Origin of the sequence: Inconstantimicrobium porci (assembly GCF_009696465.1) — a bacterium.
Lineage (GTDB): Bacteria > Bacillota > Clostridia > Clostridiales > Clostridiaceae > Inconstantimicrobium > Inconstantimicrobium porci.
In genome coordinates this window covers 346,028-403,698 of sequence record NZ_VULX01000001.1, presented here as the reverse complement: position 1 = coordinate 403,698, position 57,671 = coordinate 346,028, and the positions used below count along the sequence as shown (strand labels likewise).

General features: G+C 30.5%; 55 protein-coding genes, 2 pseudogenes and 1 other annotated feature (2 of these 58 running past the window's edge). Of the genes and pseudogenes, 48 read left to right on the top strand and 9 right to left on the bottom strand.

All coding sequences use genetic code 11. The features are described from left to right. The 31 genes from FYJ33_RS02055 to phoU form a co-directional block, all read left to right on the top strand. Positions 1-19: the 3' end of an AI-2E family transporter gene (locus tag FYJ33_RS02055; RefSeq protein WP_154530096.1), read on the top strand. 1,004 nt of this gene lie to the left of the window's left edge; 19 of the gene's 1,023 nt are visible here — the last part of the coding sequence; its start codon lies beyond the left edge, outside the window; the stop codon is at positions 17-19. A gap of 49 nt (positions 20-68) precedes the next feature. Continuing rightward, positions 69-238 (top strand) — a binding site (T-box leader). Positions 239-288: 50 nt separating this feature from the next. Then, entirely contained in the window at positions 289-2,928 is a 2,640-nt protein-coding gene (alaS, locus tag FYJ33_RS02050) for an alanine--tRNA ligase (protein ID WP_154530095.1), read from the top strand. A 123-nt stretch (positions 2,929-3,051) separates the two neighbouring features. Continuing rightward, positions 3,052-3,312: an IreB family regulatory phosphoprotein gene (locus FYJ33_RS02045; protein ID WP_154530094.1), complete on the top strand. Its 261-nt coding sequence runs from the start codon at positions 3,052-3,054 to the stop codon at positions 3,310-3,312. Positions 3,313-3,353: 41 nt separating this feature from the next. Further along, complete coding sequence (ruvX, locus tag FYJ33_RS02040; RefSeq protein ID WP_154530093.1) at positions 3,354-3,776, top strand: Holliday junction resolvase RuvX; 423 nt, start codon at positions 3,354-3,356, stop codon at positions 3,774-3,776. 18 nt (positions 3,777-3,794) lie between these two features. Beyond that, positions 3,795-4,058 (top strand): DUF1292 domain-containing protein, encoded by a 264-nt coding sequence (locus FYJ33_RS02035; RefSeq protein WP_154530092.1) that lies wholly within the window; start codon positions 3,795-3,797, stop codon positions 4,056-4,058. Between the two features lie 17 nt (positions 4,059-4,075). After that, on the top strand, positions 4,076-4,531 hold the full coding sequence (locus FYJ33_RS02030) for a Fur family transcriptional regulator (RefSeq protein WP_154530091.1): 456 nt from the start codon (positions 4,076-4,078) through the stop codon (positions 4,529-4,531). A 211-nt stretch (positions 4,532-4,742) separates the two neighbouring features. Next, a complete protein-coding gene (locus FYJ33_RS02025; RefSeq protein WP_154530156.1) occupies positions 4,743-6,500 on the top strand; it encodes a ribonuclease J in 1,758 nt (585 codons plus the stop codon). A 133-nt stretch (positions 6,501-6,633) separates the two neighbouring features. Beyond that, positions 6,634-8,454, top strand: a complete 1,821-nt coding sequence (gene typA / locus FYJ33_RS02020; RefSeq protein WP_154530090.1) for a translational GTPase TypA — start codon at positions 6,634-6,636, stop codon at positions 8,452-8,454. Between the two features lie 62 nt (positions 8,455-8,516). Further along, on the top strand, positions 8,517-9,533 hold the full coding sequence (mltG, locus tag FYJ33_RS02015; protein ID WP_154530089.1) for an endolytic transglycosylase MltG: 1,017 nt from the start codon (positions 8,517-8,519) through the stop codon (positions 9,531-9,533). Positions 9,534-9,550: 17 nt separating this feature from the next. Further along, the gene (locus FYJ33_RS02010; protein WP_154530088.1) at positions 9,551-10,195 is read left to right on the top strand and encodes an O-methyltransferase; all 645 of its coding nucleotides are present in this window, start codon (positions 9,551-9,553) and stop codon (positions 10,193-10,195) included. A 5-nt stretch (positions 10,196-10,200) separates the two neighbouring features. Beyond that, entirely contained in the window at positions 10,201-11,430 is a 1,230-nt protein-coding gene (locus FYJ33_RS02005; RefSeq protein WP_328598637.1) for a peptidase U32 family protein, read from the top strand. Next, positions 11,430-12,050 carry a uridine kinase gene (udk, locus tag FYJ33_RS02000; RefSeq protein ID WP_154530087.1) on the top strand — a complete coding sequence of 207 codons (621 nt, stop codon included), beginning with the start codon at positions 11,430-11,432 and terminating at the stop codon, positions 12,048-12,050. The genes FYJ33_RS02005 and udk overlap by 1 nt, the downstream gene beginning before the upstream one ends. 150 nt (positions 12,051-12,200) lie before the next feature. Beyond that, on the top strand, positions 12,201-13,697 hold the full coding sequence (locus FYJ33_RS01995) for a penicillin-binding transpeptidase domain-containing protein (RefSeq protein ID WP_154530086.1): 1,497 nt from the start codon (positions 12,201-12,203) through the stop codon (positions 13,695-13,697). A 72-nt stretch (positions 13,698-13,769) separates the two neighbouring features. Continuing rightward, entirely contained in the window at positions 13,770-14,468 is a 699-nt protein-coding gene (gene sigK / locus FYJ33_RS01990; protein WP_321107478.1) for an RNA polymerase sporulation sigma factor SigK, read from the top strand. A gap of 266 nt (positions 14,469-14,734) precedes the next feature. Further along, positions 14,735-16,009 carry a glycosyltransferase family 2 protein gene (locus tag FYJ33_RS01985; RefSeq protein WP_206046587.1) on the top strand — a complete coding sequence of 425 codons (1,275 nt, stop codon included), beginning with the start codon at positions 14,735-14,737 and terminating at the stop codon, positions 16,007-16,009. Positions 16,010-16,183: 174 nt separating this feature from the next. After that, positions 16,184-17,428, top strand: coding sequence for a cell division FtsA domain-containing protein (locus tag FYJ33_RS01980; protein WP_154530085.1), 1,245 nt, complete (start codon positions 16,184-16,186; stop codon positions 17,426-17,428). Between the two features lie 13 nt (positions 17,429-17,441). Beyond that, positions 17,442-18,566 (top strand): cell division protein FtsZ, encoded by a 1,125-nt coding sequence (gene ftsZ / locus FYJ33_RS01975; RefSeq protein WP_154530084.1) that lies wholly within the window; start codon positions 17,442-17,444, stop codon positions 18,564-18,566. A 281-nt stretch (positions 18,567-18,847) separates the two neighbouring features. Beyond that, complete coding sequence (locus FYJ33_RS01970) at positions 18,848-19,651, top strand: sigma-E processing peptidase SpoIIGA (protein ID WP_154530083.1); 804 nt, start codon at positions 18,848-18,850, stop codon at positions 19,649-19,651. Between the two features lie 13 nt (positions 19,652-19,664). Further along, the gene (gene sigE / locus FYJ33_RS01965) at positions 19,665-20,372 is read left to right on the top strand and encodes an RNA polymerase sporulation sigma factor SigE (protein ID WP_154530082.1); all 708 of its coding nucleotides are present in this window, start codon (positions 19,665-19,667) and stop codon (positions 20,370-20,372) included. Positions 20,373-20,450: 78 nt separating this feature from the next. After that, positions 20,451-21,224, top strand: a complete 774-nt coding sequence (sigG, locus tag FYJ33_RS01960) for an RNA polymerase sporulation sigma factor SigG (protein ID WP_154530081.1) — start codon at positions 20,451-20,453, stop codon at positions 21,222-21,224. A gap of 100 nt (positions 21,225-21,324) precedes the next feature. Continuing rightward, a complete protein-coding gene (locus FYJ33_RS01955) occupies positions 21,325-21,597 on the top strand; it encodes a YlmC/YmxH family sporulation protein (protein ID WP_154530080.1) in 273 nt (90 codons plus the stop codon). 62 nt (positions 21,598-21,659) lie between these two features. Then, entirely contained in the window at positions 21,660-22,112 is a 453-nt protein-coding gene (nrdR, locus tag FYJ33_RS01950) for a transcriptional regulator NrdR (protein ID WP_154530153.1), read from the top strand. Between the two features lie 79 nt (positions 22,113-22,191). Then, on the top strand, positions 22,192-22,911 hold the full coding sequence (pgeF, locus tag FYJ33_RS01945; protein WP_154530079.1) for a peptidoglycan editing factor PgeF: 720 nt from the start codon (positions 22,192-22,194) through the stop codon (positions 22,909-22,911). Between the two features lie 12 nt (positions 22,912-22,923). Then, entirely contained in the window at positions 22,924-23,619 is a 696-nt protein-coding gene (locus FYJ33_RS01940; RefSeq protein ID WP_154530078.1) for a response regulator transcription factor, read from the top strand. Positions 23,620-23,621: 2 nt separating this feature from the next. Beyond that, on the top strand, positions 23,622-25,322 hold the full coding sequence (locus FYJ33_RS01935) for an ATP-binding protein (protein WP_154530077.1): 1,701 nt from the start codon (positions 23,622-23,624) through the stop codon (positions 25,320-25,322). A 119-nt stretch (positions 25,323-25,441) separates the two neighbouring features. Beyond that, positions 25,442-25,819, top strand: a complete 378-nt coding sequence (locus tag FYJ33_RS01930; RefSeq protein ID WP_154530076.1) for a helix-turn-helix domain-containing protein — start codon at positions 25,442-25,444, stop codon at positions 25,817-25,819. A 181-nt stretch (positions 25,820-26,000) separates the two neighbouring features. Continuing rightward, positions 26,001-26,876 carry a phosphate ABC transporter substrate-binding protein gene (locus FYJ33_RS01925; RefSeq protein ID WP_154530075.1) on the top strand — a complete coding sequence of 292 codons (876 nt, stop codon included), beginning with the start codon at positions 26,001-26,003 and terminating at the stop codon, positions 26,874-26,876. Positions 26,877-26,941: 65 nt separating this feature from the next. Further along, positions 26,942-27,832 (top strand): phosphate ABC transporter permease subunit PstC, encoded by an 891-nt coding sequence (gene pstC, locus FYJ33_RS01920; RefSeq protein ID WP_154530074.1) that lies wholly within the window; start codon positions 26,942-26,944, stop codon positions 27,830-27,832. Then, complete coding sequence (gene pstA / locus FYJ33_RS01915; protein ID WP_154530073.1) at positions 27,832-28,704, top strand: phosphate ABC transporter permease PstA; 873 nt, start codon at positions 27,832-27,834, stop codon at positions 28,702-28,704. The genes pstC and pstA overlap by 1 nt, the downstream gene beginning before the upstream one ends. Positions 28,705-28,716: 12 nt before the next feature. Further along, complete coding sequence (pstB, locus tag FYJ33_RS01910) at positions 28,717-29,466, top strand: phosphate ABC transporter ATP-binding protein PstB (protein ID WP_154530072.1); 750 nt, start codon at positions 28,717-28,719, stop codon at positions 29,464-29,466. Between the two features lie 44 nt (positions 29,467-29,510). Further along, positions 29,511-30,161 carry a phosphate signaling complex protein PhoU gene (gene phoU, locus FYJ33_RS01905; protein WP_154530071.1) on the top strand — a complete coding sequence of 217 codons (651 nt, stop codon included), beginning with the start codon at positions 29,511-29,513 and terminating at the stop codon, positions 30,159-30,161. Positions 30,162-30,231: 70 nt separating this feature from the next. On the opposite strand, the pseudogene FYJ33_RS01900 reads toward phoU, so the two are convergent. Then, a pseudogene (locus FYJ33_RS01900) lies at positions 30,232-30,811 on the bottom strand (manganese catalase family protein); the annotation flags it as partial. Between the two features lie 176 nt (positions 30,812-30,987). Between FYJ33_RS01900 and FYJ33_RS01895 the strand changes: the two are divergent. The 3 genes from FYJ33_RS01895 to spoIVA all read left to right on the top strand — a co-directional run bounded on the left by FYJ33_RS01895 (position 30,988) and on the right by spoIVA (position 35,227). Beyond that, positions 30,988-32,322: a DUF512 domain-containing protein gene (locus tag FYJ33_RS01895; RefSeq protein WP_154530070.1), complete on the top strand. Its 1,335-nt coding sequence runs from the start codon at positions 30,988-30,990 to the stop codon at positions 32,320-32,322. A gap of 5 nt (positions 32,323-32,327) precedes the next feature. Further along, positions 32,328-33,641, top strand: a complete 1,314-nt coding sequence (der, locus tag FYJ33_RS01890; protein WP_154530069.1) for a ribosome biogenesis GTPase Der — start codon at positions 32,328-32,330, stop codon at positions 33,639-33,641. Positions 33,642-33,745: 104 nt separating this feature from the next. Further along, positions 33,746-35,227 carry a stage IV sporulation protein A gene (spoIVA, locus tag FYJ33_RS01885; protein WP_154530068.1) on the top strand — a complete coding sequence of 494 codons (1,482 nt, stop codon included), beginning with the start codon at positions 33,746-33,748 and terminating at the stop codon, positions 35,225-35,227. A 20-nt stretch (positions 35,228-35,247) separates the two neighbouring features. Here spoIVA and FYJ33_RS01880 read toward each other — a convergent pair whose 3' ends face one another. Then, positions 35,248-36,369: an AI-2E family transporter gene (locus FYJ33_RS01880; protein WP_154530067.1), complete on the bottom strand. Its 1,122-nt coding sequence runs from the start codon at positions 36,367-36,369 to the stop codon at positions 35,248-35,250. Positions 36,370-36,906: 537 nt separating this feature from the next. Between FYJ33_RS01880 and FYJ33_RS01875 the strand changes: the two genes are divergently transcribed. The 7 genes and pseudogenes from FYJ33_RS01875 to FYJ33_RS01845 all read left to right on the top strand — a co-directional run bounded on the left by FYJ33_RS01875 (position 36,907) and on the right by FYJ33_RS01845 (position 42,829). Beyond that, positions 36,907-37,626, top strand: a complete 720-nt coding sequence (locus FYJ33_RS01875; protein WP_328598639.1) for a pseudouridine synthase — start codon at positions 36,907-36,909, stop codon at positions 37,624-37,626. Continuing rightward, entirely contained in the window at positions 37,619-38,167 is a 549-nt protein-coding gene (locus tag FYJ33_RS01870) for a tRNA (mnm(5)s(2)U34)-methyltransferase (protein ID WP_154530065.1), read from the top strand. Before FYJ33_RS01875 ends, FYJ33_RS01870 begins: the two co-directional genes overlap by 8 nt. A gap of 114 nt (positions 38,168-38,281) precedes the next feature. Further along, positions 38,282-39,142 (top strand): MurR/RpiR family transcriptional regulator, encoded by an 861-nt coding sequence (locus tag FYJ33_RS01865; protein ID WP_154530152.1) that lies wholly within the window; start codon positions 38,282-38,284, stop codon positions 39,140-39,142. Between the two features lie 53 nt (positions 39,143-39,195). Further along, entirely contained in the window at positions 39,196-40,422 is a 1,227-nt protein-coding gene (locus tag FYJ33_RS01860; RefSeq protein WP_154530064.1) for a BaiN/RdsA family NAD(P)/FAD-dependent oxidoreductase, read from the top strand. Positions 40,423-40,446: 24 nt separating this feature from the next. Beyond that, positions 40,447-41,094 (top strand): (d)CMP kinase, encoded by a 648-nt coding sequence (gene cmk / locus FYJ33_RS01855; protein WP_154530063.1) that lies wholly within the window; start codon positions 40,447-40,449, stop codon positions 41,092-41,094. Positions 41,095-41,103: 9 nt separating this feature from the next. Continuing rightward, positions 41,104-41,946, top strand: a pseudogene (locus FYJ33_RS01850) (4-hydroxy-3-methylbut-2-enyl diphosphate reductase); the annotation flags it as partial. A 34-nt stretch (positions 41,947-41,980) separates the two neighbouring features. Further along, positions 41,981-42,829, top strand: coding sequence for a GNAT family N-acetyltransferase (locus FYJ33_RS01845; protein ID WP_154530061.1), 849 nt, complete (start codon positions 41,981-41,983; stop codon positions 42,827-42,829). A 25-nt stretch (positions 42,830-42,854) separates the two neighbouring features. On the opposite strand, the gene FYJ33_RS01840 is transcribed toward FYJ33_RS01845, so the two are convergent. After that, entirely contained in the window at positions 42,855-43,010 is a 156-nt protein-coding gene (locus tag FYJ33_RS01840) for a hypothetical protein (protein WP_154530060.1), read from the bottom strand. Between the two features lie 131 nt (positions 43,011-43,141). Here FYJ33_RS01840 and miaB point away from each other — a divergent pair, with 131 nt between their 5' ends. The 6 genes from miaB to FYJ33_RS01810 all read left to right on the top strand — a co-directional run bounded on the left by miaB (position 43,142) and on the right by FYJ33_RS01810 (position 51,706). Then, on the top strand, positions 43,142-44,494 hold the full coding sequence (miaB, locus tag FYJ33_RS01835) for a tRNA (N6-isopentenyl adenosine(37)-C2)-methylthiotransferase MiaB (RefSeq protein ID WP_328598638.1): 1,353 nt from the start codon (positions 43,142-43,144) through the stop codon (positions 44,492-44,494). A 45-nt stretch (positions 44,495-44,539) separates the two neighbouring features. After that, positions 44,540-47,176 carry a DNA mismatch repair protein MutS gene (mutS, locus tag FYJ33_RS01830; RefSeq protein ID WP_154530058.1) on the top strand — a complete coding sequence of 879 codons (2,637 nt, stop codon included), beginning with the start codon at positions 44,540-44,542 and terminating at the stop codon, positions 47,174-47,176. A 16-nt stretch (positions 47,177-47,192) separates the two neighbouring features. Continuing rightward, complete coding sequence (gene mutL, locus FYJ33_RS01825) at positions 47,193-49,079, top strand: DNA mismatch repair endonuclease MutL (RefSeq protein ID WP_154530057.1); 1,887 nt, start codon at positions 47,193-47,195, stop codon at positions 49,077-49,079. Between the two features lie 9 nt (positions 49,080-49,088). Next, positions 49,089-50,015 carry a tRNA (adenosine(37)-N6)-dimethylallyltransferase MiaA gene (gene miaA / locus FYJ33_RS01820; RefSeq protein WP_154530056.1) on the top strand — a complete coding sequence of 309 codons (927 nt, stop codon included), beginning with the start codon at positions 49,089-49,091 and terminating at the stop codon, positions 50,013-50,015. A 79-nt stretch (positions 50,016-50,094) separates the two neighbouring features. After that, complete coding sequence (gene hfq, locus FYJ33_RS01815) at positions 50,095-50,337, top strand: RNA chaperone Hfq (protein WP_154530055.1); 243 nt, start codon at positions 50,095-50,097, stop codon at positions 50,335-50,337. Between the two features lie 82 nt (positions 50,338-50,419). Beyond that, positions 50,420-51,706, top strand: a complete 1,287-nt coding sequence (locus FYJ33_RS01810; RefSeq protein ID WP_154530054.1) for a methionine gamma-lyase family protein — start codon at positions 50,420-50,422, stop codon at positions 51,704-51,706. A gap of 62 nt (positions 51,707-51,768) precedes the next feature. Here FYJ33_RS01810 and lexA read toward each other — a convergent pair whose 3' ends face one another. After that, the gene (lexA, locus tag FYJ33_RS01805; protein ID WP_154530053.1) at positions 51,769-52,374 is read right to left on the bottom strand and encodes a transcriptional repressor LexA; all 606 of its coding nucleotides are present in this window, start codon (positions 52,372-52,374) and stop codon (positions 51,769-51,771) included. A gap of 135 nt (positions 52,375-52,509) precedes the next feature. Here lexA and FYJ33_RS01800 point away from each other — a divergent pair, with 135 nt between their 5' ends. Beyond that, positions 52,510-52,893 (top strand): hypothetical protein, encoded by a 384-nt coding sequence (locus tag FYJ33_RS01800; RefSeq protein ID WP_154530052.1) that lies wholly within the window; start codon positions 52,510-52,512, stop codon positions 52,891-52,893. A 90-nt stretch (positions 52,894-52,983) separates the two neighbouring features. On the opposite strand, the gene FYJ33_RS01795 is transcribed toward FYJ33_RS01800, so the two are convergent. The 5 genes from FYJ33_RS01795 to FYJ33_RS01775 all read right to left on the bottom strand — a co-directional run. Next, on the bottom strand, positions 52,984-53,979 hold the full coding sequence (locus FYJ33_RS01795; protein ID WP_154530051.1) for a tyrosine recombinase XerC: 996 nt from the start codon (positions 53,977-53,979) through the stop codon (positions 52,984-52,986). A 242-nt stretch (positions 53,980-54,221) separates the two neighbouring features. Then, a complete protein-coding gene (purB, locus tag FYJ33_RS01790) occupies positions 54,222-55,652 on the bottom strand; it encodes an adenylosuccinate lyase (protein WP_154530050.1) in 1,431 nt (476 codons plus the stop codon). Between the two features lie 165 nt (positions 55,653-55,817). Continuing rightward, positions 55,818-56,078 carry an HPr family phosphocarrier protein gene (locus tag FYJ33_RS01785; RefSeq protein WP_154530049.1) on the bottom strand — a complete coding sequence of 87 codons (261 nt, stop codon included), beginning with the start codon at positions 56,076-56,078 and terminating at the stop codon, positions 55,818-55,820. Positions 56,079-56,161: 83 nt separating this feature from the next. Next, positions 56,162-57,355 carry a pyridoxal phosphate-dependent aminotransferase gene (locus FYJ33_RS01780; protein WP_154530048.1) on the bottom strand — a complete coding sequence of 398 codons (1,194 nt, stop codon included), beginning with the start codon at positions 57,353-57,355 and terminating at the stop codon, positions 56,162-56,164. Positions 57,356-57,450: 95 nt separating this feature from the next. Continuing rightward, positions 57,451-57,671: the 3' portion of a stage V sporulation protein S gene (locus tag FYJ33_RS01775; protein WP_154530047.1), read on the bottom strand. 40 nt of this gene lie beyond the right edge of the window; the window shows 221 of its 261 coding nt (coding positions 41-261); its start codon lies beyond the right edge, outside the window; the stop codon is at positions 57,451-57,453.

The following is a 57,671-nucleotide window of genomic DNA, read 5'->3' as shown; positions in this document are numbered from 1 at the left end:
CAATTACTATCTTTACTAAATACCTTGACGAAAAAAATCATTTGGAATATAATTTTATCATAAATTAAATATTAACGGTGAATAGAATGAGTAGACAAGAAATAGTCTTTGCAGAGAGGAAGTGTACGGTGCAAACTTCTAAGATTATCTTGTTGAAGCTATCTATGAGTTATGTTTTTAAGCGATGTAGTAAAATACATAATTAGGGTGGTACCGCGGAAGTTATTTCGTCCCTTATCTTTTGATAAGGACGATTTTTTTTGTTAAAAATTATATGGAGGAAAAGATATGAATTACATGAAAACAAGTGAAATTAGAGAAAGCTATTTAAGTTTCTTTGAAAGTAAAGGACATTTAAGAATGAAGTCATTCTCTTTAGTTCCAAAGAACGATAAAAGTTTACTGCTTATTAATGCAGGTATGGCACCATTAAAACCTTACTTTACAGGAGTTGAAGAACCTCCTAGAAGGAGAGTTACGACATGCCAGAAGTGTATTAGAACTGGTGACATTGAAAATGTAGGAAAGACATCAAGACATGGTACGTTCTTTGAAATGCTTGGCAACTTTTCGTTTGGAGATTACTTTAAGAATGAAGTTATTCCATGGGCATGGGAATATATAACTGAAGTTCTTAAGCTTCCTAAGGATAAGCTTTTTGTAACTATATATCTTGATGATGATGAAGCATATGATATATGGACATCAAAGACAGATATAAAACCAAGCCAGATTTTTAGATTAGGAAAAGAAGATAACTTCTGGGAACATGGTTCAGGTCCTTGTGGTCCTTGTACAGAAATTCATTATAATAAAGCAGGGGTAAAAGTTAATAATGTTGATGAATTTGTTATAGCGTCAGACAATGATGAAATAATAGAATTCTGGAACCTTGTATTTACTCAGTTTGATGGTGATGGTGAAGGGAACTATGAAAGATTAGCAAATCCAAACATAGATACAGGTATGGGTCTTGAAAGAATGGCTACTATCATGCAGAATGTTGATAATATATTCGAAATTGATATAGTAAGAAATATCTTAGATGGTATCTGCAAGATTGTTGGTAAAGAATATGGAAAGAACGATAAAGATGATGTTTCATTAAGAATTATCACAGATCACGTCAAGAGTGTTTCTATGATGCTTTGTGATGGTATACAGCCTTCAAATGAAGGAAGAGGATATGTTCTTAGAAGACTTTTAAGAAGAGCCGCAAGACATGGTAGAGTTCTTGGTATGAAGGATGAATTTTTATATAAAGTTGTAGATCTTGTTGTAGAAAGCTATAAAGAAGGATATCCAGAATTAGTTGAAAAAGCTGATTATATCAGAAAGATGATTACAATAGAAGAAAAAAAATTCAATGAAACTATTGATACTGGTATGGATATACTTAAAGACTATATGGATAAAGCAGTTTCAGAAGGAAAAACTATATTGGATGGAAAAGATGCGTTTAAGCTTTATGATACCTATGGATTCCCTCTTGAGCTTACTGAAGAAATAGTTGAAGAAAAAGGCTTAAAGGTCGATATGGAACAATTTAACAAAGCGATGCAGGAGCAGAGAGAAAGAGCTAGAGGAGCAAGAGAAAAGACTTCATATATGGGTGCTGATGAAGTGCCAATGAATAAAGTTGATGCATCATTAAGTACTGTATTTGACGGCTATGATAAAACTGAACTTACAAGTATAGTTACAGTAATGGCAACAGATGAAGATTTCACAAAAACTTTAACTGCAGGACAAAGTGGTTATGTATTTACAGAAGTTACACCATTCTATGCTGAAATGGGTGGCCAGGTTGGAGATACTGGTATGATTATAACTGATAACTGCAAAGCAAAGGTTACTAATTGCAAGAAAAATGTAGGCGGAAAGATTACTCATTTTGTTACTGTTACAGAAGGAACATTAAATGAAGGAGAATCAGTAAAACTTATCGTAGATGAAAAGAGAAGAAAAGACATATGTAAAAACCATACAGCAACTCATATGGTTCAGGAAGCACTAAGAGAAGTATTAGGCGAACATGTTCATCAGTCTGGGTCTTATGTTGATGAAAATGGTATGAGATTTGACTTTACACATTTCTCTGCACTTACTGAAGAAGAAATCAAGAGGGTGGAAGAAATAGTGAATTCAAATATAATGGATGTATATAATGTTGAAACAAAGGTAATGAATATAGAAGAAGCTAAAAAGACTGGCGCTATGGCATTATTTGATGATAAATATTCTGATGACGTCAGAGTTGTATGTGTTGGAGATTATTCTAAAGAACTTTGTGGTGGAACACATGTTAAGAACTCTGGAGAAATAGGATTATTTAAGATTATTTCTGAGAGCGGTGTTGCTGCAGGTGTTAGAAGAATCGAAGCATTAACTGGTTTCGGAGCTATGAATTTTGTAAATAGCAAAGAAAAAGAATTAAAGTCTATATCTTCATCTTTAAGATGTGCTGATGGGGATATCGTTAAAAAAATTGAACAACAGCTTAATGAATTAAAAATGAAAGATAAGGAAATACTTGAATTAAAGAACAAAATTGCTTCTGGTAGTGAAAATGATATATTAAACAACATTAAAGAAGTAGAAGGTATAAAAGTACTTGCAGCAAGAGTTGATGATGTGGATGGAAATGCATTAAGAGATTTATGTGATAAACTTAGAAATAAGATTGGAAGTGGTGTGGTTGTACTTGGAGGTGCAGCACACGGAAAAGTATCTTTTGTTTCTATGGCAACAAAAGATATTTTATCAAAGGGAATCCACTGTGGTAAAATTATCAAAGATGTAGCAGCTATCACAGGCGGCGGCGGTGGTGGAAGACCGGATATGGCACAAGCTGGTGGAAAAGATATTGCTAAGCTTGATGAAGCAGTTTCAAAAGTGGATGAAATAGTAAAAAAATTAATCAAATAGTATACAAAATATAAAATATAATGTATAATAAAAGAAATGATTATCAATTAGGAACAACTTACTATCGAGATAGAAAAAATAATAGCAAGTTCAGAAGCTTCTAATTTAGGGGGTGAAGTTATTATGAATAACGATAATATGCAAAATACAATGCAATTTGATTTTCCAAAAGATAAAAAGGATTTGACAAAGACAATTCTTACGGAGGTTTATAACTCTCTAAAAGAAAAAGGCTATAATCCGGTTAATCAACTTGTAGGCTATTTAATTTCAGGAGACCCTACTTATATCACTAACTATAATGGAGCAAGGGCTTTAGTGAGAAAATTAGAGCGTGATGAAATTTTAGAAGAGGTCATAAAATTTTATTTAGAAATAAAGTAAAGAGTGTCCTTTGACACTCTTTTTTCTTAAGGAGTGAACAAATGAGAATCTTAGGGTTAGATGTTGGAAGTAAAACTATTGGAGTAGCTATTAGTGACCCTTTAGGCTGGACTGCACAGGGAATTACTACAATAAAAAGACAAAGCTTTACTAAAGATGTTGAAGCTATTAAAAAAATATATGATGAATATGGTGTAGATAAAATAGTAGTAGGTTTACCTAAGAATATGAATGGAACTATAGGTGAAACTGGCGAAATGGTTCAAGACCTTTGTCAAAGAATTAAAAATGAGTTTTCACCTGAAATAGTATTATGGGATGAAAGACTTACTACAGTCGCAGCTGAAAGAGCAATGTTGGAAGCAGATCTTTCAAGGAAAAAAAGAAAAAAGATTGTTGATAAGATAGCAGCAACTTATATTTTACAAGGATATCTTGATAGAATATCAAATGAAAAAAATTAATGGATAAGGAGAACTAATATGAATAACGATATTGATACAATTATGCTTTATGATGAAAATGGCACTGAAACAGAATTTAAGGTGGTTGTCAAATTCGATATTGAAGAAGATGAATACGTAATAGTATCACCTATGGATGCACAAGATGATGAGCTAGCTATTGCACTTAAGATTGTTAAAGAAGAAGATGGTAGCGAAGCATTTCAGACTGTAGAAGATGAAAATGAGTTCGAAATGGTTGCAGAGGCTTATAATACATTGTTTTCAGAAGACGTTTATTAGGTGAGGTGTTGTTATATATGGCAACAATAAGTTTAAAAGATATACAAAAACTTAAAGATGATTTAAAAGAAAAAGGATATAAGTTTACTCCTCAGAGAAGATCAATAGTTGATACAATCATAGCTAGTGAGGGAAAACACCTTACTGCAGAAGAAATATATGATGAAGTTAAGAAAATATGTCCTGAAATTGGCCTTGCTACAGTATATAGGACTATTTTGTTACTTGAACAGATGGGTATAATATATAAACTGGATTTAAATGATGGATGCAGTAGATATGAACTTGCTCATCAAGATGAGGTGCATAGGCACCATCATCTTGTTTGTAGTAAATGTGGTAAAGTTATTGAAGTTGAAGACGATTTGCTGGAAGAATTAGAGAAGGATATACAGAAAAAATATAATTTTAAAATAAAGGATCATAGTGTAAAATTTTTTGGGCTATGTAGTGAGTGTAGAGATGATAAATAATACAAGTATAGAAGAAAATAATACAAAAAAGTTAGAGAATAAAAAATATATTCACAAAAGAAAAAACAATACTGTTAGAAAAACTGTAACATCAGATAATGTAATTGAATACAAACTTGATGATAAAGTGGAAAAGATTAGAAAAAAAGAACTGAAAAAAATAAATACAAAAGTATTGGATGAAGATACTAAAGTTGAAGAGGCAGAGGGGATGCCTGTAGTAGTCGAAAAAAAAGCTGTTATAAAGGCTAATACTGAAAAAAATGTAAAGCATAAAAGTCAGACAAGAAGAAAGTCGGCTACAAAAAGAGAAAAGCAGAAGATAAAAATAATACCTCTTGGCGGTCTAAATGAAATTGGTAAGAACATGACTGTTATAGAGTATAAGAATGAAATAGTAATAATAGACTGTGGATTAAAGTTCCCAGAAGAAGACATGTTTGGTATAGACATTGTAATACCTGATATTTCTTACTTGATAAAAAATAGAGATAAAATTAAAGGAATATTCTTGACTCATGGTCATGAAGATCATATTGGTGCATTACCTTATTTCTTAAAGCAAATTAATGTGCCTGTCTATGGAACAAAATTAACATTGGGAATTGTAGAAACTAAGCTTAAAGAACATAATCTTTTAAGTGTAGTAGAGTTGAAAAAGATACAGCCAAAAGACACAATTAAGCTTGATACTATGTCTGTTGAGTTCATTAAAACAACTCATAGTATAGCTGATGCGTGTGCAATTGCTGTACATACTCCTTTAGGAATAATTCTTCATACAGGAGATTTTAAAGTTGATTATACTCCTATAGATGGGGATATCATGGATTTACCAAGGTTTGCTGAATTGGGGCGAAAAGGTGTTATAATGATGCTTGCTGATAGTACAAATGTTGAAAGAACTGGATATACTCTATCAGAAAGAAGTGTTGGACAGAATCTTTACAATTTGTTTGGAAAAGCTAAAGGTAGGATACTTGTTGCAACATTTGCTTCAAATATTCATAGAATTCAACAGATAGTTGAAGCTGCTGAAAAGTATGGAAGAAGAGTGGCTGTATCAGGAAGAAGTATGGAGAATATAGTTCAGGTTGGTATTGAACTAGGATATCTTAAAGTAGAGAAGAATACTATTATTAGTATTGATGATATAAACAAATATCCAAATGATAAAGTAGTTGTAATTACAACTGGAAGTCAGGGCGAACCTATGTCAGCATTAGCTAGAATGGCTTCAGGTGAGCATAAGAAAGTTACTATAGTTCCAGGAGATACAATAATTATTTCTGCAAATCCAATACCAGGAAACGAAAAACTTGTTTCTAAGATAATTAATTTACTATTTAAAAAGGGTGCAGATGTAGTTTATGGACCATCAGAAGGAATACATGTTTCAGGTCATGCGTGTCAAGAAGAACTAAAGTTAATGCAGATACTTGTTAAGCCTAAATTCTTTATGCCAGTTCATGGCGAGTACAGACATTTAAAACAGCATGCAGAACTTGCTCAAACTGTAGGAATGCCTAAAGACAATATAGTTATTGGAGACAACGGTGATGTTATTGAAGTAACTAGAGATAGTATAAAGAAGAGCGGTACTGTAATATCAGGTCAGGTATTTGTTGATGGACTTGGAGTAGGTGATGTTGGTAACATTGTATTAAGAGATAGAAAACATTTATCTCAGGATGGTATTCTGACTGTAGTTGCAACTATTGAAAAAGAGTCAGGTACAATAATTGCAGGACCAGATATAATATCTAGAGGATTTGTTTATGTAAGGGAATCTGAAGCTCTGATGGAAGATGCAAAAGATATTGTTAAAGATGTATTCCAAGAATGTGAAGCTAAGAATATAAGTGATTGGGCTACATTGAAATCTGAAATAAGAGAAAAACTCAGAGCATTTTTATATGAAAAAACTAAGAGAAAGCCAATGATTTTACCTATTATAATGGAAATTTAAAATATTGTTTCCTATTGTAATAATTTATAAAATAAATTGACTTTTACTTAAACTAATATTAGAATTGATAATAGCAAATTGGATACTGTTTTGTATCCAATTTTGTTTGTAAAAAATAAATGGAGGAATTAAAATGGAACTTATTACTAGAGATGATATAAGAAATGTAGCCATAATTGCCCACGTTGACCATGGTAAGACTACTTTAGTTGATGCTTTATTAAAACAAAGTCATGTGTTTAGAGCAAATGAACAAGTTAATGAGAGAGTAATGGACTCTAATGATCTTGAAAAAGAGAGAGGAATTACAATTCTTTCTAAAAATACAGCAGTATACCATGAAGGGGTAAAGATTAATATTATAGATACTCCAGGACATGCTGATTTCGGTGGCGAAGTTGAGCGTGTACTTAAGATGGTTGACAGCGTTCTTCTTGTAGTTGATTCGTATGAAGGACCAATGCCTCAGACTAAATTCGTTTTAAGAAAATCTTTGGAATTAGGATTAAATCCTATAGTTGTTATAAATAAGATTGATAAGCCAAACGCTAGACCAGAAGAAGTTATAGATGAAGTATTTGAATTATTCATGGAACTTGGAGCTAATGATAATCAGCTTGATTTCCCAATAGTTTACGCTTCAGCTAGAGATGGTATAGCTAAATATGAAGTGGATGATGATAGTACAACTATGGAACCACTATTTAAGACTATTATAAAACATGTTCCTGCACCAACAGGATATATTGACGAGCCGCTTCAAATGCTTGTAACAAGCCTAGAAAGCAGTGAATATGTTGGTAAGATAGTTGTTGGTAAGATTGTAAGAGGTAAAGTGACTAAGAACCAGAATGTTGCGCTTGTAGGACCTGATGGACTTAAGAAAAATTATAAGATATCAAATGTTTATACATACAATGGTTTAAAGAAAGAAGAAGCTCAAGAAGCATCACTAGGAGATATCGTTGCAGTTAGTGGAGTAGTTGATGCTAATATTGGTGAAACAATTGCAGATGCTAGCTGTCCAGAAGCATTACCGTTTGTTAATATAGACGAGCCTACATTAAGTATGAATTTCCTTGTTAATGATTCACCATTCGCTGGAAAAGAAGGAGATTTCGTTACTTCAAGACATCTTAGAGATAGACTTATGTCAGAACTTGAAACTAATGTAAGTTTAAAAGTAGATGAACTTTCACCAGACTGCTTTAAGGTAAGTGGTAGAGGGGAATTACATTTATCAATTCTTATTGAAACAATGAGAAGAGAAGGATATGAATTCCAGGTTACAAGACCTACTGTTATTTTACATGAAATAGATGGTAAGAAAATGGAGCCAGTTGAATTCTTAACTATTGACGTACCTGAAGAATTTATGGGACCTGTGATGGAAAAACTTGGACCTAGGAAGGCAGAAATGGTAAATATGACATCTGCAGTTAATGGGTATACTAGATTAGAGTTCAAGATTCCTGCAAGAGGTCTTATTGGATTTAGAAATGAGTTTTTAACAGATACAAAAGGTAATGGTATCATGAGCCATGTATTTGACAGTTATCAGCCATACATGGGAGAAATTCCGGGCAGAACAAGAGGATCAATTATAGCTTTTGAGCCTGGTACTTCAATTGGATATGGATTATTTAATGCTCAGGATAGAGGTACATTATTCATAGGACCTGGAGTCGATGTATACGCTGGTATGGTTGTTGGAGAATGTTCAAGAGCTGAAGATATTGATGTTAATGTATGTAAAAAGAAACATTTATCAAATACGAGATCATCAGGTTCAGATGATGCTTTAAAACTTGTACCACCAGTACAAATGTCACTTGAACAATGTCTTGAATTCATCAATACAGATGAATATGTTGAAGTTACTCCAAAGAGTATAAGAATTAGAAAGGCAATTTTAGATTCAGCAGAAAGAAAGAGAAATTCAAGAAGAAAATAGTATCAAATAAAAGTAAATAGCTTTAAAGAGCTATTTACTTTTATATATAGGAGGAATTGTTTATGAAAAAACTTAAATCCTATGTCTTAATTGCTATTTTAATTTGTGTAGTTATTTCTGCTGCTGTATCATACAATATTTATAACAAGACTATCACTAATCCTTTAGTTAATAGCAGTTCTGATTTGGAAATAAAGGTTACAGATGGAGATACTCTTTACAGTGTATTTGAAGAATTGTATAATCAAAAAAAATTAAGAAGCTTAAATTTTACGAAAATTTACATTAAGACTCATAATATTTCTGATAATATAAAAAAAGGAACTTATGAATTTGAAAAAGGTGTTTCTCTTGATGAATTAATTAAAGAGCTTCAGACTGGAGAAACTAACAGAATAAAATTAACTATACCTGAAGGATATACTATAACGGATATTGCTTCAAAGGTAGAAAAGAGTGGGCTTGCTACAAAAGATGATTTCCTTAAAGCTGTTAAGAACTATTCTCCTCCAGGATATGTCAAAGAGGATCCTAAGAAAAGATACAATCTGGAAGGTTATTTGTTCCCAGATACATATTATTTTAGTAAGAAAACTGATAGTAATACAATTATAAAAACTATGATAGATAGAACTGAAGAAGTATTCAAACAAATTTCTAAAAAAACTGGGGATAATATTAATGAAGCAAATTATGAAGACATATTAACCAAAGCATCAGTTATTGAGAAGGAAGCTAGAAGTGATAAAGATAGATATCTTATTTCATCAGTAATTGATAATAGAATAAACAAGAAAATGAAATTACAAATTGACGCTACCGTAATATATGCATATGGATATCATAAGGAAAAGCTGTATAATAAGGATTTGATTATTGATTCTCCATATAATACCTACAAGTATACAGGATTTCCAATTGGTCCTATATGTAATCCAGGCATGGAATCAATAATCGCATCTTTAAAGCCAGAAAAGACTGATTATATTTATTATGTATGGACTGGTAAAGGTAAAGATCATTTCTTTACAAATGATTATAAACAGTTTTTATCAGAAAAACGTAAAGCTAATTTGTAGTCATGGAGGATTAATTTATGGGCGGAGTTACTTTAGACTTTATTGAAAAGTATATCAGGGATCTGATACCTGAAAATGATGATAAATTACTTGAGCTTAGAAAATATGCAGAAGAAAATAATGTACCTATAGTACAGAAAGAAACTGCAAGATTTTTAGAAGTAATGTTAGGTATTATAAGACCTAATAGAATACTTGAACTTGGGACAGCTATAGGTTATTCAGCGATGCTTATGTATAATAATGCAGGTACTGATCCTATAGTTACAACTATTGAACGTTCTGAGGAAATGATTTCTATTGCTAAAGGCAACATTACAAAGTACAATTTAGAAGATAGAATTAATATAAAAGAAGGCGACTGCCTTGATATTATAAAAGAACTAGACGGAAAATATGACGTGATTTTCCTTGATGCTGCTAAAGGACATTATAATCAACTTCTTGAACAATGTTTAAGACTTCTTAATGATGACGGCGTGATTATTGCAGACAATGTTTTATTTAGAGGAATGGTAGCATCTGATGATCTAGTAAAAAGAAGAAAAATTACAATTGTTAAAAGAATGAGAACATATTTAGATATGGTTTCATCTGATGATAGATTGATAACAACAGTAATTCCTATGGGAGATGGAATAGCTGTTACTAGAAGGAGGTAACTATCGTGAGAAAACCTGAAATATTAGCACCAGCTGGTAGTTTAGAAAAGCTAAAGGTTGCTATAGATTTTGGAGCAGATGCAGTATATCTTGGTGGAAGCAGACTTAATTTAAGAGCTTTCGCGGATAATTTTACGAATGAACAAATTAAAGAAGGCGTTGAATATGCCCATGAAAGAGGAAGAAAAGTTTATGTTACAATGAATGTATTCCCTCATAACGCAGATCTTGAAGGACTTGAAAAGTATTTAACAGAATTACAATCATTAAATGTTGACGCATTAATTGTATCTGATCCATCAATAATTGTTACAGCTAAAGAAATAATTCCTGATATGGAATTACATTTAAGTACGCAAGCTAACAATGTTAACTGGAAATCTGCAAAGTTCTGGCATAGCATGGGAGTTAAGAGAATAGTACTTGCTAGAGAGCTTACTCTTAATGAAATAAAGAAAATAAGAGCTGAATTACCTGAAGACTGTGACCTTGAAGCATTTGTCCATGGTTCAATGTGTATGGCATATTCAGGAAGATGCTTATTGTCTAACTACATGACTGGGAGAGATTCAAATAGAGGAGCATGCTCACAGGCCTGCAGGTATAAGTACAATCTTGTTGAAGAGAAGAGACCTGGTGAATACTTCCCAATCGTAGAAGATGAACATGGAACATATATTATGAATTCAAAGGATTTGTGCATGATAAAACATATTCCTGAGGTTGTTGAGAGCGGTATATACTCTTTAAAGATAGAAGGAAGAATGAAAAGCGCTTATTATGTGGCAGCTGTTGTCAAGTCATATAGACATGCATTAGATAAGTACTGGGAAGATCCAGAACATTACGAATTTAATGAAGATTGGATGAATAATCTTTTAAAGGTAAGCCATAGAGATTACAGTACTGGTTTTTATTTCGGAGAAAATAATAGACAGATATATGATACATCTTCGTATATAAGAGATTATGATATAGTAGGCGTTGTAAGAGAATTTGATAACGAAACTATGACTGCTACGGTTGAACAGAGAAACAGAGTGTTTGAAAATGATTATGTAGAAGTGCTTAGACCAGAAGGTAATAGTTTTGGATTTAAGATGATGGATATGCACGATCATAATGATAATAAGATTGATGTAGCAAATAGGGCTCAAATGATATTTAAGATAAAATCTGATGTAGTTCTTAAGAGTAATGATATGCTTATAAAGGCTAGAAAGGAGAACAACTAATGAAAAAACCAATTTTGATCGGGATAACAGGTGGTACTGGATCAGGAAAGAGTACAATAGCAAAAGAAATATGCGATAGATTTGATGAAGACTGTATCGCAATGATTGAGCAGGACTCTTATTACAAGTGTCAGAGCAATCTTTCAATGGAGGAAAGATGTAAAACTAATTATGATCATCCTGATGCTTTTGATAATGATTTACTAATAAGTCATCTTGAAGCTTTAATTAATGGTAAGATTATTAATAAGCCAATATATGATTTCGAAGCTCATGACAGGAAAGATGAAACTATAAAGGTTGAACCTAGAGATATAATAATCGTAGAAGGTATACTTGTTCTTGAAGATGCCAGAATAAGAAATATGCTTGATATTAAAATATATGTTGATACAGACGCTGATGTAAGAATAGTAAGAAGATTACTAAGAGATATTGAAGAAAGAGGAAGAACAGTTAAGTCAGTAATAAATCAATACTTAAATGTTGTTCGTCCAATGCATTTACAGTTTACAGAACCTACAAAAAGATATGCAGATATTATAATACCTGAAGGTGGAGAAAATAAAGTAGCTATTGATGTATTAACAGCTAATATAAAACAAATATTACAGCAATAGAGTATAGATACACCTCTTTTTGGATATAATCCCCAAAAGAGGTGTGTTTTTGTGTTTAAACGTAATAATTATAAAAGATATAAAATTTTATTTTTTGTTCTATGTGTTTTGTTTTTATTTTCAATTTTAAAAATCTTTTACATTCAGCATATGTACGCTGATAATAAATTCACAAATGTTTATAAAGGTGGTACACAGACTGAAAAAATATCTGAATTAAATTATAATATCTGCGACTGTTTGGGCAAGAACTTAGTTGATACCAATAGAAAATATGTATTAGTTATTGACTGCAGAGTTTTTAAAATGAACAATATTTATGAACAGGCAGATAAGATGCTGGCATTTACATATATTATGAGGTCTGCAAACGATAAATTCTCTTTAGATGAAATAAATCTATCTAGTGGTAAAAAGTATTATGAAGTATCTGAAGACTACTATAATAAGCTATCATTAATTTGTAAATATATTAAAGGTATATTTATGTATAAATATGATGCAGTAAATCACACTTCTGCCTGGGGAATAGAAAATATTATATCTAACTTACAGTGTAAAGATAAAAACTCATTAGACGGTTATATCTATGAAAATATAAAAGATAATAAAAGTAATGTTTTAAAAGCTTCTGTTAATAATGAAGGTGCATATTCTGAGTTGACATATTCTATACCTTCAGATAATAAAAATGTGCAGCTCACAATTGATAAGAACTGGCAGGATGGTGTTAGAGAAGTATTATGCTCTTCTGATTATAATAAGCTGAATAATATAGGTGTGGCGGTAATGGACAGCGCTTCTGGAGAAATAAAAGTTTTGGCACAAAAAAACGAAAAATATCCTAATATACTTTTAGGGGCAGAGGGGTTAGGATATCCTCCAGGATCTATTTTTAAAGTGCTTGTAGAAATGGCTGCAATAAATGATGATAAACTTAATTTATCTGAGAAATTTACATGTACCGGACGTTACTGTAAAAGAGATGGAAAATCCAATAGTCATGGTACATTGTCACTATATGAAGCACTAAAAGTATCATGTAATGAATGTTTTATGAAGCTTGGTAATAAAATAGGATATGATTCAATCCTCAATATGTGTAACAAACTTGGTCTTGGTAAAAAAGTTTTAAATTTATCAGCAGAATCTAAAGGTTCTTTACCAGAGCTAAAAAATGGACTCAATAACATCTCGATTGGTCAGACATTTAACGTTACTCCATTACAGATGCTTGGAGTTTATAATACTATTGTAAACAAAGGTATTTATATTAAGCCGTATATTTTAAAAGATTTTTATACTAACAATGATATAGTTAGTGCAGTAGCTAAGACTGAACAAAAAAAAATACTAACCGAACAGAATGCTAATATAATAAGAAATCAGCTTATCGACGTAGTTAATTCAGGTAGTGGTGCAAAAGCAAAAGTTAATGGAGTTATTATAGGAGGAAAAACAGGTACTGCTGAGAATGGAAAAAATAATGATATATGGTTCAGCGGTTTTTTTAAGAAAAATGATAAATATTATAGTATGATTATTGTTGTACCTAATCTACCACTTGAAAACAAGGAAGGAGAATTATACGGTGGCGGTAGTACAGCAGGGCCAATATTTCATGATGTAGTTAATAAATTAAAGTAAAATAATAAAATCATGAAACATTTTTGAGCTAACATCATAGTATATTAAGAAGCACTAATCGGAGGAATAATAGTGTTTATCGTCCATTACATGATTGATGTTATAGGAAATCTAATATTGCTTACTGGCTTTGTTTCAGAGAGTACTGCATTTCCTAAACCTTTAAATGAAAAAGAGGAACAGATTTACTTAAGAAAATTAAAGAATGGCGATTTAGAGGCAAAAAGTGTATTAATAGAAAGAAATTTAAGATTAGTTGCACACATCGTTAAAAAGTATACGTATCAAAATAAAAACGTTGATGATTTAATTTCTATTGGAACAGTTGGCTTAATCAAAGCGATAGATTCTTTTGATATTGATAAAGGAACAAGACTTGCTACTTATGCAGCACGATGTATAGAGAATGAAATATTAATGCTCTTTAGAAATAATAAAAAGAGTAAAGGAGAAGTTTTTTTGCAGGATCCTATAGGTGTAGACAAGGAAGGTAATGAAATATGCTTAATTGACGTCTTAAGTAGTGGCAATGATTCAGTACTTGAAACTGTAGAAAATAATATCCAGATTAAGAGCTTATATAAAAAAATGGACTTAGTACTTACACCGCGCGAGAAAAAAATTATACAGATGAGATATGGATTAGTAGATGGAAAATATAAAACACAAAGAGAAATAGCTAATATGCTTAACATATCAAGGTCATATGTTTCGAGAATTGAAAAAAAGGCGCTTAATAAATTATACAAAGAATTGAATTATAGAAAGTAGAATAGTGCTGGATTTCATAATAAAAAATAAATTATGAAATCCAGTATTTTTGTATCTGTAGAATGTATAATAAATTTATATAAAAATTAAAATATATAGTACAAAATTATACTGCAACATGAGTGTGTTTAAATAAAAAGTATAAGTTCAGAATAGTTGTTTATAAAGAAAATATATATAAATAACTTTTATAGAGTATTTAATAATTTATATAGTAAAAAAAATAAAAATGTGCTACAATATCAATGAATTAAGGGGGAATTATAATGGTGGCTTTTAAAAATATATTTCAGGCGTTAATATTAATAATAACTAATGCTGTATTTGTACTATCTATGTATTACCTAATTATTTCTCTTTTTGGGATAATTAGAAGAAAGCATAAAGAAAAAGTTGTGCCCCAAAAAAGTTTTGCTTTAATTGTAGCAGCACATAATGAGGAAAGTGTTATTAAAGAAGTTGTAAACAGTTTATATAATTTAGATTATCCTAAGGATTTATATGATGTCTTTGTTATAGCTGATAATTGTACAGATAATACTGCAGATGTTGCTGAAAAAGCTGGAGCAAATGTATATAGAAGATATGATAAAAATAAAAGGGGTAAAGGTTTTGCACTAGAATGGATGTTCAATAAAATATTTAAAATGGATAAAAAATATGATGCTGTAGCTATATTCGATGCTGATAACCTTGTTGCAAAAGATTTTCTTAACGAAATGAATCGTGAACTTTTAAAAGGTTATAAAGTTGTTCAAGGTTATCTAGACAGTAAGAACCCATTTGATACTTGGATTACAGCATGTTATTCGGCATCATTCTGGACATCAAATAGAATGATTCAGTTAGCTAGAAATAAGTTGGGATTATCTAATCAATTAGGTGGAACTGGATTCTGCGTTGAAGTTGAAATTCTTAGGGAACTTGGATGGGGAGCGACTTGTCTTACTGAAGATCTTGAATTCACATGTAAGCTTGTTTTAAATGGTTATAAAGTAGGATGGGCTCATGAAGCTGTAATTTATGATGAAAAACCTCTAACATTAGCACAGTCATGGAATCAGAGAAAGAGATGGATGCAGGGCTTTGCAGATGTTTCAAGTAGATATTTTTTCAAGCTTATGAAAAGAGCATTTACTAAATTTGACTTTGTAGCTTTTGATTGTGCTTTATATAGCATACAGCCAATTATGAATATTTTAATCGGTCTTTCTACAATTATTACTGTTGTTTCCTACTGTATGAGTACACCACAGTTTATTACCAATGCAGTAAATGTAATTAAGAATGGTAATATTAGTTTCACATTAGCAGGAGTTTCTGTTTTATCTGTTTTATTGATTTTATATACACCATTTTTATTCTATTTAGATAAAAAGCTAAATATTAAATCAATATTATCGTTGATAATTTTACCTGTTTTTACATTAACATGGTTCCCGATTTCAATTCAAGGCATTTTGAATAAGAATGATGTTGAATGGTCACATACGAAACATACTAGAAGCATGTCAATTGATGAACTTGAGAAAGTAAATTAAGAAAAAAGAGCGTATTAATAATTTATAATTGTTAATATGCTCTTTTATATGTAAATTTATACTATTGTTATTGTTTTGAAATATTTTTATAATAAAATAAAAGGAATTGTTATATTAATGTTGAATATAGTAAATTAATGAATGTTCGATTAAGGAGGTTAGCAGAATTTAGATATGAAAAAATATATAGCTGGAGTGGATTTGGGCTCAGAAAGTATATCTGTTTCTCTAGGAGAACAGGATGAGAATGCAGACATCAGCTTTAAATTAATAAATACATATCAATCAAGAGGAATAAAAAAGGGCAGAATTGTTGATGTTAATGAAGTATCAGAATCATTAAAAAAAATTACAACTGATATCTATAATAATTTCAATAATGAGATTAAGTGGTATGTTGGCATAAGCAATAATTCAGTGAATTTTAAAGAATTTTCAAGTAGACTGGAAATTAAAAATGGATATAACATTATAACTGAAGCAGAAATCTCTTGTGCGGTTAAAAATGCAATAGAAAATTTTAAGCATGAAAACGAAACTGTGATTTGCTACGATATTCAAGATTATGTTGTTGATGGCAATATTAGAAAAGACATGCCTATAGGTGTTACTGCAAAAAACATAATAGTCAATGGAATATACTTTTTTATTAAGCGTGATTATTATTACAATATAAAAAACTCCTTAAATCTTTCAGGTATTGAAAGATTTGAAGTTTATCTTACTTCTTATGAGCTTAAAAACATAATTATGAATGAAAATAATGCTAAAAAAAATATACTTTTAGTTGATATTGGAGCACAGTGTACTAATTATTTTAATTTCTATGATGGTAATCTTATTAGTATGGGATTTGTTCCACTTGGCGGTAGAACAATTTCTAATGATTTATCAATATGTGCTGAACTTGAAAAAGATGAAGCAGAAAAAGTAAAGTTATTATATAGCAATATATATAGAAAGAAATATAAAGAACAGCTTATTGGAATTCCTAATGAAAGTGAGATTACATTCAATATGAAGTTGTATAATGATGTTGTACAGGCAAGAATTGAAGAAATGTTTAGTTTGATAAAAGAATCTTTATCAATTGAGAAGTTTTCTGATATTCAAAGGATGTACGTTATAGGAAATGGCATAGTTGAGTTTGAGAATATAAGTTCGTTCATTGAAGATAAATTTAAAAAGAAAACTATTTTACTAACAAAAGATGAATTAAAAATTAGAAATTATTCAACAATTAATTCAATTTGTCTTGTTAAAAGAGCTTCTGATAGGTTAAAATGGAATAGTGAAGAAAATGAAAAATTAAAAGATAATAAACTTTGTTCAGAAAATGATATTGATTTAAGAGAAAAAGAAAGTAATAATAAAGGAATTTTATCTAAATTTAAAAAATTACTAGATGATATTTTCTAAAGGAGGAATAGTTTTGTTAGATTTTGATGTAGATGTACAAGATGGTGCTAATATAAAAGTTATAGGTTGTGGTGGCGGTGGTAATAACGCCGTTAATAGAATGATAGTTGAAGGATTGAAAAATGTTGAATTTATTGCAATAAATACAGATAAACAAGCTTTGATGCTATCTCACGCTACTCAGAAAATTCAAATTGGAGATAAACTAACTAAAGGATTAGGTGCAGGTGCCAATCCAGAAGTAGGAGAAAAGGCTGCACAGGAAAGCAAAGAAGAAATAGCAGAAACAATTAAGGGTGCAGATATGGTATTTATTACTGCTGGAATGGGTGGTGGTACTGGAACAGGTGCTGCTCCAGTTGTTGCTGAAATAGCAAAATCACTTGGTATTTTAACAGTAGGTGTAGTAACAAAACCATTTCCTTTTGAAGGAAGAAGAAGAATGAAGCATGCTGAAATGGGTATAGATAATCTAAAGCAGAGAGTTGATACTTTAGTTACAATACCTAATGAAAGGCTATTATCTATGGTTGATAAGAAGACTACTCTTCTTGATTCATTCAAATTAGCTGATGATGTTTTAAGACAAGGTGTACAGGGTATATCTGACTTAATCACAATCCCAGGTTTAGTAAACTTAGATTTTGCTGATGTTAAGGCTGTTATGCTTGATAAAGGTCTTGCACATATGGGTGTTGGTTATGGTAAAGGTGATACTAGAGCTCAGGATGCTGCTAGGGAAGCTATTTCATCACCATTACTTGAAACTTCAATCGTAGGAGCTACAGGCGTGTTATTAAATGTAACTGGCGGGTTAGATCTTGGTTTATTAGAAATAAATGAAGCTGCTGAAATAGTACAGGAAGCTGCAGATCCTGATGCTAACATAATATTTGGGGCAGTTATTGATGAAAATTTGAAAGATGAAATTAGGATTACAGTTATTGCAACAGGATTTGAAAGTGAATTAGAAGCAAGACAGTCTGCAAATGATAAGGCTGCTACAGAATTGCATTTAAAATCATCAAATGATGAAGCTGCTGCTACTAAAGCCGAAGAATATAATGAATCTCATTCAAGAAATTTTGATTCTGATGAATTAGATATACCGGCTTTCTTAAGAAGAACAAGAAAGTAAAATAATTTAATAATATTTTAAAGGTAGATTCAATTACGAATCTACCTTTTTGTTTCGGCTAGTATCAAAGACTTTTGATACAGCCCCTTTTTTTTGTTTGTTTTTACTTTTAGTAACTAAGGACATGGAAACATATGTCTAATGTTAAGAGTAAATAAATATGAAAGTATATTAAAGAAATAATCTGTAATAAAATACATATTAAAAAATGTGATTAGAATTATGAAATGACAAAATTTTAAGTAATAATAATCTATAATATATTTTAAGGAGTGATATATATGAAAGTTTATATAGATATATTACTTATAGAAAACTTTGTGATAAATTTTTACTTATTATTAATTACGCTTCAAGTTACAAAGGCTCATATAAAATATTGGAGATTATTTCTATCAGCAGTAATAGGTTCACTATATACATTATGCATTGTAATACCAAGTATGAATGTATTTACTTTGTTACCGTTTAAGCTTTTTATATCCTTTTTAATGATATTTGTATGTTGTTATAAAAATGGAATAGTTGATTGCATAAAGAAATTTATAGTATTTATCGTAATGTCTTTTCTATTATGCGGAGTAATTGCTTTTATTTCTTTTTATGAGAATGACTATAGTATCTCTGATGGAATAACAATTAATAAAATTTCATCTAAATATATAATCCTTGCTGTTATGATTACTTATATTGTTTGTTTTGGAACTGTTAAGTATATAAAAGATAAAATAGTATTTAGTAAATTAATATATTTAGTTCAGATTCAATACAAAAATGATATTGTATCTTTTAAAGGATTTCTTGATACTGGTAATGAACTTATTGAACCTGTTACGATGCTTCCAGTTATATTAGTTGAACATAATTTAGTTGATAATATGATTAGAAATAATAAAAACTTATATATTGTAAAATATAGTACAGTTAGCGGTTCTGAAGGATATTTAAAAGGTTTTATTCCTGATAGAATTTCAATAAAGGGAGGCGACACAGCTATTGAAAAAAGAGCTGTAATATGTCCATGTTATGAAAAATTAAGTAGCTGCAATGAGTATAAAGCATTAATTTCAAGAGGATTATTATAAGGTGGTGTATGAAATGGGATTTTTAAGCAGACTAATTAACAAGGTAGTGTGTAAATTAAAAATATATACTAACAAGGTCTATTATATTGGTGGCAGTGATGCTTTGCCACCACCATTGTCTAAAGAGGAAGAAGATGAGCTTGTAAGTAAATTAGTTGATGGTAATAATAGTGTAAGACAAATATTAATTGAAAGAAACATAAGGCTTGTTGTTTATATTGCAAGAAAGTTTGAGAATACTGGTGTAGGAATTGATGACCTTGTTTCTGTAGGAAATATAGGTCTTATTAAAGCTGTAAATACATTTGATCCTGATAAGAAAATTAAGCTCGCTACGTATGCTTCCAGATGTATTGAGAATGAAATATTAATGTACCTAAGAAGAAATGCTAAAGTTAAGGCAGAAATATCATTTTATGAGCCATTAAACATAGATTGGGATGGTAATGAACTTTTATTATCAGATATACTAGGTACTGAAAATGACACAGTATATAATTTTATAGAAGATGAAGTTGATAAACAGCTTTTATTTCTTGCAATGAAGAATTTAAGTGAACGTGAAAAAGAAATTGTCAAACTACGTTTTGGGCTTTTTGGTGTAAAAGAAAAGACTCAGAAAGAAGTTGCTGACATGCTTGGTATATCACAATCATATATTTCAAGACTTGAAAAGAAAATAATTAAAAGGTTAAAAAAAGAAATGACAAAAATGGTATAAAAATAAGAGGAATAAAATCAGTCTGTTTCGGAAATAATGATATTGTATTAGGTTATTGCTTGAAGGGGCTGATTATTAATGCTGATAAATAAAGTTGAAATTTGTGGTGTTAATACTGCAAAGCTGCCAATTTTAAAAGAAAAAGAAATGAAAGACTTGCTACTTAAAATGAGGTCAGGTGATAATAGTGCTAGAGATAAGTTCATTAAAGGAAACTTAAGATTGGTACTTAGTGTTATTCAGCGTTTTAATAATAGAGGAGAAAATGTTGATGATTTATTTCAGGTAGGATGTATTGGACTTATGAAATCAATTGACAATTTTGATTTAAATCAGAATGTTAAATTTTCTACATATGCAGTTCCAATGATAATAGGTGAAATTAGAAGATACTTAAGAGATAATAATGTTATCAGAGTAAGCAGATCATTAAGAGATATTGCATATAAGGCGCTTATAGTAAGGGATAAATTTATTAAAGATACTAATAAAGAACCTACTATATCACAGATTTCAGAAGAACTTAATATACCACGTGAAGAGGTTATATTTGCATTGGACGCTATTCAGGATCCGGTTTCTTTATTTGAACCTATATATCATGATGGCGGCGATGCAATTTATGTTATGGATCAGATATCTGACTCTAAAAATAGCGATGACAGCTGGCTTGAAGATATACTTATAAAAGAAGCTATGAAAAAGCTTAATAAAAGGGAAAATCGTATTTTAAAATTACGATTTTTTAATGGTAGAACACAGATGGAAGTAGCTGATGAACTTGGAATATCACAGGCTCAGGTATCAAGGCTGGAGAAAACAGCATTAAAACATATGCGAAAATATATATAATACATATAATAAGAGTTGTTTTATATTGATTTTAATATAAAACAACTCTTTTTTAATAAATTACATATTTTAATAATATATTTAAATGAGGTGATTTATAATGAATGAAGAAACAACTGAAATAAATTTATTTTCATTAAATGCAATAAGAGATATGCAGGTAATTGATATTAATGAAGGTAGAATGCTCGGAACTATATATGATTTAAAAATAAACTGTGATACTTATAAAATATTAAGTATCTTTTTGGTAAAAGACAAACCTAAGATATTTGGTAATAATGATTTAATTGAAATACCATGGGAAAATATTATTAAAATAGGTACAGATGTTATAATCGTAAAATGCGACGACAAAATAATGTTTGAATGATAGAAAAAACTTAATTTATAGTATATAATATATGTATATTTTATAGGAGGGACGTGAAGAAGTTGAAATGTCCGTTTTGTTTATACGAAGAAAGTAAAGTAGTAGATTCTCGTTCTGCGGATGATTATAATGCTATAAGAAGAAGAAGGGAATGTCTAAGATGTGGTAAAAGATATACTACATATGAGAAAGTAGAAGATATTCCAATACTCGTTATAAAAAAAGATTCTACTAGGGAGAATTTTAATAAAGAAAAAATCATAAATGGTTTAATAAAAGCATGCCAGAAGAGAGCTGTATCTAGAAAACAGATAGAAGAAATTGCCAATGATATAGAAAAGACAATAAGCAATAATATGGTTGCAGAAATTAAGTCAGAGGATATCGGTGAAATGATAATGGAAAAATTAAAGCCTATAGATGAGGTATCATATGTAAGATTTGCATCTGTATACAGACAGTTTAAAGATATAAATACTTTCATGGATGAAATATCAAAGTTAATAAAGAAATAATTTTAAAGGTAGCTTATAAAATGGGTTACCTTTATTATAAATTTCCAGTTTTATTTGGAGAGGGGATGCAGATTAATATATGATTATGAAAAACAATGGTAATTTCATTGCATTTAACGAACAATCATATAATGTTTTATTTTCAACAGGTGATAATGATGTAAGTTATAATATGGCAGATAGTAGCTTACAGAAGAAATTTAATGATTTATGCAGTGAACTTAAGATAGAGGATATTTTTTATTTAAAACAGATTCATTCTGATAAGATTCTTGTTTGTGATGAAAAGCATAAATATCATGGAGAATGTGAGGGAGATGCACTTATTACTAAGTTAAGAAGAAATGCTGTGGGCATATTTACAGCAGACTGCGTTCCAGTGTTGATAGCTGATAATAAAAATAATGTGATTGCTGCAGTACATAGTGGCTGGAGAAGCACTATTGCTAATATAGTAGGAAAGACAATCATTAAGATGAAAGAAAGCTTTGGATGTAATTCTGAAAATTTAAAGGTATTTATTGGACCTCATAATAAGCAATGCTGTTACGAGGTATCAGAAGAACTGATTAGCAAATTTAAAAATGTAGATTATTTAAAAAATACTGATATAAATAATGGCAGGTTTTTAAGCCTTGAAAATTGTATTATTAAGCAGTGTAAAATCAACGGTGTTAGAAGAGAAAATATCATTACAACACAGTATTGTACATTTTGTTCTGAAAATGTGCAATTTCATTCATATAGAAAAAGCGGCAAAAAATCAGGAAGACAGTTTTCGCTGATTTATATAAAATAATGGAGGGCTAAAATGAGTGATGAAAAAATCCTAATAGTAGATGATGAACAAAATATAGTTGAATTAATTAAATTCAATCTGGAGAGTTCTGGATATAATGTTTTGTGTGCATATAATGGACAAGATGCAGTTGATATTGCAAAAAAAGAACAACCATCTCTTATTTTGCTTGATCTTATGTTACCAGTAAAAGATGGTTTGGAAGTATGTAAAGAAATACGAAGGGATATTTTAATTTCTAATACACCAATAATAATGCTTACAGCTAAATGTGAGGAACTCGATAAGATTTTAGGCCTTGAATTAGGGGCAGATGACTACATAACCAAGCCATTTTCTGTAAGAGAACTTATTGCAAGAGTAAAGGCAATCCTAAGAAGAACACAATACTCTAATAATAATCACAATAGCTTTACGATTCAGAATTTAAGCATTGATTTTTCAAAACACGAAGTTAAAAAGGACGGAGCTATTGTTGATCTTACGTTAAAAGAATTTGAACTTTTAGAGCATCTGGTAAAGAATAGGGGCAAGGTACTTACAAGGGATGTTCTTCTTGATAAGATATGGGGGTATGAGTACATAGGTGAAACAAGAACTGTTGATGTTCATATAAGACATTTAAGAAAGAAAATTGAAGATGATGATTCTAAGCCAAAGCTTATTGAAACAATACGTGGAATAGGATACAGATTTTCAGAACATTAATCATGAAGAATAAAATAATTGTTTTTACAATAAGCATAATTTTATTTTCAATTGTAGTTTCAACAGTAAGTTCAATAGCCATTTCTAATTACCAGTATGTCAATGTTATGAAAGCTAATCTAAAAGAGCATAATAAGATGTTGACAGATATTATTAATAACAATGATAATCCAGAGAAAATCCTAAAGTCGTTATCTAAAGGAGATAAGAACATTAGAATTACTTATTTAGATATAGAAGGAAATGTTATTTATGATACTGAAGGTGGAAAATTAGATAATCATCTTAACAGGAAAGAAATAAAAGGTGCTATTAATCACAACCAGGAAAGTGATATTAGATATAGTGAGACTCTTAAAAAAGATATGCTTTACTATGCGCTTAGAGTAAACAATAATTCAATAATCAGAACAGCTGTGCCAATAAGTAATATAAATACTTTTATAAGAAGGAATTCAACTTATTATGTAATTACAGCACTTATTATATTAATTATTACACTTATTATTGCCCTTAAATTTACTAGTTACATTGTAATGCCTTTAAGCGAATTAGAGGATACAGCATATAAAATTTCTAAAGGTGAGCTCAATAAAAGAATATCTATAGTAACAGATGATGAAATCGGAAAGTTGGGTACGGCATTTAATTATTTGGCTGACAGCCTTGATGAAGCGCTTAGGGATGTAACAGATAAACAGACAAGACTTGAAGCAATTCTTAAGAGTATGGACAGCGGAATAATTGCAGTAGATAGGAATCATAATGTAATAATGATTAATCCATGTGCTGTTAATATTTTTGGTATCAAAGAAGATATATTGGGGAAAAAATTAATCAATGCAGTAAGGGATTTTGATATTGATAGTATATTTGATTCTGACAAGGAGTTTATGGAAGTTACGATAATTTATCCGCAGAAGAAAAACTTAAGAATTAGAACGGCTGAAATAACAATTAAAAATGAACATATCGGCAGGGTTGCTGTAATTCAGGATATAACTGATCTAAAAAATATAGAGCAGATGAGAGTACAGTTTGTAGCTAATGTTTCACATGAACTTAAGACACCGCTTACATCTATAAAAGGTTTTGCAGAAACACTACAGGATGTAGAGGATAAAGAAGTACAAAAGAAATTTATTAAAATAATTAATGATGAAGCAGACAGGCTTACAAGAATTATAAATGATCTTTTAGAGCTTTCAAAACTCGATAAAGCAGAAAATACAAATGATAAAGATGAACTTGTATTATTTAATACTGATGAAATTATTCTTGATATCACATCAATGCTTGAAATAGAATCTTCTAAGAAGTGTATAAAAATATATAATGAGCTTGATAATAAGAAAAGAATTTTAGGCAATATAGATGAATTTAAACAAATGCTCATAATACTTGTTGATAATGCAATAAAGTATACTGAGAGTGGTGGAAACATATATGTTAGAACCTATAATTCATTAGGAAATGTAATTATAGAAGTAGAAGATACAGGCATTGGTATACCTGAGAAGGATCTTCCAAGAATATTCGAAAGGTTTTACAGGGTTGATAAGGCTAGATCAAGGGCAAAAGGCGGTACTGGTTTAGGTTTATCTATATTAAAGCATTTATTAATTAAAATTGATGGAGCTATAGAAGTAAAAAGTACACTTGGAGTAGGTTCAAAATTTATTATTAAAATAAAGGGGCAGTAAAATAGAACTGTCTCTTTATTTTTAGAGAATAAAGAAGCTATTTAGCTATGTTTTAAAATATTGGTGCGCAAAACAAAAAAAGTGATAATCATATAAAAGAAATAGGAAAGGTGAAAAATATGCAACAAACATTTGGAGAATTTATTACAGAAAAAAGAAATCAATTAGGACATAAAAGAATATATGTAGCAAATAAATTAGGAGTGTCAGCAACATATGTAAGGGATTTAGAGAAGGGGAATAGGCCTGCACCCCATTCAGAATTATTGCTTAGGTTACTGTCTATTCTCGAAATTGATAGAGAATCAGCAGAATTTTTTTATGCACTTGATTTAGCTGCTGAAACTAGATGTGATGTACCACTGGATATTAAAACATTTTTAATTCTTAATCAAGATATATTTTATAAACTATTAAGAAAAATGAATAATGGTAGCATCAGCAGCGATGACATAGATGTTTTAAAGAATAGTAAATTTAATAGATATGATAGATAATAATGAACTAATATGGTAAATAATCAGCTTAGTTTTTTTATGTATAAAAAAACTATCTTTGTTAAAAATAATTTACAATGAGCAATATTTCTTAACAATAGGATAATATCGATTTAACTTAGCTTGTCTAAAATTATACTTGTATTCAGAATTGATTTTAGATTATGGAGGGAATTTTAGTATGAAAAAAAGAACATTAAAATTTATTATGTCAGCATTACTTGTAACATTAGGAACTGGACTTTTAGCCGGTTGTGGTGATACAGCATCTTCACAAGAAGGAAACAAAAACTCTTCAACAGTATCAGGCTCAATTACAATTGCTGGATCAACTGCAATGCAGGAATTTATAGAAAAATCAGCAAAAGCTTTTCAAGATAAGAATAAGGATGCGAGTATCAGTGTTCAAGGTGGTGGCAGCGGTACAGGTTTAACTCAAGTATCTCAGGGGGCAGTTGATATTGGAGATTCAGACGTTTTTGCTGAAGAAAAACTTGAGAAAGATACAGCTGCCAAGTTAAAAGATCATAAAGTACTTGTTCAGGGATTTGCGCTAGTTACAAGCAGTGATGTTAAAGTTAAATCATTAAAGAAAGATGATATAAAAAAGATATTTTCAGGAGAAATCAAGAATTGGAAAGAAGTAGGCGGAGATGATGCAGCTATTACAGTAATTCATAGACCAGCTTCATCAGGTACAAGAGCTACATTTGTTAAAACTGTTCTTGATGGTAGCAAAGAATCTGAAAATGATAAGATAGGTGTTACTCAGGATTCAACAGGTTCAGTTATAAATTCGCTAAAGAGTACTAAGGGTGCTATAAGTTATGTAGCAATGGCTAGTGCGAAAGATATGAACAAGGTGGCAATAGATGATGTTGAGCCTACTGCTGAGAACATAATAGCTGGTAAATATAAGTTTTGGTCTTATGGTCATATGTATACTAATGGTGAGGCAAAGGATTTAACAAAAGCATTTATAGAATTTGTTGACAGTAATGATAACAAAGCATTGTTTGATGAGCTAGGATTTATCCAGGGAAGCAAAGTAAAATAAGATTGTTGTTATGCAGTTTCTCTATATGATTATAGAGAAACTGCAAATTATAATGAGGTATAGTTATGAAAAGTAGAAACTTTTATAGAAAATTAAAAACAGAATATTTAGGAAAAAGCTTTTCTTATATTTGTGGAATATTTATAGTTATTATTACTCTTGCAATTACTTTTTTTATTCTTAGCAAAGGTATACATACATTTACTAAGAATAATTACTCCATTAGTGAATTCCTTTTTAGTACAAATTGGAGTCCGGATTCTGAAACACCTCATTTTGGTGCTCTAGTTTTCATTGTTGGATCTACTCTTGTGTCAATTGGTGCAATTATAATCAGTGCTCCTATTGCTATAGCACTTGCAATATTTATGAATATCATCTCTCCTAGATGGGGAAAAAAGATTTTACAGCCATCATTAGAATTATTTGTAGGTATACCATCAGTAGTTTACGGCTGGATTGGTGTAAGTGCAATAATACCAATTATAAAAAAAACTTTTGGCGGAATAGGATTTAGCCTGCTTGCAGGAATAATAGTATTAAGCATTATGATACTTCCTACAATAGCATCATTAGCATATGATGCAATAAAAACTATACCAAGAGAATATATTGAGGCATCTTATGGACTAGGAGCGACAAGATGGCAGACAATTTACAAGGTTGTTGTTCCTGCTTCTAAAAATGGAATTTTAACTGGAATAATTCTTGGAATATCAAGAGCTTTTGGTGAAGCACTAGCAGTACAGATGGTTATCGGAAATACAGTAAGTATTCCAAAAGCATTAAATAGTCCGACAGCAACGCTTACCAGCATACTGACAATGGATATGGCTAATACTGCTTTTGGTAGTTCATGGAATAATGCATTATGGTCATTAGCACTTATCTTACTTATAATTTCATTTATCTTTATTGTAATTACGAGGAAAATCGGGAGTAGGAGTGAAAATTAATGAAAGCAAAAACAATTGACAAGATTTGGACCATTATATTATATATTGTTGCTATATTTGTCGTCGGTTTATTAGCTGTATTTCTGTTCTATATACTTTATCAGGGAAGAAAATCATTAAGTTTTAAATTCATTTTTGGTAGTACAGAAAATGGAGGGATAGGAAGACAGCTATTTAATTCATTTTATATGCTTCTTATATCCTTATTAATTACAATACCAATAGGAATTGGCGCAGGTATTTTTCTTTCTGAGTATGCATCAGAAAATAGGTTTGTTAACTTTGTAAGACTTTGTATAGAAACTATGTCATCACTTCCTTCAATAGTTGTTGGACTATTTGGTTTGCTACTATTTGTTACTACTTTCAAATGGAAGTATTCAATATTATCTGGTGCATTATCTGTTAGTATCTTAAATCTTCCTTCAATGACAAGAGTTACGGAAAATGCTTTAAGAGCTTCAGCAAAGAAAGTAAAGGAAGCAAGTTTAGGGCTTGGAGCAACAAGGTGGCAGACGGTTTCAAAAGTTATTCTTCCATCAGCGATGCCTGAAATTTTAACTGGAATTATATTGGCTTCAGGAAGAATATTTGGAGAAGCAGCAGCATTTTTATACACTTCAGGAATGAGTGCGCCAGAGCTTAGGTTTAACAATTTTAATATCTTTGGCAAGACATCAGCCTTTAGTTTATTTAGACCTGCAGAAACACTGGCAGTTCATATATGGAAATTAAATGCTGAAGGGTTAGCTGCAAATGCTACACAGATAGCTAATGGTGCATCTGCTGTTCTTATTATTTTTGTGTTGCTATTTAACGTATGTGCAAGATTAATAGGAAACAAGATTCACAAAGCGTATAGCGGAAATTAGGAGGAAAAATTAATGGGTATTATAACTACAGAAAATTTAAATTTGTATTATGGCAACAATCATGCATTAAAGAATATAAATATGGATATAGAAGAAAATAAGGTTACTGCATTGATAGGACCATCAGGATGTGGTAAATCTACTTTTTTAAGGACATTAAACAGGATGAATGATTTAATTGATATAGTGCATATAGATGGTAAAATATTTTTTGATGGCAAAAATATCTACAAAGAATATGACGAAATTGATTTAAGAAAAAGAGTAGGGATGGTTTTTCAAAAGGCAAATCCATTTCCAATGTCCATATATGATAATATTGCTTATGGCCCAAGAATACATGGGATAAAAGATAAAAAGGTCCTAGATGAAATAGTAGTACACAGCTTAAAAGGAGCAGCACTTTTTGATGAGGTAAAAGACAGACTTAAAAAAAGTGCACTTGGATTATCTGGTGGGCAGCAGCAGAGGCTTTGTATTGCAAGAACACTTGCGGTTGAACCAGAAGTTTTATTAATGGATGAACCAACATCTGCGCTCGATCCAATATCTACAAGTAAAATCGAAGAGCTTATGGATGAATTAAAAAAGAAGTATACAGTTGTTATAGTAACACATAACATGCAGCAGGCTGGAAGAATAGCAGATAAGACTGCATTTTTCTTAAATGGTGAAGTTGTAGAATATGGTAAAACAGATGAAGTATTCTACAAACCAAGGGATAAAAGAACAGAAGATTATATTACAGGAAGATTTGGCTAAAATTTAATGTGCTACTAATTAATTATATAAAAGAGGTGGATAATATGAGCAGGGTTTTAGATAAAAGATTAAGTTATGTACAGGATGATCTTATAAAGATGGCCAGCATAGTAGAAAAACAGATATTTAATTCAGTAGAAGCGCTTAAGAATCATGATGAAGTTTTAGCAAATAAAATTATTAAAAATGATGATGTTGTTGATTCTATGCAGAAACAGCTTGAAGAAAAATCAATTAAGCTTATTGCACAAAATCAACCATTGGCAATAGATCTTAGAAATATTTTTACTACTACCAAAATAATCACTGACTTAGAGAGAATGGCTGATCACGCTGTAGATATTGCAAAAATTGTATTAAAAATTGGACAAGAACCGTATATTAAAAACCTTAGAGATATTATTTTAATGGCAGAAAAAGTACAGCACATGATAAATTTCTCCATAGATACTTATATATCTGGTGATGTTGAAGAAGCTTATAAGATATGTATTATGGATAATGAAGTTGATCAATTATGTAGCAGGATCTTTGATGAGTTAATGAAGCTTAGTGCACAGGATGTTAATTCAAATCAGATATCACAGTTATTATTTGTCTCAAAATACTTAGAGAGGGTTGCCGATCACTGTACTAATATTTGTGAATTCACAATCTACCTGAAAACAGGAAACTATGTTGATTTAAATGAATAATATAAGATTTAGAATTATTAATTAAGATGACAGAGTAGCTATATTTATTCTGTCATCTTCTTTATTACTGTCTTCTTGGATTGTCGAATGATGGAGGCGTTGGAGTTGGTGGTTCATGTGATGGACCAGGATTTGATAAATTAAAGTATAATTTAGAATCTTCAGTTACGTCAAAATCTTTATTAGAACCTGTGTTTTGAATCTTGTTGAGTGCTTCTCTAAAAAGTGCATTATGTGCCTCTTCTCGATTTAAAAGAAAATCTATTGTAGCTCTTACTTCTTTATCCTCGATCTGCCTGTATAAATACTCATATACAACTTTTGCTCTTTGTTCTGAAGCTATATTTGAAAGTAAGTATATGAGTTTGAATTTCACCATTATTAACTTTGCAGTTATCTACATCATGACCATTTAATAAGTTGATTGTTTGAGCAACCATTTCCATATGACTTAATTCTTCTGCTCCGATATCTAAAAATAAATCCTTTATCTCAGAATCTTTAATTCTAAAGCTTTGTGACAGATATTGAAGGGCTGCTTTTAATTCTCAATTTCCACCGCCTAACTGTTCCTGTATTAGTACTGCGTATTGAGGGTTTGGTTTTTCAACTTTTACCTCGTGTAGCAGTTGTTTTTTATGTTCGAATATTAAAAAACCTCCTTTATAATCTATGATAATATTTTTAGTGTTTCTAAGTAGATAATAAATATTCATATAAAATACTCTTATTCTACATCCTATATATAGGCTAATGAACATATTTGTTGACAAAATCTATTACAGGATTTAAGATACAATAGATAGATTAACGTAGAGGTGAGAATATGAATGCTAAAATAAAGAGTATCCTTCCCAATAGTTTAGCTGAGGAATTAGGAATTGAAGTTGGCGACATAATTCTTTCTATAAATGGTACTGAAGTTAAAGATATAATAGACTTTAGATTTCTTATGTCTGATGATTATGTAGAAATTGAAGTTCAAAAACCTGATGGTGAAATCTGGGATATTGAAGCGGAAAAAGATATAGAAGAAGAACTTGGTGTTGAGTTTGATATGGCTATCATGGATAAAGCAAAGAGATGTTCAAATAATTGTATGTTCTGTTTTATTGATCAGTTACCTAAAGGTATGAGAGATACATTATATTTTAAAGATGATGATTCAAGATTGTCTTTTTTACAAGGAAACTTTGTTACTCTTACTAATATGAAAGAGGAAGACATTGATAGAATTATAAGATATAGAATAAGTCCAATTAATGTTTCTGTACATACAACAAATCCCGAGCTTAGAGTAAAAATGCTAAATAACAGATTTGCGGGTAATATATTAGAGCGACTAAAGAGACTTGCAGAAGCACAAATACATATTAATGCACAGATTGTAACTGTACCTGAAGTAAATAATGGTGATGAATTATTAAATACTATTAATGATCTCTATGAATTATATCCAAGTGTACAGAATGTAGCAGCAGTTCCAATAGGAATTACTAAATTTAGAGAAGGCCTAAAAAAAGTAAAAACATTTGATAAAGAATCAGCAAAAAAAGAAATACAAAATGTGAGAGCTTTTCAAGAAAAAGCTTTAAAAGAAATAGGTAAACCATTTGTACGACTTTCTGACGAGTTTTATATAACTGCAGAAGAAGAAATACCATCTGCAGAGTTTTATGATGGATACAATCAGATTGAAGATGGTATTGGAATGGTAAGATTATTAAGAGATACAATTAAAAATGATCTTAAAAAGTTAACTAAAACAGGCAGAGGAAGTTTCTCAATGGTTACTGGTGTTTTAGCTTATGATGAAATTAAAGCTGTTGCTGAATGTATTAGTAAAACCAATAATAACATAAAAATTGATACATATAAGATTATTAATTATTTTTTTGGAGAAACAATAACTGTTGCCGGACTTTTAACTGGTACTGATATAATAAACCAGATAAAAGATAAGATTAATACAGATTATCTTATTATGTCTAGCAATATGTTTAGAAAAGGATATGAATTAGCTGATAATGATGAGCAGATAATGCTTGACGATTATAAAGTAAAAGACTTAGAAGAAAAGTTAGATGTTAAGATTATAATTTGTGATTATACAGGCGAGGATCTTATCGATTTAATAAATGAATATTGCGAGGAGGAATAAAGCATATGGCAAAACCAATAGTAGCGTTTGTTGGAAGACCTAATGTAGGAAAGTCAACATTATTTAATAGATTAGCTGGAAAAAGAATTTCAATAGTTCAAGATACTCCAGGTGTAACAAGAGACAGAGTATATGCAGAAGCAGAATGGTTAAATTACAATTTTACAATGATTGATACAGGTGGTATAGAACCTGAAAATAATGACATTATAGTAAAGCAGATGAGAAGACAGGCACAGATTGCTATTGAAACTGCTGATGTTATTGTATTTATCGTTGACGGTAAAGAAGGAATGACTGCAGCTGATTCAGAAGTAGCTCAGATGCTTAGAAAGAGCAAAAAGCCGGTAGTACTTGTAGTTAATAAGATTGATAATCTTAAAGATGAAAGCAACTGCTTTGAGTTCTATAATCTAGGTATAGGTGATCCTATTACAATATCAGCTTCTCAAGGACTTGGTCTTGGGGATATGCTTGATGAGGTTGTTAAGCACTTTAAGGATCTTCCAAACGAAGATGAAGATGATGAATATATAAGAATAGCAATGATAGGTAAGCCTAACGTAGGTAAGTCTTCTCTTATAAATAAACTTCTTGGTGAAGAGAGAGTGATTGTAAGTAATGTACCTGGTACAACACGTGATTCTATAGATAGCTACCTTGAAACTGAACAGGGTAAGTTTATACTTATTGATACAGCTGGAATTAGACGTAAGAGCAAGGTGAAAGAAGAAATAGAACGTTACAGTGTAATTAGAACATATGCTGCTGTAGAAAAAGCGGATGTCTGTATACTAATGGTTGATGCAACAGAGGGTGTTACAGAACAGGATGAAAAGATAATTGGTTATGCTCATGAAATGAATAAGGCTATAATGGTTATTGTAAATAAGTGGGATTTGATAGAAAAAGATGATAAGACTATGATTAACTTTAAGAAAGATATGCAGCAGAAACTTAACTTCTTATCATATGCTCCATATTTATTCATATCAGCATTAACAGGACAGCGTGTTCATAAGGTTTTAGACATGGCTAAAGCATGTTATGACAATTATAATAAGAGAGTTGCTACAGGTGTTTTAAATGATGTAATAAGTAAGGCAGTCTTAATGAAGGAGCCCCCAACAGTTGCATTAAAGAGATTAAAGATTTACTATGTAACACAAGTTGCAGTAAAACCACCAAAGTTTGTTTTATTCGTTAATGATTCTAGCGCAGTTCACTTCTCTTATCAAAGATATTTAGAAAATCAGTTAAGAAACAGTTTTGATTTTGAAGGAACTGGACTTGAAATTGAATATAGAGAAAAGAAATAAATTTAAAGACAGGAATAAAATCCTGTCTTTTTTTTGTTTTAGAGCATATTTACTGTAATTATCCAATATATATATATTGTTAAAAATAATATAGGAGGTTCAATATGGATAATTACAATATTTATAAAGATATTGCTGAAAGAACCCAGGGAGACATATACGTGGGGGTTGTAGGTCCTGTAAGAACAGGTAAATCTACTTTCATTAAAAGGTTCATGGATCTTATGGTAATACCTAAAATAGAAAATACCTATAAAAAAGAAAGAGCAAAGGATGAGCTGCCTCAAAGTGGTTCAGGAAAAAGCATTCATACTACAGAACCTAAATTTGTTCCAAATGAGGCAGTTGAAATTGACCTAGATGAAGGTATCAAATTTAACATAAGACTTGTAGATTGTGTGGGATATATTGTAAAGAGCGCGTTAGGATACTTAGAAGGCGAAGATACTAAAATGGTCAATACTCCTTGGTTTGACTATGCAATTCCATTTGAAGATGCTGCTGAAATAGGCACTAAAAAAGTTATCACAGACCATTCTACAATCGGTTTCGTTGTAACTACAGATGGAAGCATTACAGGGATTGCAAGAGAAGATTACCAGGAGCCTGAAGAAAGAGTTGTTAATGAACTAAAAACATTAAATAAGCCTTTTATAATAATTCTAAATTCTACTAAGCCTAATGCTCCAGAAACAAAAACACTTCAGAAGGATATGACTGATAAGTATAATGTACCAGTAAAGGCCATTGATGTATCTAATATGCAGGAAAATGATATTAGTGAACTGTTTGTAAGTATATTAAAGGAATTCCCAGTTAAAGAGATTAATATTGATATGCCTGAATGGATTGAAAAGCTGGATTCATCACATTGGCTGAAAGAAAAGTTCCTAAACATAGTTAAAGATATGTGCAAAAACATATTCAAAGTCAGAGACATAAAAACATGCATAAAAAAATATTGTGAAGAGGATGACTGCATTGGAGATACAGATATAGCAGAAATGGATTTGGGTTGTGGTAATGCTACTGTAAATTTAAATCCTAAAGCTAATATTTTCTACAAAATATTAAGCGAAATGTGTGGTAACGATATTAAAAATGAAAGTGATCTTCTAAGTTTGATTAAAGAATTAAACCATGCAAAGATAGAGTTTGATAAAGTTGCTGATGCAATAAAAGATGTAAAGGAAACTGGCTATGGTCTGGTAGCTCCTCAGCTCTCTGAGATGAAGTTTGAAGAGCCTGAGATAGTAAGACAGGGAACTAAATACGGAGTGAAACTTAAAGCGAGTGCTCCTAGTTTGCATCTGATTAAAGCAGATATTAAGACTGAGATTTCTCCTATAATGGGTTCTGAAAAAGAAACAGAAGAATTGGTCAAATCTTTGCTTGAGCAATTTGAGAATGATCCATCAAAGTTATGGCAGAGTAATATGTTTGGAAAATCTTTAGAGATGCTGGTTAAAGATGGCCTTCAAAACAAACTATATAAAATGCCAGAAAATGTACAGGTTAAAATGCAACAGACTCTGCAGAAAATTATCAATGAAGGTGATGGCGATTTTATCTGCCTAATATTATAAATTAAAAAAGGATGCTTTATTTAAGCATCCTTTTTTATTATATCTTTATTATAAAGTGATTCAATTTTATTAATAATTCTATACCAGTATAGTTTAATCACAGCCATCACAGGAACTGCAAGTATCATACCTATAGTTCCATAAAACCCCCCACCGATAGTAACAGCAAGTATTACAAAGTATGGACTTAAACCCACTCTGTTGCCAATAAGCTTAGGATCTAAGAACCATGCATCAAATTGCTGTAATGCAAATAAGAAAATAACTACGATAAAGGCTGTTAATGGATTGAAGAATATATTAACAAGGAATCCGCAAAGCATACCTATAAATGGCCCAAAGTAAGGAATCATATTTGTTATACCTACAATTATAGCGACTATAATACTATATTTGCATTTGAATATTGATAAACCTATGAATGCTATAATACCAATAATCAGTGAATCAAGACCTTTTATTCCTATATAAACACCGATTAATCTATGAATATTTTTAATCAATTCAACAATTCTTCTGCCCCATTTTTCTCTAAATAAAAGGAAAATAGATTTTTTGCCTATACCTATAAACTTTTCTTTATCATACAGAACGTAAATTGAAATTAGAAAACCTAATACTACTTTTATAAATGAGCTTGTAAAGCTTAGTGTACTGCTTAACATAACATTTAAACCATTAGCTAATAAATCTTTAGCCTTTGAAAAAATCATATTAGGATCTAAATGTACATTATTTGCTATATCATTGAATACTTTATTTTTTGATATTACTGAATCTCCCCATTGCTGTATATCAGAGATAAATGATGGAAGATTTCTGGAAATATCAATCAGGTTATTATAGATTTTTGGTATTAATGAAACACCAATTAAGAATAAGAAGGCTATTATTAAAACATATGTAAGTGTTATGCTTATTTTTCTGTTAAGTTTAAGTTTTCTTTCGAATAAATTCATTACTGGGTTTAGTACATATGCAAATATAAAGGCCAAAATAAATGGTGTTAAAATGTTATATAAACTATTAAGACTGTCAAAGAAATACTGATAGTTGTTAATTATTTTTATACATATATATATAATTAAAACTGATACAATAAATTCAACAGTCCTAGACTTCTTCTTAAGAAATTCTTTCAAATAATCACTCCTTTAATATATTAATAAATATAATATTATCATAATTTCCTATTTAATAAAATATAGCATATTACAAAATCGTTAATGTTTATTATTTATTAAGAATTTATGTTTAATTATATTTTTTGAATTTATAGGAGAAAAATGTAGAATTTTTTTAATATCTACATACAATGTAGTATAACAAAAGATTATTGAGGTGATAAACATGTCAAGATGCGGATGTAATAATTGCAATACTTGCTGTAATAGAAGCTGCAACAGATGTTGTCAGAATTGTCAGTGCCAGAGATGTTGCCAACAATCTTGCAGACCATGCTGCCCAAATAATTGCGGCAGAGGAAATGGCAATGGCGGATTTAACAACAGCCCAATATGGTTACTGCTTCTTTTAGGTGGTTTTTTCTTTTTCTAAAATTTAGATTTCTTTTGTATATAAAAGGGTTGCAAGGTAACTTGCAGCCCTTTTATCTTATATAAATTACTTGAATAAAATATATTTTGGCTTTAAAATAACAGATAGTAATGGAGTGATTTATAATGGAAAGACTACAAAAATATATGGCAAGATGTGGAGTCGCATCGAGAAGAAAATGTGAAGAATACATACAAAATGGACTTGTAACAGTAAATGGTATTACAATTACAGAGCTTGGAACAAAAGTAGATGAAAATGACGAAGTAATTTATAATGGCAGAAAGATTGTGCCATGTGAAGAAAAGGTATATATAGCCATAAATAAACCTACAGGAGTTATTACGTCTGTTACAGATGACAGAGGCAGAAAAACAGTAATAGACATTATTGATGTCAAGGAAAGGATATTTCCTATAGGAAGACTTGATTATGATACTTCAGGATTATTGCTTTTGACTAATGATGGCGACGTATATAATAATATTATACATCCAAGGGTTGAGATAAATAAGGTTTATGAAGCTGTTGTAAAAGGTTGTTTTACACCTGATGAAATAGACTTATTTGAAAATGGTGTTGATATTGGAGGATATATAACTGCTAAATCTAAGATAGAAGTTATAGAAACATTTAAAAATAAATCCAAGGTAAGAATAATTATACATGAAGGAAAGAACAGACAGGTTAGAAAAATGTGTAAAGTCTTTAATCACGATGTTATATCTTTAAAGAGAGTATCAATTGGCAAGATTAAGCTTGATACTAAGGTGGGTGAATGGAGATACCTTACTGATAAAGAAGTTAAATATTTATATGAATTAGGTGATGAAGATGTATAATTATGTAGGAGATTTATGTTCTATATATCATTTTATAATAAATAATTACATAGAAAACAAAAAAGCAGCAATAGATGCTACTTTAGGTAATGGTCATGATACTGATTTCTTAAGCAAAAATTTTAATAAAGTGTATGCTTTTGATATACAAAAAAGTGCAATAGATAATTATAAAGAAAAGAATAAAGATAATGTTATTTTAATTAATGACTCACATAGTAAGTTTAGAAATTATATAAATGAAGAGGTGCAGTGTATAGTATATAACCTTGGATTCTTACCGGGTGGCGATAAAAGTATTACTACTAGTGCCTCAACATCATTAGAGAGTATAAAAACTGGTCTTGAGTTGTTGAGCCCTGGTGCCTATATGTTTATTGCATGTTATGTTGGACATGATGAAGGAAAAAGAGAGTATTCCTGCATAAATGAATATTTAAATAACCTTCCTACAAAGAAGTATGGAGTTATGGAGCAGAGCTTTATCAACAGACACAATAATCCTCCGAAACTTTTTATCATAGAAAAAACAATTGATTAAATTAACGCAAAATGAATTGTATGTTGATTAATATTGCATTAAATGTTAGAATAAAATATATATTTTTATTTTATTGGGGGAGTTTTTGTGGATATAGGTAATGAACCAGATTTAATGAGATTGATTCAGATAAAATTTTCTAGACTCAGCAAGGGACAAAAGCTCATTGCTGAATATATATTAAATAATTATGATAAGGCTGCATTTATGACTGCTGCTAAACTTGGAGCTAGTGTAGGTGTCAGTGAATCTACAGTTGTAAGATTTGCTATTGAACTTGGTTTTAATGGATATCCGACATTACAAAAAGCACTTCAGGAGCTTATAAAAAACAAACTGACAACGGTTCAGAGATTAGAATTGTCTAATGAATATATCAGTGAGGAAAATGCGCTTAAAGGGGTCTTAAAGGCAGATATAGATAATATAAGGGCAACTCTTGAAAAGATAAATCATAAAACATTTGAAGATGTTGTAAATAGCATATTTAAGGCTAAGAAGATATACATAATAGGACTTAGAAGTTCATCTGCATTGTCAGAATTCTTAGGTTTCTATCTTAATATAATTTTAGATAATGTAAGAGTTGTCAGTAGTGGAATGAGTGATGTGTTTGAGCAGATGATAAACTTGAATGAAGATGATCTTGTAATCGGAATAGGTTTTCCAAGATATGCAATGAAAACAATAAATATATTATCTTTTGCAAAGAGTAGAAACGCAAAGGTAGTAGCCATTACAGATAGCCTGCTTTCACCGTTGGCATCTAAGGCTGATTATACTTTGATAGCTCAAAGTAATATGGCTTCTTTTGTTGATTCATTAGTAGCTCCATTAAGTATAATCAATGCTTTAATAGTGGCTGTAGGAATGCATGAAAAGGATAAAATATCTGATACATTTAATACGTTAGAAGGAATATGGAAAAAATATCAGGTATATTCATCTGAAAAAGATTTATATGAAGAAAGGTAATACATTGTGCCTTTCTTTTATTTTGTAAAACATTAAAAACAAGGAGTGATTTAATGGCAAAAGTTGTAGTTATAGGAGCAGGTCCAGCAGGAATGATGGCGTCCATAACAGCATCTAAAGAACATGATGTAATATTGCTGGATGGTAATGAGAAGGTAGGCAAAAAGTTATTTATTACAGGCAAAGGCAGATGCAACGTTACTAACAATAAAGATATCAGTGAATTTTTTGATTATATTCCTGGAAATCCATTTTTCCTGTATAGTTCTTTATATACATTTACTAATATAGATACAATGAATTTCTTTGAGGAAAATGGTATAAAGCTAAAGGTTGAAAGAGGCGGAAGAGTTTTTCCTGAATCAGATAAGTCATCAGACATAATCAAAGGATTGGAAAAAGCATTACATAAAAACGGCGTTGATATAAGACTAAAAAGCAAAGTAAAGAAAGTAAACCACAGAGATAACAAAATTATAAGTGTAGTAGACAGTAATAATAATATTATTAAAGGTGATTACTTTATATTATGTACTGGAGGAAAGTCATATCCTTTAACTGGTTCAACAGGCGATGGCTTGACTTTTGCTAAAAAATTAGGTCACAATATTGTGGAGCCTAAGCCATCACTTGTACCTGTGGAGATAAAAGAAGACTGGGTAAAGAGACTTCAGGGATTATCACTAAAAAACGTGAAACTTTCTGTATATGAAAACAATAAAAAGGTATATGATGATATAGGGGAAATGATATTTACTCATTTCGGTATTTCAGGACCGCTTGTTTTAAGCGCCAGCAGACATATACATGATGTAAATCAAAATTCGTATTATTGTGAACTTAATTTAAAACCAGCTCTTGATGAAAAAGAATTAGATATTAGAGTACAGAAAGATTTTAAGAAGTATATTAATAAAGACTTTGTAAATTCTCTTGATGACCTTCTTCCTAGAAATATGATACCTGAAATAATTTTGTTAAGTGGTGTTAACAGCCATAAAAAGGTACATGAAATAACTAAGGCTGAAAGAAGAAATCTTGTAAGTGTTCTTCAGCATTTAAAAATGTCAGTAGAAAAACTTAGACCTATAGAACAGGCAATTGTTACTGCAGGAGGCGTGGATACTAATGAAATAGATCCATCTACAATGCAGTCTAAAATTATTAATAATTTATATTTTGCTGGTGAAGTCATTGATGTTGATGCTTTTACTGGTGGATATAATGTTCAGATAGCATTTTCAACTGGATTTATAGCAGGTTCTAAAGTAGGAAAATAAATAATTTTTTATGAGGTGATAGATATGAAATTAGCAGTAGCAATCGATGGACCAGCAGGAGCTGGAAAAAGTACAATAGCAAAAATATTAGGAAAGAAATTTGATCTTATGTATATTAATACTGGGGCGATGTACAGAGCTGTTACTTTTGTGGCAATGAAAAACAATATTGCACCTACAGACATCGAAACACTATGCAGTGAAGTTAAAAAGATGGAAATGCACTTTGAAAATGATGAGTTATACCTTAATGGAGAAAATATTAATGATAGATTAACTCTACCTGACATAAGCAAAAATGTCTCTGAATATGCAGCGATAAAAGAAGTAAGAACTCTTCTTGTTGATCTTCAGAGAAATATGGCACAAAAGTATGATTCTATAATGGATGGAAGAGATATTGGAACAGTTGTATTAAAAGATGCAAAATACAAATTCTTTTTAACAGCTACACCAGAAGAACGTGCAGATAGAAGGTATAAAGAATTTAAAGAGAAACACTTAGATGTTAAATATGAAGATATATTAGAAGATATTAAAAAAAGAGATTATTACGATACTCACAGGGAAGTTGATCCATTAAGAAAAGCAGATGATGCTGTTCAAATAGATACAACAGGACTTGATATTGATGGTGTCGTAAACAAGATATCAAAATATATCGTAAAATAGGAGGAAATAATGGCTGTAGATATAATATTAGCAGAGAGTGCAGGTTTCTGCTTTGGAGTAAAAAGAGCAGTTGACGAAACATTAAAAATACAAAAAAAATATAATAAAAGAATATATACACTAGGACCATTAATACATAATAATGATGTTGTAAAACATCTAGAAGAAAACAATATATTCTCAATTTCATTAGAAGAAGCTGATAAACTTGCAGAAGATGAAGTTATAGTAATTAGATCACATGGAGTTTCAAAAGAGGTTATAGATAGGCTTACTGATAAGGGATTGAATGTAATTAATGCTACATGTCCTTATGTTTCTAATATACAGAAAAAAGTTAACAAGTATTCTGTTGAAGGATATAATATTGTTATACTAGGAGATAAAAATCACCCAGAAGTAGTTGGTATTAATGGATGGTGTGACAACAAGGCGCTAATAACTTCTGACGGTACTTTTGAAACAAAGCTACCTAATAAGATTTGTGTTGTTTCTCAAACAACTGAAAGACAGGATAATTGGCAGAATACAATCAGTAGTGTAGCTAAATCTTCTAAGGAATTTTTAGCATTTAACACAATATGTTCTGCAACAGAAGTAAGACAGAAAAGTGCATATGAATTATCTAAGGAAGTTGATATAATGATTGTTATTGGAGGCAAAAGCAGTTCTAATACAACTAAGTTATATCAGATATGCAGTGAAAACTGCGAAAATACTTTTCATATTGAAAATGAGAAAGAATTAGATATAGATATGATTAAGGAACTTAAGCATGAAAGGATAGGTTTAACTGCAGGAGCCTCTACTCCTGACTGGATTATCCAGAATGTTACTGATACACTTAAAAATAATCTTTAAATAATATTTTATAGGGATAGGTAATATGAAAATTGAACGTTTATCTTTATTTAATTACAGAGCTTTGAAAGAAATGTCTCTTAAAAGCAGTAAATTTAATAATATTAATACCAATGTTTTCAAACTGCTTAAAGCATTAAAACTTAAAGATAAAATTTTAATTAAAAGAAATATATATCTATTAAAACATGAAAAACAATATTATGGTTATTTATGGTTGCAACATCTATGTAACGATATGTATATTATAAATGACCTTTATTTTATGGATTATAGGACTGATTCTTTTGACGATTTTTGTGAAGGTAAAACGTTGCTTTATGAAACGATGATAAATTCAGACTGCAACAAATTCCTTCCAAGCTATAATTTTAAAATAAATGATATCAGTGATGTGCTCAGGCTGCAACTTAATACACTATTTAGTTCAGAAGATAATGATGATACGTTTGAAACATTTATAAAGAACAAACATGAAGATATAAGATGTGAGCTTCAGAATAATATTTTTGATGCAGATACAAGAGTGCCTATCACAAAAGATGATATATATTTTGACGAAGAACAGGAATATTATATCGATGATGGCCTTATATTTATGAAGGATAATGATAACTTTATAGGAATGGGGCAGATAATTAATCTCAAAGGAAAACTTACTATCGTTAACTTTGGAATAAGAAGAGAATATAGGAATAACGGCTATGCACGTAAATTATTAAGTAAACTTATTGAAAAAGCCAGGAATTTGTCTTTATTCTTAAATCAGAGATATATCTATCTAAGAGTCAGCCGCAGTAATGAAACTGCTTATAATATATATAGAGATGCTGGTTTTCAATATTATGATTCTGTTATTACATGGGAAAGATAACCTCTTTTTGGGGAGGTTATCTTTTTTAGAATAAATCATCGTGTGGGACATATGATGATTTTGTACTAAGAATACTATTACTTAATCTGTCTTTGTAATATGAACGTTCAGTAATATATTCTTCTGTGTTTTCTTTTTCAGAATTGTTTTCAGTATTGTTACATTGTTTTAAATCATACATAATATCACTTCCTTATGTTATTATGTGCGGATTTTCTAATATTATTATGATATTATTCAAGACTTTAATGGTCTTTATTTTTATTTATTCATTATGTTATAATAGATAAAGCAAAAAGATAAACATGGAGGATTTTGATGGAGAACAATTTATTAAATATAGAGTCAAAAAAGGAATACTTTATTCAAACATTCGGATGCCAGATGAATGAAGAAGATTCAGAAAAGTTATGCGGTATGCTTAATAGACAGGGGTATGTTCAAACAGAAAATAAAGAGGATGCTTCTATAATAATATTTAATACTTGCTGCGTTAGGGAAAATGCTGAAAATAAAGTATTTGGCAATGTTGGAGATTTAAAAAAATTAAAGAAGAAGAATAAGGATTTAATTATTGCTATATGCGGCTGTATGATGCAGCAAAAGGGAATGGCAGATAAGGTTCTTGAAATGTTCCCTTACGTAGATATAATCTTTGGTACACATAACTCTTACAAGTTCCCTGAGTATCTTGCAAGAGTTAAACAGTCAGGAGTTCAGGTGAAGGAAATTTTAAATAAAGAGGATAAAATAGTAGAGGGAATTCCAATAGAAAGAAAAAGCAATGTAAAAGCATTCGTAACTGTAATGTATGGATGTAATAATTTTTGTACATATTGTGTAGTACCATATGTTAGAGGAAGAGAAAGAAGCAGAAAGCCTGAAGATATCGAAAATGAAATTAAAGATCTTGTAGCTAAGGGATATAAAGAAATAACATTGCTTGGACAAAATGTTAACTCATACGGTAAAGGACTTGAGCCTCATATAACATTTGCAGATCTATTAAGAAGAATAAATAAGATTGAAGGTCTTGAAAGAATCAGATTTATGACATCACATCCTAAAGACCTTACTGATGAACTTATATATGCAATAAGAGATTGTGATAAACTTTGTGAACAGATACATCTTCCTGTACAAAGTGGTTCATCTAGAATACTTAAAGAAATGAACAGACATTATGACAGGGATCAATATCTAAAACTTGTAAGAAAGATAAAGAAAGAGATACCAAATGTATCTATATCTACTGATATTATTATTGGATTCCCTGGTGAAACAGAAGAAGACTTTAATGATACTCTTTCTTTAGTTAAGGAAGTTGAATATGATTCTGCATTCACATTTATATATTCTAGAAGAAATAACACTCCTGCTGATAAGATGGAAAATCAAATACCAGAGGAAATCAAACATGATAGATTTAACAGGCTGCTAGAAGTGACAAATGAAATAATTGCAAAGAAAAACAGTACATTTGAAGGAAAAACTGTAGAAGTATTAGTTGAAGGACCAAGCAAAAATGATCCTGATAAATTAATGGGCAGAACTAGAGACGGTAGACTTGTTAACTTTACAGGGAAGACTGAAAATATTGGAGAGCTTGTTAATGTTAAAATTACAAAAGCTCATGCCTTTTCATTAATTGGAGAGGAAATATAAAAGCTCTTTTTAAAGAGCTTTTTCTTTTAAGGAGGTTTATTGTTTATGGCACTTTCACCTATGATGCAGCAATACTTAGAAATGAAGGAAAAATATAAGGATTGCATTTTGTTCTTTAGAGTCGGTGATTTTTATGAAATGTTTTTTGATGATGCAGAAATAGCATCAAAAGCATTAGAGCTTGTTTTAACAGGGAAAGACTGTGGACTCGAAAATAGAGCTCCAATGTGTGGAATACCATTCCATGCTTCGAAAAATTATTTAGGAAGGCTTATTTCAAAAGGATTTAAGGTAGCAATATGTGAACAAGTTGAAGATCCTGCAAAAGCTAAGGGACTTGTAAAAAGAGATGTTATAAGAGTTGTTACACCAGGTACATTTAATGATTCATCATTTATAGATGAAGAAAAGAATAATTTTATTATGTCTGTTTACCATAAAGGTGACCAGATATCTTTAGCAGTATCTGATATTTCAACTGGTGATTTTTCATGTACCAGCTTCAATGGAAAGAAAGCTCTTTTACTTGATGAAATATCAAAATTCTCACCTACTGAAATTCTTATAAACGAAAATATGAACAGCGATATAGCTGATAGCATTTTGTATTTAGGAATAATGGTGACAAGAAAAGATGATTCATATTTTGAAAATGATGCTACATATTTATCTAACCAGTTTTCTAAGGAAGAGTCACAGAAGCTTAATGATATTGAACAAATAGTATCATGTGCTTTATTAAAGTATATATGTGATACACAGAAATGTACACTATCAAACATAAATAGGATTGATAGATATGAAATACTTGATTATATGACGATAGACAGTAATACTAGAAGAAATCTTGAGCTTACTGAAAATATACATGAAAAGAATAAAAAAGGCTCTCTGCTATGGGTAATGGATAAAACAAAGACTTCAATGGGCAGCAGACAGCTTAGAAAGTGGATTGAGCAGCCTTTACTTAACAAAAAGGCTATTGAAGAAAGACTTGATTCTGTAGAAGAACTTTACTATAATGTGCCTCTTAATGATGATTTGAGAGAATCACTAAATAAGATTTATGATATAGAAAGAATTGTGGGTAAAATTGCTACAAAAAATGTTAATGCTAAAGATCTTATTTCTCTTAAGAATTCACTTACAAGAATTCCTGAGTTAAGAAAGCTGATCTGTTCATCAAGTTCTGCTAAGCTTAATTACTATTATAATAATATAGATGAACTTAATGATTTAAAAGAATTGCTTGAAAAGTCATTAATAGAAGATGCTCCAATGTCTGTTAAGGATGGAGATATAATAAAGACTGGATATAACAGCGAAGTAGATGAATTAAGGGGAGCAAAGCTTCATGGTAAGGAATGGATAGCAAAGCTTGAAAATCAGGAAAGAGAATTTACTGGTATAAAATCATTAAAGGTTGGGTATAATAAAGTTTTTGGATATTATATTGAGATATCCAAATCAAATTATGATCTTATCCCTGAAGGAAGATATATACGTAAACAGACACTTACAAATGCCGAAAGATTTATAACAGATGAATTAAAAGAAGTTGAAAATAAGATTCTTGGGGCAGAAGAAAAGCTATGCAGCCTTGAATATAGTCTTTTTGTAGACATTAGAAACAAAATAGAGGCTGAGATTCAGAGAATGCAGAAAACAGCAAAATTAATAGCTGAGCTTGATTGTATATCTACATTTGCATTTATAGCTCTTGAAAACAATTATATAAAACCTATTATAAATAAAGAAGGATATATAGATATTAAAGATGGTAGACATCCTGTGGTTGAAAAAGTAATACCCAAAGAAAACTTTATTTCAAATGATACACTTTTAAATAAAGATAAAAATAACATACTTATTATTACAGGACCTAATATGGCTGGTAAATCTACTTATATGCGTCAGGTAGCATTAATTACTCTTATGGCTCATATTGGTTCATATGTACCTGCATCTAAAGCAGATATATCTGTATGTGATAAGATATTTACTAGAATAGGTGCATCAGATGACCTTGCTGGAGGTAAGAGTACTTTCATGGTTGAAATGGCTGAAGTATCAAACATATTAAAAAATGCTACAAACAATAGCCTTGTGCTCTTAGACGAAGTGGGAAGAGGAACCTCTACATATGATGGATTAAGTATAGCATGGTCAGTTGTAGAGCATATAAGTAAATCACCTGATTTAAAATGTAAGACTTTATTTGCTACACACTATCATGAACTTACTAAGCTTGAGGATGAACTTCCTGGAGTTAAGAATTACTCAGTTGCAGTTAAAGAAATAGACAACAGTGTTGTATTCTTAAGAAAGATAGTTGAAGGTGGTGCTGATCATTCTTATGGTATAGAAGTCGCTAAACTTGCAGGACTTCCTGAGAAGGTAATAAAAAGAGCGAAGGATATACTTAAAGAACTTGAGAATAATACAGATATAGAGGAAGCAGTAGTAGATACTGAATTCAAAACTAATAATGAGGTTAAATCTAAAGTGCAGGAATCATCAACAGAGGACTATTTAATTGACACTCCTATGCAGATGGATTTTTCAATGCTTGCAAAAGAAGAACTTATAAAAGAGCTTAAAGATATAGACATTATAAATATTACTCCAATGAAGGCATTTAATAAGCTTTATGAAATTATAAATAAGGCTAAGGAAATTTAGATTGGAAAGTGATAGTATGGTAAAAAGAATAAATATACTAGATGAAAATACATCCAATAAAATTGCAGCAGGAGAGGTTGTAGAACGTCCAGCATCAGTTGTTAAGGAATTAATAGAAAATTGTATAGATGCTAATGCTAAGAACATTACAATAGAAGTCAGGGATGGAGGTACATCGTTAATCAAGATAACAGATGATGGTACTGGTATCTATCCTGATGATATTGAAAAAGCATTTATGGCCCATGCCACAAGCAAGATTAGAAATAAAGATGATATTTTTGCTATAAAATCTTTAGGCTTCAGGGGTGAAGCGCTTCCAAGTATAGCATCTGTATCTAAAATTCAGATAAGAAGTAAATGCAGAGAACTTGATAGTGGCATACAACTTAATATTGAAGGCGGGGAAGTTATAGATAAAACAGAAACTGCCTGTGCAGATGGAACAATAATTGAGGTTAATGATTTGTTCTATAATGTACCAGCAAGAAAGAAATTCCTTAAGAGTACATCAAGAGAAATGTCTTTAATAAGTGATATAGTTAACAGGATTGCAATATGCTATCCTGAGATATCATTTAAACTGTATAATGGCACAAGAAAGGTTTTGCATACTTATGGTACAGGAAACCTTATTGATGTTTTAAGAACTATTTATGGTAAGACAATATGTGAACAGCTGATATATTTTGAAGAACATAATGATATATATTCTGTATATGGATATATAGGTAAGGAAGAAATCAGCAGGGGATCAAGGAACAATCAGAGCATATTTGTTAATAAAAGATATGTTAAGGACAGGAAGCTGACAGTAGCAGTAGAAAATGCCTTCAAATCTTTCTCTACAGTTAATAAGTTTCCGTTCTTTATTTTGTTTGTGGAATCTTATCCTGAACTTATTGACGTCAATATACATCCAACAAAATCAGAAATAAAGTTTAAGGATGATAGGACGGCATTTAAGATAATTTTTGATACAGTGCATAAGGCATTAAGAAATGATGTTATGGATACATTTATGGAGGATATATCTTTGGTAGAAGAAAAAAAGGAATATGAGGATGTTTCGTTCTTAAAGGAAGATGAGAAGGTAAATCTTTTTAATGAGTCAGTAAGAAAAATAGAAAACTTTACTCCACAAAGTGTAAAAGAAGAAGTGCTTGAAGCTGCCAGAAATATTTCTCATGATAATTATATAATACCAGAGAGTAGAACGACAGAGTATATTCCTCAAATTACAGAAGAAAGAGTCCATTATGATATAAATAATGCACATAAAGAAGATACTAATGTAGAGTATAATGATACTTTAATTCCTAAAATACCGGATTTAAGAGTTATAGGCCAGTTTGACAAGACATATATAATCGCTGAATATAATAAAACACTTTTCCTGATAGACCAGCATGCAGCTCATGAAAAATGTTTATTTGAAAATTATTATAATAAGATACTTAACGGCAGCATAGAAGTTCAGAGTCTTTTAGTGCCTGAACTTGTAGAATTATCATGTGATGATTTTTCAATATTTGAAGAAAACAAGGATGTATTTTTAGGCGCAGGCTTTGTTGTTGAAGAATTTGGAGATACTACTGTATCAATTAAAGAAGTACCGTATTTTCTGGGAAAGGCTTCATCACGGAGTCTTTTCTTAGAAATAATCGATAATCTTCGTAAATTAGGTTCTGGTATTACTGCTGAAGTTAAGTACAACAGGATTGCAACAAAAGCATGTAAAGCCGCGATTAAAGCTAATGATGAATTAAATATTGATGAAATGTATGCTCTTCTTGAAAAGATGAAGTATCTGGATGATCCATATCATTGTCCACACGGAAGACCTACAATAATAAAATTCTCATTAAACGAAATAGAAAAAAGATTTAGAAGAATAGTTTAGGTGGTATATATGAAACAGAAGTTACTAATTATAGCAGGACCTACTGCTGTAGGGAAGACAGCAATATCTATTGAACTTGCCAAAAGACTTAATGGCGAGATAATTTCTTGTGATTCTATGCAGATTTATAAAGGAATGGATATAGGTTCTGCAAAAATTAAAAAGCAGGAAATGCAGGGTATAAAGCATCATATGCTTGATATAATATCTCCTGATGAAAGCTATACTGTAGCTCAGTATAAGGAAGAGGTTGAAAACTTGATTAAAGAAATTTCATCAAGAGGAAAGCTTCCAATAATAACAGGTGGAACAGGCTTATACATCAACTCAATTATCTGTAGTATGAATTTTTCTGAGAGTGATAAAGATGAGAATTATAGAAATTATCTTGAATCTTTGGCAGATGCAAAGGGAAATGAGTATATACATGATATGCTTAAAAAATGTGATAAATTAAGCTATGAAAATATACATTATAATAATAGAAAAAGGGTTATACGTGCACTTGAAGTATATAAGCTTACAGGCAAGCCTTTTTCATCATATTCATCTGGAGAGAACTACTATACATGTAGTTATGATTTATATTATTATATATTAAACATGAATCGGGAAACTCTATATAAGAGAATAAATAAACGAGTAGATTTAATGGTAGATGAAGGACTAATAGATGAAGTTAAGCATTTAAAGGAATGTGGTTATAATTCAAGTATGCAGTCTATGCAGGGTATAGGATACAAAGAAGTGTTAGATTACCTGGACGGCAGAATGACTCTAGATGAGTCTATAGAATTAATTAAAAAGGGTAGTAGAAATTATGCTAAGCGACAGCTTACGTGGTTTAGAAAGGATCCTAGAGCAGTATTTATTGATAAGGATCAGTATGAAACTGAAGAAGAAATTATTAATTATATTGTATCAAATGTAAAATAAATATAATTTGAGCTCAGAGTTTAATTTTAATTTCTTTGATGTATAATATATATATATTGATATATAAGGAGGGGTATTGATGAATAAGACAACAAATAACTTGCAGGACATATTTTTGAATGGAGCAAGAAAAAATAAAATTCCAGTAGTGATATATCTTATAAATGGAGTGCAGCTGAGGGGAAATGTAAAGGGGTTTGACAGTTTTACAGTAATTTTAGATGCTGAAGGTAAACAGACTATGGTATATAAACATGCAATTACCACTATTTCTCCTGCTAAACCCATATTGTTCACAGGAAGTCCTGCTGAAGAAGAGTAGTTTATAGGCAAACAGTAAGTTTGCCTATTATTTTTGATTATGATAAGATTATTTCATAAATTATACATATGGAGGAACTTTAATGTTAAAGGTAACAGAAGAATTATTAAAAATAAGATATAAAATAAATAATAACATATTTAAATTAAGTGATAAGGCTTTAGCTGATGTGGAAGAACAATTCAAAAAATTTGATGAAATTCGTGAATTTAATCAAAATAAAGTTTTGGCAGCTTTTCAGGAAGAAAGAATAAGCGACAGCCATTTCACAAATACAACTGGTTATGGCTATGATGATATGGGAAGAGATTCTCTTGATAAGGTGTATGCAAGAGTTTTAGGTGCAGAAGCTGCGCTTGTAAGACCACATTTTGTTAATGGAACTCATGCATTAGGAACTGCCTTATTTGGTAATCTTAGACCTTCTGATACTCTTTTAGCTGTATCAGGAACACCTTATGACACTCTTCAGAGCGTTATTGGTATAGATGGCAAGAATGAAAGAAATGGTTCTCTTAAGGAATATGGTGTAAAATATAAACAGATAGATTTAAGAAACGGCGGATTTGATTTTGATTCAATCGAAAAAGAATTAAAAAATGACAAATCTATAAAGGTTATACATCTTCAAAGATCTACTGGATATGGATGGAGAAATGCATTTACAATTGAGCAGCTTGAAGAAGTAATAAAGTTTATAAAAGAAATAAGAAATGATGTTATTGTTTTTGTTGATAACTGCTATGGCGAATTTGTAGATGTTAAAGAACCAACAGAAGTAGGCGCAGATCTTATTGCAGGTTCATTAATTAAGAATATCGGTGGCGGTATAGCACCAACTGGTGGATATATAGCAGGAAGAAAAGATTGTGTAGAGCAGGCAAGTTACAGACTTACAGTACCAGGTATAGGTGCTGAATGCGGTTCTACATTTGGTGTTATGAGATCTATGTACCAGGGGTTATTCTTAGCGCCTCATATAACTATGGAAGCTGTAAAAGGTGCAACATTCTGTTCAAGAATTATGGAACTTGCAGGGTTTGAAGTGCTTCCTAAATATACAGATAAGAGAAGTGATATAATACAGGCAATTAAATTTAATGACAAGATTAAGCTAATAAACTTCTGTAAGGGAATTCAAGCAGGATCACCAATAGATTCATTTGTTGAATGTGAACCTTGGGACATGCCTGGGTATAATGATCAAGTAATTATGGCAGCAGGTGCATTTATTCAGGGATCATCAATTGAATTGTCAGCAGATGCTCCGATTAGAGAACCTTATATAGCATATCTTCAGGGCGGATTAACATTTGATCATGCAAAGATTGGAATATTGATTGCTTTATCTAAGATTCTAAATTCTTAATATTATAAAATAAAAAAGGGATTATTTATAAGCAGAAAGCTTTATAAATAATCCTTTTTTTATTAATATGAACGATAGATTCCAACAAGTTTACCTAATATAGTGCAGTCATCAACATATATAGGATCTAATAATTTATTCTGTGGTTGTAATCTAATTCTGTCTTTTTCCTTATAAAATGTCTTGATAGTAGCGGCATTTTCAATTGAAGCTACTACTATATCACCATTTGAAGCAACAGAAGTTTTTTCGATGATAGCTAAGTCGTTATCGTTAATACCAGCTTCAATCATACTTGTTCCTTTAACTCTTAACATAAACAGATCAGAATCATGTTTTATGTATTCAATTGGAATAGGAAAATAATCTTCTATATTTTCAGTAGCTAATATTGGAACACCAGCAGTTACTTTTCCCACTATAGGAATATTAACCATTTCTTTTTTTGGATGTGATAATTCTAATATTTCTAAAGCTCTTGGCTTTGTAGGATCTCTTTTAATCAGTCCGTTAGCTTCTAATTTTTTTAAATGACCATGGACTGTTGAAGTAGATTTCAAACCGACTGCATCACAGATTTCTCTGACAGATGGTGGATAACCCTTACTTTCTGTATAGCTTTTTAAAAAATTATATATTTCTTCTTGTTTAGAAATTTTGCCTAACATTTTTTCACCTCGCTATCTTTCTAATAGTATAGCATACTTTTATTATCTAATCAAACTTGCGTTCTTGTTTATTAAAACAAGTATTTCTGTTATAATATATAATGCATTAAAATACAGAAGAAGGTGTATTATTTTATGAATAAAAAGAATGATAAAGAAGCTTACTCATGTGGAGATGATTATTGCGATCTAATACCAAATAAAATCTGCGACAACTGTGGCAAATGTTTAGAGCAGGAGGGCTTTGATACAAAAGCAATTAAGATATCTGAAATTGCAAAAAATATTGAAGAAAATGAAAAAGTTCTAAAAGATTTAGAAAATAAGGAAAGCGATGAAGAAAGAAAAGTAAGAATCTTGGAGGAGTACAGTAATCTTGATGATGGTACTTATGAAGATGCATTTGACCATGTGGAATATTTGGAAGAGCTTGATATTATAGATGATGAAGAAAAATTAGATGAGCTGACAGAAGAAATTTTCCCAGGAGTAAGAAGAATTAAACATAGAAATATATAAAAGATAGAGTAGGAGAGCCGTTAATTTTAAGGCTCTCTTTTTCTTTAGAAAATATCATAAAATATAGATTTAAAATGAGTTTGAAAATCTTTATTTTAGTTTTGCTAATGGATTTGACTGAATAGTTTCTCTTAGCTGTTCGTTATCAACGTGCGTATATATCTGTGTAGTGGAAACATTATTGTGACCTAGAATCTGCTGCAGACTTCTTATATCAGCATTGCCGTATTTATACATAAGTGTAGCAGCTGTGTGCCTAAGTTTATGAGGAGTGTATATCTCTGCATTATCAATGTTTGCAGCTTTAATATATTTTTTCACTAAAATTTCAACACTTCTTTTGCTGATTCTACGATTCATAGAGCTAATAAACAAAGCGTCTTTTTCCTCAAATGGAACTTTAGTATTATCTCTTACATTAAGATAATCATTTATAGATTTCTTGCATGATTCATTAAGATAAACTGTACGTTCCTTATTACCTTTACCGATTATGGATAGGGTGTCCCCCTTTATTTTAGTTGTATCAATACCGCATAACTCAGATACACGCATTCCACAGTTAAGAAACAGCGTTAATATGCAGTAATCTCTGTAATAATTCTTATTATTCTTATCAAGAGAATTTAGAAGCGCAAGACTTTCGTCTAAAGTCAGGTATATTGGCTGCCTTGAACTAACTTTAGGTGTTTCTAATTCTAATGCAGGATTATCGTTTATAATTCTTATTTTGCTATGAAGAAACTTAAAAAATGATTTTAATGTAGCAACTTTACGTGCACGAGTTCGGGCATTATTATGTCTGTATTTTTCTGTAAAAGATATAAAAGCATATAAATCCGACAAAGTTAATGCCTTAATTACAGAATCATCGATATCATCAATTTTAATATCCTCGAATTCTATATTTTTGTCTTTTATAAATCCTTTATATATTTTTATGAATCTGAAAAATAAATTTAGATCTATTTTGTAAGCATCTAATGTATTTGCTGATTTTCCTTTAATAGTTTCAAGATAATTTATAAATTCATTCACACGCTGTGGCGAATCATTGTCATGAAGACATTGAATATCGTAAATCATAAAATCCCCCTTGTTTTTGAGTAATAGTTTCGCTAAATATGCATTTAGCGAAACTATTTATAAGAATTATAGCATATATTTTGGCTTTTTTCAATTATATTAAGTTTTGCAAATGTTTTTTGTGGTATACAACTTTGTTAATGCACAATTTATTATGCATCGATTCTGACAAAAAATAAGCTTCAAATTATTTATTTCTCGTAGAAAATGTAATTTGAAGCTTATTTGAAATTATTTTTTTATTATACGTTGATTATGGCTTCTTCGCCAAGTAAATCTTTATTTTTTTCAAGAATTGGTTTTACATATTCATTTATGAATTCTACAACCTGACCAGGAGCTCTTCCTATAAATTTCTTTGGATCTATGATATTATCAATTTCTTCGTTAGTTAAATTAAAGAATGAATCATTTTTAATTCTATCAATTAAATCGTTGTTTAAGCCATCCATTTTAACTCTTTGTGCAGCGGCCATAGAATGTTCTCTTATTCTTTCGTGAAGCTCCTGTCTGTCGCCACCTCTTTTTACACATTCCATAATTATATTTTCAGTTGCCATAAATGGAAGTTCATTATTTACATGAGCTGAAATGACTTTTTTGTAAACAACTATGTTTTCAGATATGTTTAGATATAAATTTAAAACTCCATCTAGTGCAAGGAATGATTCAGAAACAGAAAGTCTCTTGTTAGCAGAATCATCAAGAGTTCTTTCAAACCATTGAGTAGAAGCAGTAATAGCAGGATTTAATGAAGCTGTTATTACAAACCTTGCAAGGCCGCTTATTCTTTCTGATCTCATAGGATTTCTTTTGTAAGCCATAGCAGATGAACCTATTTGATTCTTTTCAAACGGCTCTTCCATCTCCTTCATATTTTGAAGAAGTCTAAGGTCATTGCTGAATTTATATGCGCTTTGTGCTACTTCTGACAATGTGTTTAAAACTATTGAATCAAGTTTTCTTGGATAAGTTTGACCTGTTACACCAAAGCTTTTGCTGAAACCCATCTTATTTGCAACTAATTTGTCAAGTTCCTTAACTTTGCTTTCGTCGCCTTCAAATAATTCCATAAAACTTGCCTGTGTACCAGTTGTGCCTTTTACTCCTCTAAGTTTTAGATTGCTAAGTACAAAATCTATATTTTCTAGATCCATTACTAGATCTTGAATCCATAAAGTGGCTCTCTTGCCTACTGTAGTCAACTGGGCAGGTTGTAAATGAGTAAAACCTAAAGTTGGTATATCTTTATTCTTCTCGGCAAATTTGCTTAACGCATCTATTATATTTATGATTTTCTTTCTTATTAAAAGAAGCCCATCTCTCATGATTATTATATCTGTATTATCGCCTACATAGCAGCTTGTAGCGCCCAGATGGATTATTCCTTTTGCTGTTGGACATTGAAGTCCGTAAGCATACACATGGCTCATTACATCGTGTCTTACTTCTTTTTCTCTTTTTATTGCATCATCATAATTAATATCGTTAATATGTGATTTTAATTCTTCAATCTGCTTGTCTGTTATGTTTAAGCCTAATTCTTTTTCACATTCAGCTAAGGCAACCCATAGCTTTCTCCAAGTAGTAAATTTTTTGTCTTCTGAGAATATGTATGACATTTCTTTTGAAGCATAACGTGAATTTAATGGTGTGTTGTATTGATCTCTCATAAGTGCCTCCAACGAATATTTGTATTTATTTGTTATCTATATTTCGTATTATAACATATATATAAAATAATTTCACTATTTAATAATTGTGATGATTAAAAACGCAAAATTAAAAGGCACTATACAGTGCCTTTTAATGCAATATTATTTAATTATAAAAACTAATTATTCTTCTAAGTTTTCTATTAATTTTGCAATTTCTTCTACTGCTAAAGTTTCATCATCACCATTAGCTTCTATCTTTATAACTGCGTCTTTAGTTACACCTAAAGATAAAACTCCGATTAAACTCTTAACGTTAGCTTTCTTGCCATTGCATTCGATTGTGATATCAGATTTAAAGCCTGAAGCTTTCTTTACTAATAATGTAGCTGGTCTAGCGTGTAAACCAGTTGAATTTTTAACAACAACTTCTTTAGTTACCATTATATCCACCTCTTTAATTATAATAATATTTAACCTATTTAATTATAATAATTTTTGAATCATAATTCAACTATAATTTTAAATTATTTTAAATTATTAATAAATGCTTGTAATCTTTCAATGCCTTTTTTTACATTTTCTGATGATGTTGCATAGGAAATTCTTATGTAATTTTCAAATCCAAACGCACTTCCAGGAATAACTGCAACATTTTCGGCTTCTAATAATAATTTTGAGAAAGCCAAAGAATCCTTAATTTTGATATCATTAAATGATTTGTTTATTAAATTAGAAATATCAATCATAATATAGAAAGCTCCTTGTGGCTTTATATATGATATTTCATTTATATTATCAAGCATATTCATTGCAATGTTTCTTCTTTCGTCAAAAGCTTTAGCCATAATAGCTATAGTGCTTTGATCGCCAGTAAGCGCTTCTAATGTTGCATATTGCGCAACGGAATTTGGATTAGATGTAAAATGACTTTGAATACTGTTCATTAGTTTAATTATTTTCTCAGATGCCGCACAGTAACCAATTCTCCATCCTGTCATTGAATATGACTTTGATACTCCATTTATCACTATTGTACGATTATATGCATCTTCATTAAGAGATGCTATGCTAATATGTTTACAGTCATCGTATATAAGCTTTTCATATATTTCGTCTGATATAATAAATAAGTCATATTTCTTTGCGAAAGCGGCTATTTCCGTTAATTCGTCCCTAGTATAAACATTTCCTAATGGATTGCCTGGACTATTCAACAAAATTGCTTTAGTTTTGCTTGAAACATATCTTTCTAATACATCAACAGAGTATTTATAATCATTTTGTTTTTTTGTGTCAACAAATATTGGCTTTCCGTCAGCAAGCTTAACAAGCTCAGGATAACTTACCCAGTAAGGACGAGGAATTAGAACTTCATCTTCCGGATTAAGGATTGATAAAAATACATTTGCTATACATTGTTTAGCACCATTGCACACTATAACTTGATTAATATTATATTCTAGGTTATTTTCCTTTTTAAATTTATTACAGATTGCTTTTTTTAAAGATTCAATTCCTGATGACGGAGTATACTTTGTCTTTCCGTCCTGCATCGCTTTATAAGCTGCATCAATAATATTTTTTGGTGTATTAAAATCTGGTTCTCCAGCTGCAAAGCTTACAACATCAATACCTTCACTTTTCATTCTATTTGCCTTTGCAGTAATTTCTAAAGTAAGAGAACCAGATATATTATTTGCTTTTCTTGATAAATTCATAAAGCACCCCCATAAAGATTTTAAACATATTTTTATTATATCATCTTTTATATAAAGGGCAAAATCAAGAAATAAGGAAAACTCGCCAATTTAATCTATCTTGGTTGTACTATTAACTTAATGGCTGTTCTTTCTTCGCCATTTATTTCAATATCAGCAAAAGCAGGTACGCATATAATATCTTTTCCGCTTGGAGCTATAAATCCTCTTGCTATTGCAATAGCTTTTACTGCCTGATTTATAGCTCCTGCACCTACTGCTTGAATTTCTGCAATATTTTTTTCCTTTATAATTGCTGTTAATGCTCCAGCAACTG

Bases quoted from the DNA above. Each gene is read 5' to 3' on its own strand.
- alaS (WP_154530095.1), top strand. From the start codon at position 289: ATGAATTACATGAAAACAAGTGAAATTAGAGAAAGCTATTTAAGTTTC.
- FYJ33_RS02045 (WP_154530094.1), top strand. From the start codon at position 3,052: ATGAATAACGATAATATGCAAAATACAATGCAATTTGATTTTCCAAAA.
- ruvX (WP_154530093.1), top strand. From the start codon at position 3,354: ATGAGAATCTTAGGGTTAGATGTTGGAAGTAAAACTATTGGAGTAGCT.
- FYJ33_RS02035 (WP_154530092.1), top strand. From the start codon at position 3,795: ATGAATAACGATATTGATACAATTATGCTTTATGATGAAAATGGCACT.
- FYJ33_RS02030 (WP_154530091.1), top strand. From the start codon at position 4,076: ATGGCAACAATAAGTTTAAAAGATATACAAAAACTTAAAGATGATTTA.
- FYJ33_RS02025 (WP_154530156.1), top strand. From the start codon at position 4,743: ATGCCTGTAGTAGTCGAAAAAAAAGCTGTTATAAAGGCTAATACTGAA.
- typA (WP_154530090.1), top strand. From the start codon at position 6,634: ATGGAACTTATTACTAGAGATGATATAAGAAATGTAGCCATAATTGCC.
- mltG (WP_154530089.1), top strand. From the start codon at position 8,517: ATGAAAAAACTTAAATCCTATGTCTTAATTGCTATTTTAATTTGTGTA.
- FYJ33_RS02010 (WP_154530088.1), top strand. From the start codon at position 9,551: ATGGGCGGAGTTACTTTAGACTTTATTGAAAAGTATATCAGGGATCTG.
- udk (WP_154530087.1), top strand. From the start codon at position 11,430: ATGAAAAAACCAATTTTGATCGGGATAACAGGTGGTACTGGATCAGGA.
- FYJ33_RS01995 (WP_154530086.1), top strand. From the start codon at position 12,201: ATGTACGCTGATAATAAATTCACAAATGTTTATAAAGGTGGTACACAG.
- FYJ33_RS01985 (WP_206046587.1), top strand. From the start codon at position 14,735: ATGGTGGCTTTTAAAAATATATTTCAGGCGTTAATATTAATAATAACT.
- FYJ33_RS01980 (WP_154530085.1), top strand. From the start codon at position 16,184: ATGAAAAAATATATAGCTGGAGTGGATTTGGGCTCAGAAAGTATATCT.
- FYJ33_RS01970 (WP_154530083.1), top strand. From the start codon at position 18,848: ATGAAAGTTTATATAGATATATTACTTATAGAAAACTTTGTGATAAAT.
- sigE (WP_154530082.1), top strand. From the start codon at position 19,665: ATGGGATTTTTAAGCAGACTAATTAACAAGGTAGTGTGTAAATTAAAA.
- sigG (WP_154530081.1), top strand. From the start codon at position 20,451: ATGCTGATAAATAAAGTTGAAATTTGTGGTGTTAATACTGCAAAGCTG.
- FYJ33_RS01955 (WP_154530080.1), top strand. From the start codon at position 21,325: ATGAATGAAGAAACAACTGAAATAAATTTATTTTCATTAAATGCAATA.
- pgeF (WP_154530079.1), top strand. From the start codon at position 22,192: ATGATTATGAAAAACAATGGTAATTTCATTGCATTTAACGAACAATCA.
- FYJ33_RS01940 (WP_154530078.1), top strand. From the start codon at position 22,924: ATGAGTGATGAAAAAATCCTAATAGTAGATGATGAACAAAATATAGTT.
- FYJ33_RS01935 (WP_154530077.1), top strand. From the start codon at position 23,622: ATGAAGAATAAAATAATTGTTTTTACAATAAGCATAATTTTATTTTCA.
- FYJ33_RS01930 (WP_154530076.1), top strand. From the start codon at position 25,442: ATGCAACAAACATTTGGAGAATTTATTACAGAAAAAAGAAATCAATTA.
- FYJ33_RS01925 (WP_154530075.1), top strand. From the start codon at position 26,001: ATGAAAAAAAGAACATTAAAATTTATTATGTCAGCATTACTTGTAACA.
- pstC (WP_154530074.1), top strand. From the start codon at position 26,942: ATGAAAAGTAGAAACTTTTATAGAAAATTAAAAACAGAATATTTAGGA.
- pstA (WP_154530073.1), top strand. From the start codon at position 27,832: ATGAAAGCAAAAACAATTGACAAGATTTGGACCATTATATTATATATT.
- pstB (WP_154530072.1), top strand. From the start codon at position 28,717: ATGGGTATTATAACTACAGAAAATTTAAATTTGTATTATGGCAACAAT.
- phoU (WP_154530071.1), top strand. From the start codon at position 29,511: ATGAGCAGGGTTTTAGATAAAAGATTAAGTTATGTACAGGATGATCTT.
- FYJ33_RS01895 (WP_154530070.1), top strand. From the start codon at position 30,988: ATGAATGCTAAAATAAAGAGTATCCTTCCCAATAGTTTAGCTGAGGAA.
- der (WP_154530069.1), top strand. From the start codon at position 32,328: ATGGCAAAACCAATAGTAGCGTTTGTTGGAAGACCTAATGTAGGAAAG.
- spoIVA (WP_154530068.1), top strand. From the start codon at position 33,746: ATGGATAATTACAATATTTATAAAGATATTGCTGAAAGAACCCAGGGA.
- FYJ33_RS01870 (WP_154530065.1), top strand. From the start codon at position 37,619: ATGTATAATTATGTAGGAGATTTATGTTCTATATATCATTTTATAATA.
- FYJ33_RS01865 (WP_154530152.1), top strand. From the start codon at position 38,282: ATGAGATTGATTCAGATAAAATTTTCTAGACTCAGCAAGGGACAAAAG.
- FYJ33_RS01860 (WP_154530064.1), top strand. From the start codon at position 39,196: ATGGCAAAAGTTGTAGTTATAGGAGCAGGTCCAGCAGGAATGATGGCG.
- cmk (WP_154530063.1), top strand. From the start codon at position 40,447: ATGAAATTAGCAGTAGCAATCGATGGACCAGCAGGAGCTGGAAAAAGT.
- FYJ33_RS01845 (WP_154530061.1), top strand. From the start codon at position 41,981: ATGAAAATTGAACGTTTATCTTTATTTAATTACAGAGCTTTGAAAGAA.
- FYJ33_RS01840 (WP_154530060.1), bottom strand. From the start codon at position 43,010: ATGTATGATTTAAAACAATGTAACAATACTGAAAACAATTCTGAAAAA.
- mutS (WP_154530058.1), top strand. From the start codon at position 44,540: ATGGCACTTTCACCTATGATGCAGCAATACTTAGAAATGAAGGAAAAA.
- mutL (WP_154530057.1), top strand. From the start codon at position 47,193: ATGGTAAAAAGAATAAATATACTAGATGAAAATACATCCAATAAAATT.
- miaA (WP_154530056.1), top strand. From the start codon at position 49,089: ATGAAACAGAAGTTACTAATTATAGCAGGACCTACTGCTGTAGGGAAG.
- hfq (WP_154530055.1), top strand. From the start codon at position 50,095: ATGAATAAGACAACAAATAACTTGCAGGACATATTTTTGAATGGAGCA.
- FYJ33_RS01810 (WP_154530054.1), top strand. From the start codon at position 50,420: ATGTTAAAGGTAACAGAAGAATTATTAAAAATAAGATATAAAATAAAT.
- lexA (WP_154530053.1), bottom strand. From the start codon at position 52,374: ATGTTAGGCAAAATTTCTAAACAAGAAGAAATATATAATTTTTTAAAA.
- FYJ33_RS01800 (WP_154530052.1), top strand. From the start codon at position 52,510: ATGAATAAAAAGAATGATAAAGAAGCTTACTCATGTGGAGATGATTAT.
- FYJ33_RS01795 (WP_154530051.1), bottom strand. From the start codon at position 53,979: ATGATTTACGATATTCAATGTCTTCATGACAATGATTCGCCACAGCGT.
- purB (WP_154530050.1), bottom strand. From the start codon at position 55,652: ATGAGAGATCAATACAACACACCATTAAATTCACGTTATGCTTCAAAA.
- FYJ33_RS01785 (WP_154530049.1), bottom strand. From the start codon at position 56,078: ATGGTAACTAAAGAAGTTGTTGTTAAAAATTCAACTGGTTTACACGCT.
- FYJ33_RS01780 (WP_154530048.1), bottom strand. From the start codon at position 57,355: ATGAATTTATCAAGAAAAGCAAATAATATATCTGGTTCTCTTACTTTA.